The organism is Pseudomonas sp. NBRC 111140 (assembly GCF_001320885.1).
Classification (GTDB): domain Bacteria; phylum Pseudomonadota; class Gammaproteobacteria; order Pseudomonadales; family Pseudomonadaceae; genus Aquipseudomonas; species Aquipseudomonas putida_P.
On the sequence record NZ_BCBQ01000034.1, the window covers coordinates 1 to 57,671 of the forward strand.

General features: G+C 62.7%; 40 protein-coding genes and 1 pseudogene (1 of these 41 running past the window's edge). 24 read left to right on the forward strand and 17 right to left on the reverse strand.

Annotation, left to right across the window (positions count from 1 at the left end; translation table 11 throughout):
- A pseudogene (locus tag APH42_RS13300) lies at positions 1-334 on the reverse strand (sulfonate ABC transporter substrate-binding protein); the annotation flags it as partial.
- Between the two features lie 194 nt (positions 335-528).
- On the opposite strand from APH42_RS13300, the gene APH42_RS13305 reads away from it, so the two are divergent.
- The 5 genes from APH42_RS13305 (at position 529) to APH42_RS13325 (ending at position 8,723) form a co-directional block, all read left to right on the forward strand.
- The gene (locus APH42_RS13305; RefSeq protein ID WP_060493471.1) at positions 529-1,137 is read left to right on the forward strand and encodes a cysteine dioxygenase; all 609 of its coding nucleotides are present in this window, start codon (positions 529-531) and stop codon (positions 1,135-1,137) included.
- Positions 1,134-2,720, forward strand: a complete 1,587-nt coding sequence (locus APH42_RS13310) for a rhodanese-related sulfurtransferase (protein ID WP_060493472.1) — start codon at positions 1,134-1,136, stop codon at positions 2,718-2,720. The genes APH42_RS13305 and APH42_RS13310 overlap by 4 nt, the downstream gene beginning before the upstream one ends.
- A 157-nt stretch (positions 2,721-2,877) precedes the next feature.
- Positions 2,878-4,119, forward strand: coding sequence for a multidrug efflux RND transporter periplasmic adaptor subunit MexE (mexE, locus tag APH42_RS13315; protein WP_012272152.1), 1,242 nt, complete (start codon positions 2,878-2,880; stop codon positions 4,117-4,119).
- A gap of 12 nt (positions 4,120-4,131) precedes the next feature.
- The gene (locus APH42_RS13320) at positions 4,132-7,311 is read left to right on the forward strand and encodes an efflux RND transporter permease subunit (protein WP_060493473.1); all 3,180 of its coding nucleotides are present in this window, start codon (positions 4,132-4,134) and stop codon (positions 7,309-7,311) included.
- Positions 7,308-8,723: an efflux transporter outer membrane subunit gene (locus APH42_RS13325; RefSeq protein WP_012272150.1), complete on the forward strand. Its 1,416-nt coding sequence runs from the start codon at positions 7,308-7,310 to the stop codon at positions 8,721-8,723. Before APH42_RS13320 ends, APH42_RS13325 begins: the two co-directional genes overlap by 4 nt.
- A gap of 119 nt (positions 8,724-8,842) precedes the next feature.
- On the opposite strand, the gene APH42_RS13330 is transcribed toward APH42_RS13325, so the two are convergent.
- A complete protein-coding gene (locus tag APH42_RS13330) occupies positions 8,843-9,430 on the reverse strand; it encodes a TetR/AcrR family transcriptional regulator (RefSeq protein ID WP_012272149.1) in 588 nt (195 codons plus the stop codon).
- Between the two features lie 136 nt (positions 9,431-9,566).
- On the opposite strand from APH42_RS13330, the gene APH42_RS13335 reads away from it, so the two are divergent.
- Both APH42_RS13335 and APH42_RS13340 read left to right on the forward strand, forming a co-directional pair.
- A complete protein-coding gene (locus APH42_RS13335; RefSeq protein ID WP_060493474.1) occupies positions 9,567-10,622 on the forward strand; it encodes a HEAT repeat domain-containing protein in 1,056 nt (351 codons plus the stop codon).
- An 80-nt stretch (positions 10,623-10,702) separates the two neighbouring features.
- On the forward strand, positions 10,703-12,319 hold the full coding sequence (locus APH42_RS13340; RefSeq protein ID WP_060493475.1) for a response regulator: 1,617 nt from the start codon (positions 10,703-10,705) through the stop codon (positions 12,317-12,319).
- Positions 12,320-12,325: 6 nt separating this feature from the next.
- Here the strand turns inward: APH42_RS13340 and APH42_RS13345 are convergent, their stop codons facing one another.
- Positions 12,326-14,449: a PAS domain-containing sensor histidine kinase gene (locus APH42_RS13345; RefSeq protein ID WP_060493494.1), complete on the reverse strand. Its 2,124-nt coding sequence runs from the start codon at positions 14,447-14,449 to the stop codon at positions 12,326-12,328.
- Between the two features lie 90 nt (positions 14,450-14,539).
- On the opposite strand from APH42_RS13345, the gene APH42_RS13350 reads away from it, so the two are divergent.
- Both APH42_RS13350 and APH42_RS13355 read left to right on the forward strand, forming a co-directional pair.
- Positions 14,540-15,226, forward strand: coding sequence for a type 1 glutamine amidotransferase domain-containing protein (locus tag APH42_RS13350; protein ID WP_060493476.1), 687 nt, complete (start codon positions 14,540-14,542; stop codon positions 15,224-15,226).
- Positions 15,227-15,359: 133 nt separating this feature from the next.
- Positions 15,360-16,166, forward strand: coding sequence for a CSS-motif domain-containing protein (locus tag APH42_RS13355; protein WP_060493477.1), 807 nt, complete (start codon positions 15,360-15,362; stop codon positions 16,164-16,166).
- Positions 16,167-16,190: 24 nt separating this feature from the next.
- Here APH42_RS13355 and hppD read toward each other — a convergent pair whose 3' ends face one another.
- Positions 16,191-17,267 (reverse strand): 4-hydroxyphenylpyruvate dioxygenase, encoded by a 1,077-nt coding sequence (gene hppD, locus APH42_RS13360; RefSeq protein WP_012272143.1) that lies wholly within the window; start codon positions 17,265-17,267, stop codon positions 16,191-16,193.
- 300 nt (positions 17,268-17,567) lie between these two features.
- Between hppD and APH42_RS13365 the strand changes: the two genes are divergently transcribed.
- Together APH42_RS13365 and rarD are read left to right on the forward strand one after the other, a co-directional pair.
- A complete protein-coding gene (locus APH42_RS13365; protein ID WP_060493478.1) occupies positions 17,568-19,154 on the forward strand; it encodes a cyclic diguanylate phosphodiesterase in 1,587 nt (528 codons plus the stop codon).
- A 33-nt stretch (positions 19,155-19,187) separates the two neighbouring features.
- Entirely contained in the window at positions 19,188-20,075 is an 888-nt protein-coding gene (gene rarD, locus APH42_RS13370; RefSeq protein ID WP_041166484.1) for an EamA family transporter RarD, read from the forward strand.
- Here rarD and APH42_RS13375 read toward each other — a convergent pair.
- Entirely contained in the window at positions 20,038-21,609 is a 1,572-nt protein-coding gene (locus tag APH42_RS13375) for a TerC family protein (protein WP_012272140.1), read from the reverse strand. The genes rarD and APH42_RS13375 overlap by 38 nt on opposite strands.
- Positions 21,610-21,891: 282 nt before the next feature.
- On the opposite strand from APH42_RS13375, the gene APH42_RS13380 reads away from it, so the two are divergent.
- On the forward strand, positions 21,892-22,491 hold the full coding sequence (locus APH42_RS13380) for a LysE family translocator (RefSeq protein WP_012272139.1): 600 nt from the start codon (positions 21,892-21,894) through the stop codon (positions 22,489-22,491).
- Here APH42_RS13380 and APH42_RS13385 read toward each other — a convergent pair.
- The 3 genes from APH42_RS13385 to APH42_RS13395 all read right to left on the reverse strand — a co-directional run bounded on the left by APH42_RS13385 (position 22,470) and on the right by APH42_RS13395 (position 25,643).
- On the reverse strand, positions 22,470-23,252 hold the full coding sequence (locus tag APH42_RS13385; protein WP_060493479.1) for an AraC family transcriptional regulator: 783 nt from the start codon (positions 23,250-23,252) through the stop codon (positions 22,470-22,472). The genes APH42_RS13380 and APH42_RS13385 overlap by 22 nt on opposite strands.
- 44 nt (positions 23,253-23,296) lie before the next feature.
- A complete protein-coding gene (locus APH42_RS13390; RefSeq protein WP_060493480.1) occupies positions 23,297-24,415 on the reverse strand; it encodes a glycosyltransferase 61 family protein in 1,119 nt (372 codons plus the stop codon).
- Between the two features lie 73 nt (positions 24,416-24,488).
- Positions 24,489-25,643, reverse strand: a complete 1,155-nt coding sequence (locus tag APH42_RS13395; RefSeq protein ID WP_060493481.1) for a hypothetical protein — start codon at positions 25,641-25,643, stop codon at positions 24,489-24,491.
- A gap of 323 nt (positions 25,644-25,966) precedes the next feature.
- Here APH42_RS13395 and APH42_RS13400 point away from each other — a divergent pair, with 323 nt between their 5' ends.
- The 4 genes from APH42_RS13400 to APH42_RS13415 all read left to right on the forward strand — a co-directional run bounded on the left by APH42_RS13400 (position 25,967) and on the right by APH42_RS13415 (position 33,384).
- Positions 25,967-29,794: a dermonecrotic toxin domain-containing protein gene (locus tag APH42_RS13400; protein ID WP_060493482.1), complete on the forward strand. Its 3,828-nt coding sequence runs from the start codon at positions 25,967-25,969 to the stop codon at positions 29,792-29,794.
- A 147-nt stretch (positions 29,795-29,941) separates the two neighbouring features.
- Positions 29,942-31,561, forward strand: coding sequence for an NADP-dependent glyceraldehyde-3-phosphate dehydrogenase (locus APH42_RS13405; protein WP_060493483.1), 1,620 nt, complete (start codon positions 29,942-29,944; stop codon positions 31,559-31,561).
- A 110-nt stretch (positions 31,562-31,671) separates the two neighbouring features.
- Entirely contained in the window at positions 31,672-32,139 is a 468-nt protein-coding gene (locus APH42_RS13410) for a VOC family protein (RefSeq protein ID WP_012272133.1), read from the forward strand.
- A 63-nt stretch (positions 32,140-32,202) separates the two neighbouring features.
- Positions 32,203-33,384 carry a hypothetical protein gene (locus APH42_RS13415; RefSeq protein ID WP_012272132.1) on the forward strand — a complete coding sequence of 394 codons (1,182 nt, stop codon included), beginning with the start codon at positions 32,203-32,205 and terminating at the stop codon, positions 33,382-33,384.
- 165 nt (positions 33,385-33,549) lie between these two features.
- Here APH42_RS13415 and ilvA read toward each other — a convergent pair whose 3' ends face one another.
- Both ilvA and APH42_RS13425 read right to left on the reverse strand, forming a co-directional pair.
- On the reverse strand, positions 33,550-35,109 hold the full coding sequence (gene ilvA / locus APH42_RS13420) for a threonine ammonia-lyase, biosynthetic (RefSeq protein WP_081337009.1): 1,560 nt from the start codon (positions 35,107-35,109) through the stop codon (positions 33,550-33,552).
- Between the two features lie 181 nt (positions 35,110-35,290).
- The gene (locus tag APH42_RS13425) at positions 35,291-35,722 is read right to left on the reverse strand and encodes a PACE efflux transporter (protein WP_003253887.1); all 432 of its coding nucleotides are present in this window, start codon (positions 35,720-35,722) and stop codon (positions 35,291-35,293) included.
- 193 nt (positions 35,723-35,915) lie between these two features.
- Here APH42_RS13425 and nrfB point away from each other — a divergent pair, with 193 nt between their 5' ends.
- From nrfB to APH42_RS13445, 4 genes are read left to right on the forward strand one after another with little or no spacing between them, the layout of a single operon-like run.
- Entirely contained in the window at positions 35,916-38,090 is a 2,175-nt protein-coding gene (nrfB, locus tag APH42_RS13430; RefSeq protein ID WP_060493484.1) for a cyclic di-3',5'-guanylate-activated glycosyltransferase NrfB, read from the forward strand.
- A complete protein-coding gene (locus APH42_RS13435) occupies positions 38,087-41,092 on the forward strand; it encodes a phage receptor (protein WP_060493485.1) in 3,006 nt (1,001 codons plus the stop codon). Before nrfB ends, APH42_RS13435 begins: the two co-directional genes overlap by 4 nt.
- A complete protein-coding gene (locus APH42_RS13440) occupies positions 41,092-41,931 on the forward strand; it encodes a DUF4434 family protein (protein WP_060493486.1) in 840 nt (279 codons plus the stop codon). The genes APH42_RS13435 and APH42_RS13440 overlap by 1 nt, the downstream gene beginning before the upstream one ends.
- Before the next feature lie 41 nt (positions 41,932-41,972).
- Positions 41,973-43,064, forward strand: coding sequence for a diguanylate cyclase (locus tag APH42_RS13445; RefSeq protein WP_060493487.1), 1,092 nt, complete (start codon positions 41,973-41,975; stop codon positions 43,062-43,064).
- Here APH42_RS13445 and APH42_RS13450 read toward each other — a convergent pair.
- Both APH42_RS13450 and APH42_RS13455 read right to left on the reverse strand, forming a co-directional pair.
- Positions 43,039-44,337 carry an ATP-binding protein gene (locus tag APH42_RS13450; protein ID WP_060493488.1) on the reverse strand — a complete coding sequence of 433 codons (1,299 nt, stop codon included), beginning with the start codon at positions 44,335-44,337 and terminating at the stop codon, positions 43,039-43,041. The two genes, APH42_RS13445 and APH42_RS13450, sit on opposite strands and share 26 nt — an antisense overlap.
- Positions 44,338-44,343: 6 nt before the next feature.
- A complete protein-coding gene (locus APH42_RS13455; RefSeq protein WP_012272125.1) occupies positions 44,344-45,045 on the reverse strand; it encodes a response regulator transcription factor in 702 nt (233 codons plus the stop codon).
- Positions 45,046-45,236: 191 nt separating this feature from the next.
- Here APH42_RS13455 and APH42_RS13460 point away from each other — a divergent pair, with 191 nt between their 5' ends.
- The 3 genes from APH42_RS13460 to mobA all read left to right on the forward strand — a co-directional run bounded on the left by APH42_RS13460 (position 45,237) and on the right by mobA (position 50,189).
- On the forward strand, positions 45,237-46,412 hold the full coding sequence (locus APH42_RS13460) for an efflux RND transporter periplasmic adaptor subunit (protein ID WP_012272124.1): 1,176 nt from the start codon (positions 45,237-45,239) through the stop codon (positions 46,410-46,412).
- A gap of 11 nt (positions 46,413-46,423) precedes the next feature.
- A complete protein-coding gene (locus APH42_RS13465) occupies positions 46,424-49,552 on the forward strand; it encodes an efflux RND transporter permease subunit (protein WP_060493489.1) in 3,129 nt (1,042 codons plus the stop codon).
- Between the two features lie 61 nt (positions 49,553-49,613).
- Positions 49,614-50,189: a molybdenum cofactor guanylyltransferase MobA gene (mobA, locus tag APH42_RS13470; protein WP_012272122.1), complete on the forward strand. Its 576-nt coding sequence runs from the start codon at positions 49,614-49,616 to the stop codon at positions 50,187-50,189.
- A gap of 30 nt (positions 50,190-50,219) precedes the next feature.
- Here mobA and APH42_RS13475 read toward each other — a convergent pair whose 3' ends face one another.
- The 5 genes from APH42_RS13475 to peaA form a co-directional block, all read right to left on the reverse strand.
- The gene (locus APH42_RS13475; protein WP_060493490.1) at positions 50,220-51,893 is read right to left on the reverse strand and encodes a fatty acid CoA ligase family protein; all 1,674 of its coding nucleotides are present in this window, start codon (positions 51,891-51,893) and stop codon (positions 50,220-50,222) included.
- A 76-nt stretch (positions 51,894-51,969) separates the two neighbouring features.
- Positions 51,970-53,091 carry a quinohemoprotein amine dehydrogenase subunit beta gene (gene peaD, locus APH42_RS13480; RefSeq protein WP_060493491.1) on the reverse strand — a complete coding sequence of 374 codons (1,122 nt, stop codon included), beginning with the start codon at positions 53,089-53,091 and terminating at the stop codon, positions 51,970-51,972.
- A gap of 31 nt (positions 53,092-53,122) precedes the next feature.
- Entirely contained in the window at positions 53,123-53,446 is a 324-nt protein-coding gene (qhpC, locus tag APH42_RS13485; RefSeq protein WP_012272119.1) for a quinohemoprotein amine dehydrogenase subunit gamma, read from the reverse strand.
- Position 53,447: 1 nt separating this feature from the next.
- Complete coding sequence (gene peaB, locus APH42_RS13490) at positions 53,448-54,878, reverse strand: quinohemoprotein amine dehydrogenase maturation protein (protein ID WP_060493492.1); 1,431 nt, start codon at positions 54,876-54,878, stop codon at positions 53,448-53,450.
- A gap of 48 nt (positions 54,879-54,926) precedes the next feature.
- On the reverse strand, positions 54,927-56,492 hold the full coding sequence (peaA, locus tag APH42_RS13495; RefSeq protein WP_060493496.1) for a quinohemoprotein amine dehydrogenase subunit alpha: 1,566 nt from the start codon (positions 56,490-56,492) through the stop codon (positions 54,927-54,929).
- Positions 56,493-56,904: 412 nt separating this feature from the next.
- Here peaA and APH42_RS13500 point away from each other — a divergent pair, with 412 nt between their 5' ends.
- Positions 56,905-57,671, forward strand: the 5' portion of a protein-coding gene (locus APH42_RS13500) for an aldehyde dehydrogenase (RefSeq protein WP_012272116.1). 727 nt of this gene lie beyond the right edge of the window; only the first 767 of its 1,494 coding nucleotides appear in the window; the start codon lies at positions 56,905-56,907; the stop codon falls past the right edge of the window.

A 57,671-nucleotide genomic window follows, 5' to 3' on the forward strand; every position in this document is an offset into this window, starting at 1 on the left:
AGTCCTTGCGTGCCAGGATGGCCACGCCATCGAGGTTCTGCCGGCTGACCGCGATCACCTTGATCGGCGCGCCCAATGCCCCGAGGAACAACGGCGGCGCATCGCCCAGCAAGCCGATGTCCAGGCTGCCCACATTCAGCGCCTCGGCCACCGGCGAACCGGCGGTAAATTGCTTCCATTCGAGGGTATACGGCAGGTCTTCGAGCACACCGGCTGCTTCCATCACGGCACGGGCATTGAAGCTCTGGTCGCCGACCACCAGGGTTTGTGCAGCGGCGGCCAGGCTTAGGGAGCTGGCCAGCACACCGGCGGCCAATTGCTTGAGGTATCGCACGTTCGTCTCCAGGTACCGTCGGGTACATAAGGCCGATCCGCGCGTGCGGTCTCGTAGGTTGTACGTTCATTTGAAAACAGATCGGGGCAATCTGTAAATGCATTTTATGCATATTAGCTTATGCATATTTTTACTTTTGAGAATATTTAGCGCATTTGCTAGGGTTAAGCAAAACCGCCAGCCGAGCCTGAACCATGAGCCAACCCCTACGCTTCGAGCGCTTGCGACACTTCATCGACGCCCTTTCGCAACTGCTGGACCGGGAAACCGACGAAGCCACACTCCTCGACCAAGGTCAGGGCCTGCTGCGCAGCCTGGTCGCGCATGATGACTGGCTACCAGAGGCATTGGCGCAGCCAGATCCAGCCCGCTATCAGCAATATCTGCTGCACTGCGATTCGCGCCAGCGCTTTTCCATCGTCAGTTTCGTCTGGGGGCCCGGCCAGCAGACGCCGATTCACGACCACCGGGTATGGGGCCTGATCGGCATGCTGCGTGGCGCCGAATACTCGCAAGGCTTCACCCGTAATGAACAGGGCGCCTTGCTGCCGGCGGGCGAGCCTGTGCGTATCGATCCCGGCCACGTCGAGGCTGTTTCGCCCCGCATCGGCGATATCCACCAGGTCAGCAATGCCTTCGGTGACCGGGTGTCGATCAGTATTCACGTGTACGGCGCCAACATTGGCGCCGTCAGCCGGGCGGTTTACCTGCCCGATGGCACCGAAAAAGCGTTCATTTCCGGCTACTCCAACCACCTTCTGCCCAACATCTGGGACTTGTCCAAAGAGAACCCTGCCCCATGAGCACCGTTGCCACCCGTTCCTATCACGCCATTCGCCAAGCCCTGCTGGCCCATGAAGAACTGGCACTGATCGATGTGCGCGAGGAAGACCCGTTCGCCCAAGCACACCCACTGTTCGCCGCCAACCTCCCATTGTCGAAACTGGAGCTGGAAATTTTCGCCCGCGTGCCCCGCCGTGACACCCCCCTCACGGTGTATGACGACGGCGAAGGGCTGGTTGCTCTGGCGGCCGAACGCCTGGTGGCACTGGGCTACAGCGATGTTGCAGTGCTCGAAGGTGGCCTGGCCGGCTGGCGCGCAGCCGGTGGCGAGCTGTTCCGTGACGTCAATGTGCCGAGCAAGGCCTTTGGCGAGCTGGTCGAAAGCGTGCGCCACACCCCATCGCTGGCGGCCGAACACGTGAAAGCGCTGCTGGACGCCAAAGCCGATGTGGTGGTGCTCGACGCCCGCCGCTTCGACGAATACCAGACCATGAGCATTCCTGGAGGTATCAGCGTGCCGGGCGCCGAGCTGGTGCTACGGGTTGCCGAACTGGCGCCCAGCCCCGCCACCCAAGTCATCGTCAACTGCGCCGGGCGCACCCGCAGCATCATCGGCACCCAGTCGCTGGTCAACGCCGGCATCCCCAACCCCGTGGCCGCCCTGCGCAACGGCACCATCGGCTGGACCCTGGCCGGGCAAACCCTGGCTCACGGCCAGGAGCGCCGTTTTGCAGCGGTCAGCGATACCACCCGCATCGACGCCGCTCAGCGTGCACGCCATGTAGCCGACCGTGCCGGTGTGCTGCGCCTGACGCGCGAAACGCTGGCCACCTGGCAGGCCGATAGCCGCCGTACTACCTACCTGTTCGATGTGCGCACGCCTGAGGAATACGCCCATGGCCACCTACCGGCCAGCCGCAGTGTGCCAGGCGGGCAACTGGTGCAGGAAACCGACCATGTCGCCAGCGTGCGCGGGGCGCGCATCGTGCTGGTGGATGACGATGGCGTACGGGCCAACATGAGCGCCTCGTGGCTGGCGCAAATGGGCTGGCAGGTAGGGGTGCTCGATGGTCTGTCGGTGGCGGACTTCAGCGAGACCGGCGATTGGCAGGCACCGCAGCCTGCACTACCCGCAGTCACCGAAATCGGCGTCGAGCAACTGCATGACTGGCTGCAAGCGCCAGGCACCGTGCTGCTGGACTTCACCAGCAGTGCCAACTACGTCAAACGCCACATTCCAGGCGCCCATTGGGCGATCCGTGCGCAATTACCGCAGGTGCTGGAGCAGTTGCCGGTTGCCGAGCGCTATGTGCTGACCTGCGGCAGCAGCCTGCTGGCACGCTTTGCGGCGGTAGACTTGCAAGCACTTACGCAAACCCCGGTGTATGTACTGGACGGCGGTACTGCGCGCTGGATTGCGGCAGGCAAACCCTTGGACAGTGGCGAAACCCACCTGGCGGTTGCGCGAACCGACCGCTATCGCCGGCCTTATGAAGGCACTGATAACCCACGCGAAGCCATGCAGGGATATCTGGATTGGGAGTTCGGGTTGATTGCCCAACTGGAGCGCGATGGCACCCATGGGTTCCGCGTATTGAGCTGAGATTGCCGGGGCGCTCTGCGCCCCAACCATGCCCGCCATCGATGATTGATCCGCACATATCATTCAGCGTGATAATAACCTTCGTCTCGTTCGATTCGTGCCTCACGCGCAACACACTCACACTCCGCCCACTACTAATACATTGGCGGAGTTCTCCATGGAACAATCACTCAAACCCTTGCGCTTTCCCCTCGCTGCCCTGGCAGTGGTGGTGATCAGCGCTTGCGGTCGAACCCCCGACGCCGTGCAGGCTCCCGCCGCGCCGAAAGTCACTGTTGCCAAGGTGATCGAACAACCGATCAACGAATGGGACGAGTTCACCGGCCGCCTCGAAGCACCGGAAACCGTAGAGGTGCGCCCACGGGTCTCCGGCCAGATCGACCAGGTAGCCTTCACTGAAGGCGCCCAGGTCAAGAAAGGCGACCTGCTGTTCCAGATCGACCCACGCCCGTTCCAGGCAGAAGTCCGCCGCCTCGAAGCGCAGTTGCAACAAGCCAAGGCCACCGCCATCCGCAGCGCCAACGAGGCCCGCCGTGGCGAGCGTCTGCGTGACAGCAATGCCATTTCCGCCGAACTGGCCGAATCGCGCAGCAGCGCCGCCGCCGAAGCCCGCGCCGGGGTCGATGCGATCCAGGCTCAACTCGACCTGGCACGCCTGAACCTCAGCTTCACCCGCGTCACCGCACCCATCAGCGGCCGCGTCAGCCGCGCCCAGTTCACCGCAGGCAACATCGTCAGCGCCGATGTCACCCCGCTGACCAGCGTGGTGTCCACCGACAAGGTCTATGCCTACTTCGACGCCGACGAGCGCGTTTACCTCAAGTACACCCAGCTGGCCCGCGAAGGCCAGCGTGGCCAGAGCACCCCGGTGTACCTGGGCCTGACCAGCGAAACCGGCAACCCGCACTTGGGCCAGATGAACTTCGTCGACAACCAGGTCAACCCGCGCACCGGCACCATCCGTGGCCGTGCGGTGTTCGACAACAGCGACGGCCAGTTCACCCCTGGGCTGTATGCGCGTCTGAAGCTAGTCGGCAGCGCCCAGTACGACGCCGTATTGATCAACGACGAAGCCGTAGGCACCGACCTTGGCAAGAAGTTCGTACTGGTCATGGACAAGGACAACAAGGCCGCCTACCGCGCCGTGGAGCTGGGGCCGAAGCTGGAAGGCCTGCGCATCGTGCGCAGCGGCCTTGGCAAGGACGACCGCATCGTGGTCAAGGGCCTGCAGCGCGTGCGCCCTGGCTCGCCGGTCACCCCAGAAGAAACGCCAATGGCCAGCGAACAGACCCTCGCCGCCCTCGCTCAGCAGCGCCAGGCCCTGGAGGCCAGCAACCCGGCGCCGAAGGTGGCGGGCAACAACGTGAAAGTCGCCAGCGCCCAGGCGCCACGCGGTTAAGGGAACCTACCGATGAACTTCTCGAAATTCTTCATTACCCGGCCGATCTTCGCCGCGGTGCTGTCGCTGGTGCTGCTGATTGCGGGTTCCATCTCGCTGTTCCAGCTGCCGATCAGCGAATACCCCGAAGTGGTGCCACCCACCGTGGTGGTGCGCGCCAACTTCCCCGGTGCCAACCCCAAGGTCATTGGCGAAACCGTTGCCGCGCCGCTGGAGCAGGCCATTACCGGTGTGGAGAACATGCTGTACATGTCCTCCCAGTCCACTGCTGACGGCAAGCTGACGCTGACCATCACCTTCGCCCTGGGGACCGACCTGGACAACGCTCAGGTGCAGGTGCAGAACCGCGTCACGCGTACCCAGCCCAAACTGCCCGAGGAAGTGACCCGTATCGGTATCACCGTCGACAAGGCCTCGCCCGACCTGACCATGGTCGTGCACCTGACCTCGCCGGATAACCGCTACGACATGCTTTACCTGTCCAACTACGCCATCCTCAACATCAAGGACGAGTTGGCGCGTCTGGGTGGTGTAGGCGACGTGCAGCTGTTTGGCATGGGCGACTACTCGCTACGCGTGTGGCTGGACCCGAACAAGACCGCTTCGCGCAACCTGACTGCCAGTGATGTAGTGGCCGCGATCCGCGAGCAGAACCGCCAGGTAGCCGCTGGCCAGCTGGGCGCCCCGCCCGCCCCCGGCTCCACCAGCTTCCAGCTGTCGATCAACACCCAGGGCCGTCTGGTCAATGAGGAAGAGTTCGAAAACATCATCATCCGCGCCGGTGCCGATGGCGAAATTACCCGCCTCAAAGACATCGCCCGGGTCGAACTTGGCTCCAGCCAGTACGCCTTGCGCTCGCTGCTGAACAACCAGCCGGCGGTGGCCATCCCGATCTTCCAGCGCCCAGGCTCCAACGCCATCGAGATCTCCGACGAAGTACGGGCGAAAATGGCCGAGCTGAAGAAGGACTTCCCGGAAGGGATGGACTACAGCATCGTCTATGACCCGACCATCTTCGTGCGCGGCTCCATCGAAGCGGTGGTGCACACCCTGTTCGAAGCCCTGGTGCTGGTCGTGCTGGTGGTGATCCTGTTCCTGCAGACCTGGCGCGCTTCGATCATCCCGCTGCTGGCAGTACCGGTGTCGCTGATCGGTACGTTTGCGGTGATGCACCTGTTCGGCTTCTCGCTCAACGCGCTGTCGTTATTCGGGCTGGTGCTCGCCATCGGTATTGTGGTGGACGACGCCATCGTCGTGGTGGAGAACGTCGAGCGTAATATCGGGCTCGGCCTGAAACCGCTGGAAGCCACGCAAAAGGCCATGAGCGAAGTGACTGGGCCGATCATCGCCACCGCGCTGGTGTTGTGCGCGGTGTTCGTGCCGGCCGCGTTCATCTCTGGCCTTACCGGGCAGTTCTACAAGCAGTTCGCCTTGACTATCGCCATTTCCACTGTGATCTCGGCGTTCAACTCGCTGACCTTGTCGCCGGCCCTGGCTGCCGTGCTGCTGAAGGACCACCATGCACCCAAGGACCGTTTCTCGCGGTTCCTCGACAAACTGCTGGGCAGTTGGCTGTTCGCCCCGTTCAACCGTTTCTTCGACCGTGCCAGCCACCGCTACGTCGGCGGCGTGCGCCGAGTCATTCGCTCCAGCGGCATCGCCCTGTTCGTGTATGCCGGCCTGATGGGCCTGACCTACCTCGGCTTCTCGTCCACCCCGACCGGTTTCGTGCCAGCCCAGGACAAGCAGTACCTGGTAGCCTTCGCCCAACTGCCGGACGCCGCCAGCCTCGACCGTACCGAGGCGGTGATCAAGCGCATGAGCGAAATCGCCCTGAAACAACCTGGCGTTGCCGACTCGGTGGCGTTCCCAGGCTTGTCGATCAACGGTTTCACCAACAGCCCGAACAGCGGCATCGTGTTCACCCCGCTCAAGCCGTTTGATGAGCGCAAGGACCCGAGCCAGTCGGCGGCAGCCATTGCAGCCGCGCTGAATACCCAATTCGCCGACATCCAGGACGCTTACATCGCCATCTTCCCACCGCCGCCGGTACAGGGCCTGGGCACGATTGGCGGCTTCCGCCTGCAAATCGAAGACCGTGGCAACCTGGGTTACGAAGCGCTGTACAAGGAAACCCAGAACATCATCGCCAAGAGCCACAACGTACCCGAGCTGGCAGGCCTGTTCACCAGCTACCAGGTCAACGTGCCGCAGGTCGATGCCGCCATCGACCGGGAAAAGGCCAAGACCCACGGTGTGGCGATCACAGACATCTTCGACACCCTGCAGGTTTACCTGGGCTCGCTGTACACCAACGACTTCAACCGTTTTGGCCGCACCTATCAGGTCAACGTCCAGGCCGAGCAACAGTTCCGCCTCGATGCCGAGCAGATCGGCCAGTTGAAGGTGCGCAACAACCTGGGCGAGATGATCCCGCTGGCGACCTTCCTCAAGGTCAGCGATACCTCCGGGCCAGACCGCGTCATGCACTACAACGGTTTCATCACAGCCGAAATCAACGGGGCCGCAGCGCCGGGCTACAGCTCTGGCCAGGCCGAAGCCGCCATCGAGAAGCTGCTGAAAGAGGAACTGCCCAACGGCATGACCTTCGAGTGGACCGACCTGACTTACCAGCAGATTCTCTCGGGCAATACTGCACTGCTTGTGTTCCCGCTGTGCGTACTGCTGGCGTTCCTGGTACTGGCTGCCCAGTACGAAAGCTGGAGCTTGCCGCTGGCGGTGATCCTGATCGTACCGATGACCCTGCTGTCGGCCATCACCGGTGTGATCGTGTCGGGTGGCGACAACAACATCTTCACCCAGATCGGCCTGATCGTACTGGTGGGCCTGGCGTGCAAGAACGCGATTCTGATCGTCGAGTTCGCCAAGGATGAACAGGCCAAGGGCCTCGACCCGCTGGCTGCGGTGCTGGAAGCCTGCCGCCTGCGCCTGCGGCCGATCCTCATGACGTCGATCGCCTTCATCATGGGTGTGGTGCCGCTGGTGTTCAGCTCCGGTGCAGGTTCCGAAATGCGCCATGCCATGGGTGTGGCGGTGTTCTCGGGGATGATCGGGGTGACCGTGTTCGGCCTGTTCCTGACCCCGGTGTTCTTCTTCCTGATCCGCCGTTTCGTCGAGCGTCGCCAGGCCCGCAAGGCCGAACGCGTTCAAGTGCTGGAGAACCATGCATGAACCTGCTCAAACCCCTGACCCCAAGCCTGCTGGCACTGGCCCTGGCGGCCTGTGCGGTAGGCCCGGACTACCAGGCCCCCGCTACCGAGCCTGCGCAGCTGGCCAGCGATGTGCAGGCCAAGGCCTACGACCGAAGCCGCTTCGAGAGCCTGTGGTGGAAGCAGTTCGACGACCCGGTGCTGAACCAGCTGGTGCAGGCTTCGCTGGACGGCAACCGTGATTTGCGCGTGGCCTTCGCCCGCCTGAAGTCGGCCCGCTCGATCCGTGAAGACGCTGAGAACGATCAGTTCCCGGTGGTCACCAGCCGCGCCAGCAGCGACATCGGCAAGGGCCAGATCCCAGGCCAGACCACCCAGCGGGTGAACAGCGAGCGCTACGACCTGGGCCTGGACATGGCCTGGGAGCTTGACCTGTTCGGCCGCATCCAGCGCCAGATCGAAGCCAGCGAAGCCCAGGAAGCGGTAGCCGCCGCCGACCTGCAGCAGTTGCAAGTCAGCCTGATCGCCGAACTGGTCGATGCCTACGGGCAATTGCGCGGTGCCCAGTTACGCGAAAAAATCGCCCTGGCCAACCTCAAGACCCAGCAGGAATCGCGCACTATCACCGAAACCCTGCGCGATGCCGGCGTGGGCAACGACCTTGACGTGGTGCGTGCCGATGCGCGCCTGGCCGGGGTCGAAGCCACCGTGCCGCAACTGCAGGCCGAACAGGCACGGGCGCGGCACCGCATCGCCACCCTGCTCGGCCAACGCCCTGACGCGCTCAGCGTAGACCTGTCGCCCAAAGCCCTGCCGGCCATCGCCAAGGCGCTGCCGGTGGGTGACCCGGGTGAGTTGCTGCGCCGCCGCCCGGACATCCGCAGCGCCGAACGCCAGCTGGCGGCCGCCACCGCCAACGTGGGCGTGGCCACCGCCGACCTGTTCCCGCGGGTCAGCCTCAGCGGCTTCCTCGGCTTTACCGCCGCGCGCGGCTCGCAGATCGGCTCCTCGGCGGCCAACGCCTGGGCGCTGGGCCCGAGCATTACCTGGGCGGCCTTCGACCTGGGCAGCGTGCGGGCCCGCCTGCGCGGCGCCAAGGCCGATGCCGAAGGGGCATTGGCCAACTACGAGCAGCAAGTACTGCTGGCCCTGGAAGAGTCGGCCAACGCCTTCAGCGATTACGACAAAACCCAGCAACGGCTGTTGTCGCTGATGCGTCAGAGCGACGCCAGCCGCAAGGCGGCGGAGCTGGCCTCGATTCGCTATCGCGAGGGTACGGTGGATTACCTGGTACTGCTCGATGCCGAGCGCGAACGGCTGAGCGCTGAAGATGCACAGGCCCAGGGTGAGGTTGAGCTCTACCGCGGCATCGTCTCGATCTACAAGGCCCTGGGCGGTGGCTGGCAACCGGAGACCGTTGCCAGCGCCCGCTGACCCCCGTTTCAACGACTCCTTTGGTTGGTTCCTCCCCCAACCGTTTGCCCCGCAGGCCTTGGCCCGCGGGGCTTTTTTATGCCCGACAGCATCGGGGGCCGAGGCTCGGTACGCAGCGCTCAGGCCTTGTTCAACACGCCCCGCAACAGCAACTCCAGTGCGTTCAAACCCTTCAACAGCCGGCCTTGGCCGTCTTCCCCCTGTGCAATCCAGCAGGCGGCTTCCGCCAGGCTCCCGTAAATCAACGATGCCAACGCCTGTGGGTCGGCTTCGGCAATGACGCCCTGCTGCATGAGGTCTGCGATCAACCGTTGCATCGACGCAATGCACTGCCGTTGCGAACCCGGCGAAGCCCCGCCGAGCACCGCTTTGGCGTCACGCAACACAATGCGCTGAATCTCCGGCTCCAAGGCCATTTCCAGGTAAACCCGACAACGTTGGCGAAAGCCCTCCCAGGCATCTTCGGCCGCCTCCGAAATTGCTTGCAGGCGCTGGTCCATCTCGGCGTCGATCTGCTCCACCACCGCAGTCAACAAGCCTTGCTTGTCACCAAAATGATGATAAAGCGCCCCTCGAGTCAGCCCCGCCTGTGCGGTGAGGTCATCCATGGAGGTGTCCGCATAACCCAGCGCAGTGAAGCACTGGCGGGCGGTTGCCAACAGCGTGGCGCGGGTTTCTTCCATCTCGGCACGGGTGCGGCGAACCATGTGTCTCTCCTTACATACGCAATGCATGTAATGTCACCACGCAGGCCTGGCCCGTGGCAAGCAGCCTGTTCGGTTCGGTTGCAATTACCCCCCAGCTGGCCCAAGCTCTGCCCTTCCCGCCGCCACGGATCGTCAGATGCCCAGACGCAACCGCTACCTGATCGCCCTACTGTCGTCGATTGTGGTATTGGCCCTGTTCGGCTACCTGTGGCGTGATGCCCCACCCGCGCAGCCTACCTTGCCGGCACACAGCTACACCAAGGCGCTACGCCAGGCACACGACGGTCAGCCTGGAGCAGCACGGGTGCTGTACCAGCAATTGCAACGTAACGACCTGCCCGCCATCCGCCGTGCGGCGCTGTACACAGAGTTGCCCAACTACCCCTCGCCGCAGGCATTGAAACTCGCCAGCCAGGACCTGGAGCATGGCGACCCGCTGGTGCGTCGTGCGGCCATTGCGGGTATCCGTCGCCTGCTGCCGGCGGCGCAGCGCAGCCTGGTACTCGGCCCGCTGCTGGACGACGACGACCAAAGCGTGCGCTTTGCCGCCGTGGATGCCCTGCTAGGCCTCGATCCCGACGCCATCGGCCTGTACTTCGGCCCGCTTCAGGCAGCCCTTGAGCAATACCAGCAAGCCCTGGAACAGCAACCCGAGGATGCCGACGCGCAGGTGCACCTGGCGCGCCTGTACCTGCATGAAAACGACTACACCCAGGCCTCCACAGCACTGCAACGCGCGCTGGCGGTTGACCCCGGCAACCTCGACGCGCTGGCCACTCAAGTGCGCCTGCTGGAACGCCAGGGCCATCACGACGCCTCACGCCAAGTACTGGGCAAAGCCTTGGCGTTGAGCCCTGACTCGGCCTTTCTGCAGTACGAACTCGGGCTTTGGCTGAACCGCCACGAGCAGCGCGAATATGCCTTGCTGGCCCTTTCCCGCGCCGTCGAACTTGACCCGGACAACACAGACTATCGCTATACGCTGGCGGTTACCCTGCACGAACTGGAGCAACTCGATGCCGCGCAGAAGCAACTGGAAACCGTGCTCAATCGGCAACCCGCCAATCGTCGGGCGCGGGTATTGCTGATTCAGTACTGGAAAGAATCCGGCCAACTGCAGAATGTGCAGGTACTGCTGGCCGAACTGGAACGCCAGAACCCGGACGATCCCGTATTGCAACAGGGCCTGTAGGCCATTCCTGATTTATTGTTGAACCCCGTGCCAGTGCCCGGGGTCCAGTGGATAACAGGCCACCCTACAGGAGAGCCGTTTTGGCCAGTTCGTTGACGCTGGATCAACGTGCGTTGATTCTGGCACCCCCGCCGTTGGCGGCGGACACCTCGAACCTGCTCGCTCGCGCCGGCATCGCAAGCCTGTGTGCGGTCGATATGGCCAACCTGCAGGCGCGCCTGGCCGAAGGCGCAGGTTTGGCGATCATTGCCGAACAAGTGTTCAGCCATGGCCCATGCGAGTCGCTGCAAGCCTATATTGACCAGCAACCAAGCTGGTCGGACCTGCCCATCGTACTGGTGACCCAGGGCGCCTGGTCAGCCACTGGCGCGACTAATCACCCCGTGGGCAACCTGGCATTGCTGATTGCGCCCTTCGAACACGCCCAGCTGTTGCACATGACCCAGTCCGCACTGCGCAACCGCCGCAGGCAATACCTGATACGTGACCAGCTCCATGGCCTGCAGCAGCGCCTGGACACCCAGCTTGAGCCGCCAAACGAAGAACAGCAGCACAGCGAATTCTCCCGTTACCAAGTACGCAAGATGGAAGCCATCGGCCAATTGGCCGGCGGCGTCGCCCATGACTTCAACAATTTGCTCACCAGCATTGGTGGCAGCTTCGAACTGATCGAGCGGCGCCTGCACCAAGGCCGCAGCGACGGCCTGGACGGCGTGCTGAGCATGGGCCGCGAGGCTGTAGCACGCGCCGCCCGCCTGACACACCGCCTGCTGGCATTCTCTTCCCGACAATCGCTGCATAACGAACGAATCGACCTGCATACACTTCTGCAGGCAAAGCGCCTCAAGGCTCGGGTGAGCCCGGCGGTAGCCCTGCAGGTGCAGGTTGCCAAAGGGCTCTGGCCTGTGGAGGCAGACGACGAGCAGCTGCACGAAGCCCTGGACAACCTGCTGCTCAATGCCTGCGAGGCCATGCCCAGTGGTGGTCTACTGCGCATCGAGGCGAGCAATCAATACATCGCCACCGAGCAATTCGCCGACGGCGCTCTGCGCGAGGGCGATTATGTGCGCCTGCGGATCATCGACGACGGCCAGGGCATGGCACAAAGCACACTGGAGCACGCCTTCGAGCCGTTCTTCAGCACCAAGGCGACCGGCCAGGGGATCGGGCTCGGCTTGTCGATGGTGTACGGCTTCAGCAAGCAATCCCACGGGCATGTCACGCTGCACAGCGAGCTTGGCCAAGGCACCCAGGTAGAACTGTACCTGCCCCGCCATCGCGGTGAAGCTCGGCGAGTGTCCAGCCCAACGCCTCCCAAACAAGGCGATTGTAGCCGGCATGTCTTGGTGGTCGAAGATGACCCTGATGTGCGCCATCTGCTGTGCCAGGCTCTGCGCGACGACGGCTTCCCCTGCCACAGCGCCGCCAATGCCAACGAGGGTTTGAAAGTTTTACGCTCGGCACAAGCGGTAGACTTGCTGGTCAGCGATGTTGGCTTGCCCGGCATGAATGGCCGGCAACTGGCCGAAATTGCTCGCAGCCTGCGACCGCACTTGCCAGTGCTATTCATCACCGGCTATGCGGAGACAGCCATGGCCCGTGAGGGCTTCCTGGGCACGGGCATGCACCTGATCTGCAAACCGTTCGAACTGAAGCAGTTGCAGGCCCAAGTGACGCAGATTCTTGGCAAGCCCTGAAGCGCCCTACTCATCAAGCATGCGTATCGCTTCGTCGGCAAGGTCCGCCAGCGAGAACGGTTTATTCATTAACGCCGTGCCCGGCTGGCCGAGCAGTTGCGCTTCAATCGGCTGATCCGCATAGCCTGTGATAAACAGAATCTTCTGCTGTTCAAGTTGCATGCGCATGGCCTTGGCCACTTGCCGGCCACTGAAACCACCCGGCAGGCCGATGTCGGTGATTACCAAATCGAAGGGGCCGCCATGGCGGAAGCGGTCCAGCGCAGTATTGGCATCGCCCACGTCGGTCACGTTGAAACCACGCTCAGTCAGGTATTCGCGCATCACCGCGCGCAAGTTAAGCTCATCATCGACCAACAGCAGGCGCTCGCCTCTTGCCATACGCTGCGGACGCGGTGCCGGCGTGACCTCGTCCGGTACCGGCTCATGGCACCGAGGGAAAAGCATGGAAACCTTGGTGCCCTTTCCCTGGGTCGACTCGATCCAGGCATACCCGCCCGACTGGCCGACAAAGCCATAAACCATCGACAAACCAAGGCCGGACCCACGCCCGACGGGTTTGGTGGTGAAGAACGGTTCAAATGCCCTGGGGATATCTACCGCCGCCATGCCATGGCCATCGTCCTCGACATGCAAAGCCACGTAGTCGCCTGGGGGCAAGCCACCCTCATCCGGGAAAAAGGCAGTCAGCCGTTCGTTGACGCTGCTGATGGTGACATTGCCTTGCGCCAGGCATGCCTCACGGGCATTGGCGCACAAATTGATCAGCGCATTTTCAAGCTGGCGCACGTCCAAGTTCACCGCCCAGTGCGCAACATCCAGTTGCCAGTGCAAACGCATCTCTGCCCCCAGCGCCTGCAATAACAGCGGCTCGCTCTGACGTAACTGCCGATTGAAATTCAGCGGTCCAGGTGCCAACGGCTGATGGCGAGAAAACGCAAGCAAGCGATGAGTCAGTTCCATCGCACGCTGCACTGAGTCACGCGCGACCTCCACATAGGCCTCCACTCGCTCCAGGCGCCCGTCCTGCAGGCGCCGCTGCAGCAATTCGAGGCTGCCACCAATACCGGACAGCAAGTTGTTCATTTCATGGCCCATGCCGCCCGCCAACTGGCCTACCACCTCCATACGCTCGCTGCTGCGCATCAGCGCCTCGGACTGACGTGCAGCCTCTTCGCGCTCTGCGGTGATGTCCCGGCCAACCACGTTCAGAAGGCTGCCATCAAACCGCGCACTCCAGCAAAACCAGTGGTAGTGACCATCGCGGTGGCGCAGACGGGTCTCGATCTGTTCCGCATGACTGTCTTGCAGTAGCCCCGACACTGCCACTTGCACTTCGACACGATCGGCGGGGTGAACCAGCTCCAGTATCGGTATGTCCTGCACCTGTTCTTGAGGCCAACCCAAAATGCGGTGCCAGGCCGGGTTGGCGGCATGCAGTTTCAGTTCCGGGGTAATCGTCATTATGGCGTCGCGCGACAGCTGCCAGAACTGCTCGCGCTCGGCCACATGGCGCTCGACCTGCCGTTCAAATCCCTGCGCCTGCTCACGCCAGTGACGGTGCGCCTCGACGCTGGCTGTGGTTTCGATCACCGTATGCAGAAACCCGGCCACGTTACCGAGTTCATCATGCAGGGGGGCATAACCGAACGCGCACCATAGCGGCTCGGCGCCTTCGCCCCGGACGATTCGCAGGGGTGGGTCCTCGACGAAACTCGAGCGCCCCTCAAGTACGTTGAACACCCAAGGCCCCACTGCTGGCCAGACATCATGCCAAAGGGCATCGAACGTCTTACCCAGCGCATCATGGGTAACAACCCGCAGCGCCCGATAGCCATCGTTGTGCACCACACAGAGGTCAGGCCCCCAGACCACCGCACACGGGAACGGCGACAAGTGCATCATGTCTACAGCAATGCGCAATGAAGCCGGCCAGCGCGGCAATGGCCCGAGCGAGGTATGCCCCCACTCGAACTGGGCGATGCGTTCCCCCATCGGCTTGATCGATGACGAAACAAGCGACTGCCGTATAGCCTGCGGTACAGGCTCGCGTGGCGTACCGTTTGCGACCAATGTCGTGGCTCCAGCTGTGAATTCATTCAACTTAGCACAGCATGCATCGCACACCATGACGCCCTGGCTGGTGGCAGCTATGCTCATTAGGTTTTTCCTCGGGCCAGGGAGCAACGGCCCATTCAGGTTGCCGACGGGAGCGTGGTCATGAGCAAGAAAATACTGGTAGTACTGACCAATACAGCCAAGTATCCGACGCTGAGTCGGGCGACCGGGCTGTGGCTGGGCGAAGCAGTGCACTTTGTCGAGAAAATCGAAAAGGCCGGCTACATGGTCGATTATGTCAGCCCACAGGGCGGCTACATCCCCATCGACCCACACAGCCTGCAGATGGCCCCCGACCTGGACTGGCAATGGTATGACGACAAGGGCTTCATGAATCGCCTGGGCAGCACCTTTAGCCCTGGCCAGGTAAAGGCCGAAGAATACAGCGTCATCTACTACACAGGCGGGCACGGAGTGATGTATGACTTTGCCGAAAACCAACCGCTGCAGGAGCTGGCACGCAAGGTCTACGAAAATGGCGGCATTGTTGCCGCAGTGTGCCACGGTGTGGTCGGCCTGCTGAACATCAAGCTCAGCGACAATAGCCTGCTGCTGAAAGATCGGAAGGTAACCGGCTTTTCCAATATCGAGGAAAAACTGGTCGAGTTGGACAACGTGGTGCCCTTCCTGACAGAAAACGAGTTGGGTGGCCGTGGCGGCGTGTACAGCAAGCATGACGATCCATGGAAGCCATACGTGGTCGATGATGGTCGGCTGATCACCGGGCAGAACCCTGCCTCTACCGCGCTGCTCGCCGAAAAAGTCCTCGCGAAACTCCAGGGCAAGTAAAACCTTACATTAACCTTGTTGGTTTCCTATCGAGCAGACTGCACGCGGACTACAGCAGGCAGCTCATTGAAAACATAGGCTCAAGGCTCAGCTGTTCAACGCGAACAGCTTCGGGCCGGAGAACCCTTGTCCTATGTTGAAAATCTTGCACGCCGGGCGCCGCATGCGGGAGCTGCTGCTACTCACCACTGTGGGCCTTGTACCTGTGATTTCCGGTTTGCTGGTAATGATTGTTCAACTGGAAATGAAACTTGCGGAAAACGCGAACATCTCGGTTCGGGAAGCGGTGTTCAGCATCGATCAGGCGCTGAACAGGCTGAGCGAGGCTGCCCATCGCGCATTGCCACTTGCCGGCAAGCCCTGCGAAAACGTCAGAAGCGCTTTACAGGACCAGGTTGTCAGCCGCTCCATGCTCAGGTCATTGACCTTGGTGGAGGACAATGAAGCTTACTGCAGCAGCGCTTCAGGCTCAATGGACTACTTGTCGTCCTTGACGCTGTCGGGCCAACAGGTGGAACTGTCTTATGGGCAACCCGACAACCGCCGCAAACTGCGGGTCAACTTCTACCTGCAAAGCAATGGCGTCGGCGTAATCGTGACCGCGTATGCCTCACAGCTGCGCAATGAACTGGATGCTTTTCAGGATGGGCTGACACTGGTAGTGGAGTTCGACGATCGCTATATCTGGAGCAAGGGTGATAGCCGTGACGCACAGCCCCCCTCGCAGTCCGAGTTCTTGGCCAACGCCTTGTCGGCCAAGTATGGATACAGAATCAAAGGCGGCTATGCACAGGGTTTCACCGCCCAGGAAATACGCCAGTCCATGCTGCAGATCCTGCCATCGTTGATGTTGGTGGGGATCGCGACCAGCTTGATCGTGTATCTGGGCCTGTTCAGGACCCGCTCCTGCAAGCCTGAGAGCGCCGCCAACAACCCATGAAGGCAGGCGCTACCCAGAGCGGCATCAGTCGGTGCTCAGTACACCACGGCGAACTTGGTCCCGTTCGATGGATTCGAACAATGCCTTGAAGTTGCCTTCACCAAAACCGTCGTCACCTTTGCGCTGGATGAACTCGAAGAACACCGGCCCAAGCAAGGTTTCCGAGAAAATCTGCAGCAGCAGGCGCTTGTCGCCGGGCTGCGAGGCGCCATCGAGAAGGATGCCACGCGCTTGCAGTTGATCGACCGGCTCGCCATGGCCAGGCAGGCGCTCTTCGAGCATTTCGTAGTAGGTTTGCGGTGGCGCGGTCATGAAGCGCATACCGAAGCCCTTCAGGGCATCCCAGGTCTTGAGCAGGTCATCAGTCAGGAAGGCCACGTGCTGGATGCCTTCGCCGTTGAACTGCATCAGGAACTCTTCGATCTGCCCGGCACCCTTGGAGGACTCTTCGTTGAGCGGGATGCGGATCATGCCATCAGGAGCGGTCATGGCCTTGGACGTCAGGCCGGTGTACTCACCCTTGATATCGAAGTAACGGATTTCACGGAAGTTGAACAGCTTCTCGTAGAAGCCGGCCCAGTAGGCCATGCGTCCGCGGTAGACGTTGTGGGTGAGGTGGTCGATGATTTTCAGGCCGGCGCCCACCGGGTTGCGATCCACGCCTTCGATGAAGTTGAAATCGATGTCGTAGATCGAGCTGCCTTCCTCGAAACGGTCGATCAGGTAAAGCGGTGCGCCACCAATACCCTTGATCGCTGGCAGACGCAGTTCCATCGGACCCGTTTCGATTTCCACCGGCTGGGCGCCCAGCTCGAGGGCACGGGCATACGCTTCATGGGCATTGCGTACACGGAATGCCATACCACAGACAGACGGGCCGTGCTCAGCCGCGAAATACGAGGCGATGCTCTTGGGCTCGTTGTTCAGGATCAGATTGATGCCACCCTGACGGTAGAGGTGTACATCCTTGGAGCGGTGGGTAGCCACCTTGGTGAAACCCAGTATCTGGAAGACCGGCTCGAGTACGCCAGGGGTCGGCGAAGCCAGTTCGATGAATTCGAAGCCCATCAGGCCCATTGGATTGTCGAAGATATCAGCCATGTTCGTGTCCTCATCTGCAGCGAAATATTATTGATTGCGTGGGATGCGGAACAAAAACGGCGGTGAGCACGGGATGCCCCGCACGCTGCGAGCGAGGAAGCCACCTATGATCAGCTTGAACCCATGGTATGTCATATGGACCCATTCTCGGCGGGCTTGATCCTTCGGAAATGAAGGACCTTATTGTTGTATTCGTAAACCGATTCTACATTGCGTAAAAATTTTTGTCGCGTTTTAGTTGCTCGCACGGTCAGGCAAACGGCTATCCTCTCGTTTATCCCTCATAGTAGTCAGGTCAGCATGCCCCTCACCACCAAACGCCGCGCCGCGCTCAGCTGGCGTACCCTGTTGCCCTGGGTCGTCGGCGTACTGCCGGTAATGTGCGGCCTGGGCGTGATGAACTGGCAGATCGAGCGCGAAATGCAAGCCAGTAGCCAGGCCACCACCCGGCAGGCGGTGGAGCACGTCGAGCGCATCCTCGACAACCTGTCCGCTGCTGCCAATGCGCTGCTGCCCCTGGCTGGCAGCGCTTGCGATCAAGCCCAGCTCACGTTGCGGGCCCAGGTTACCCGCAATGCCTTCGTGCGCTCGACCAACCTGTTCAGGCACAACAACCTTTATTGCACCTCGTTGTTCGGCGAGTTCCAGGAACCGGTCAATGCAGCCGACTACGTAGACGGCAAGCTATGGCTGATGGACGGCAATTCGGTTACGCCTGGCCACCCGCTACTGGTATACCGTGCCAGCGATGGTGACCACGGTGCAATCACCACGGTGGATGGCGACCACCTGCTGACGGCATTGCGCCTGATCGGCCCCGATGAAGAACTGCAAATCCGCGTCGGCGACGCCTGGATGGGCAAAGACGGAGTGGTGCACAAAGGCGTACCACCTGCCGCCTCCAGCGCCAACGTGTTGCTAGGCTCCACGCGATACCCGTTTAGCGTGCAGGGCGGCTACAGCGCCAACAAGCAAGGCCAACTGTTACGCAGCCACTACCCGGCCCTGCTCAGCCTGCTGCTGGTGCTGGGGGTTGTGGCGGCGCTGGCATGCCGCTGGCAGATTCGTCGCGTCACCTCCCCCCGTGCCGAACTGGATCGCGCCCTGCAGGCCGATGAGTTTCTGCCGTACTTCCAGCCGGTGGTACGCAAAGGCGATTACCGCTGGGCCGGCGCCGAAGTGCTGATGCGCTGGAATCATCCACGAGAAGGCCTGGTTCGCCCTGACCTGTTCATCCCATATGCAGAACACAGCGGGCAGATTGTCGCCATGACCCGGGCGCTGATGACGCATACCGCGCAAAGCCTGGCACCTTATGCCGGGCTGATGGAGGACGGCTTTCATGTTGGTATCAACATCACCGCGGACCATTGCCGCGATCTCAGGTTGCTGGATGACTGCCGTACGTTCCTGCAACACTTTCCGCCCGGCCGGGTGGTACTCACCCTGGAGCTGACCGAGCGCAAACTGATCGAACCCACGCCCGTGGCCCTCGAACTGTTCGAAAAACTGCATGCCATGGGCGTAATGATTGCCCTCGACGACTTCGGCACCGGCCAGTCGAGCCTCAACTACCTCCGGCAATTCAAGGTCGACTACCTGAAGATCGACCAGAGTTTCGTCGCCATGATAGGTGCCGATGCGCTGTCGGTGCACATTCTCGAAAGCATCATCGAGCTGTCGGCCAAGCTGGGCCTGGGCATCGTAGCCGAGGGTGTCGAAACCGACATTCAGCGCGACTACCTGGCCGAGCATGGGGTGGACTTCCAGCAAGGTTACCTGTTCGCCAGGCCCATGCCAGCTGCCCAGTTCCTTGAAGCCCTGGCCACACGCCCGGGCGCTGCGCAGTTGCCGCAAGGCGCTGCCCCTGAGATCATGCGCGGCTGATTCACTCGCTCAACTCCCGTATTCGAGGCATTCGTGTCAAAAGGCATTGTTTCATCGGTCATGGCGTCTTGTCTGTTCGCCGTGATGTACTTCTATACCTCGCTGCTCAAGCCACTCGATGGCGAAGAAATCTTTGGCTGGCGCACCCTGTTGACGCTGCCCTGCCTCACCTTGTTCATGCTTGTCTCGAAGGACTGGAAACGGGTCGGCGAGCTGTTGGGCCGGGTAAAGCGCACGCCGGTGCTGTTGCTCGGCATGGTCGGTACTTCGTGGCTGATGGGCGTGCAGCTGTGGCTGTTTCTCTGGGCGCCCCTGCACGGGCGTAGCCTGGAAGTGTCGATGGGCTACTTCTTGCTCCCGCTGGCCATGGTCCTGACCGGGCGACTGGTGTATGGCGAGCGCCTGTCGCGCCTGCAGAAGGTGGCGGTGGCTTGCGCCGCGCTGGGCGTGGGCCACGAGCTGTACCAAAATGGCAGCTTTGCCTGGGAAACCCTGTTGGTGACGATCGGTTACCCGATCTACTTCGTGCTGCGCCGGCGTTGCCGCACCGACCACCTGGGTGGCCTGTGGTGCGACATGTGCCTGCTGCTGCCGTGGGCCCTGTACTTCGTTATCCAGGGCCCGCTATCCAATGCCGACCTGCAAGCACACCCTGGGCTGTATGCGCTGATCCCGATCCTTGGGGCGATCAGCGCCTCGGCCCTGATCGCTTACGTACTGGCCAGCCGCATGTTGCCATTCAGCCTGTTCGGCCTGCTCAGCTACGTCGAACCCGTGCTGCTGGTGGGGGTGGCATTACTGCTAGGCGAAACCATCGGCCCGGATCAGTGGTTGACCTACCTGCCAATCTGGGCCGCAGTGCTGGTGCTGGTGCTCGAAGGCTTCAAGCACCTGTTGCGTCAGCGCCGCCGTTCGGTGTAAGCCGAACCTGGCGCACCCGCCGCTCTTCAACCGCCTCCACGGTCAGCATCCAGCCGTTCCAGGCCAACTGATCACCCACCATCGGCAGGCGGTCGAGCAAGCTCATCACCAGGCCCGCGAGGGTCTGGTAATCTTCGGTAGCACGGGCACTGAAGCCTGTACGGGCCTGCACCTGGCTCAAGTTCAGTGCACCACTGACCACAAAGGCTTCACCCTCCTGAACGATGCCGGGGCCTTCTACCTCGCTCGCATCCGGCAATTCACCGGCAATCGACTCAAGGATGTCGGTCATGGTCAGCAGGCCGGTAAAGTCGCCGAACTCGTTGACCACGAATGCGATGTGGGTCGACTGGCCACGCATCTGCTCCAGGGCATTGAGGATGCTGAAACTCTCCAGCAGGTTCAACGGCGCCCGGGCCATGCTTTCCAGATCGGGTTGGTCGCCCGACAGTAGCTCTTTGAGCAATTCCTTCTTGTGCACAAAACCCAAGGGTTCGTCCACACGGCCATCGCGGATCAACGGCAGGCGCGAGTACGGCGAGTTGACCAAGGCCTGGGTAATGGCCTCGGCCGGCTGTGCCAGGTCGATCACATCGACCTCGGCACGCGCGGTCATCACCGTACGGATCGGCCGCTCTGCCAGGTTCAGCACACCACTGATCATTACCCGCTCTCGGCGGTCGAACAGCACCTGTTCCTCGCCACCTTCGACCAGATCGGCGATTTCCTCACCCACCTCGTCAGCTTCGATCCGGCGGCCGCCCAGCAGGCGCAGCACCGCATGGGCAGTACGTTCGCGTAGCGGTCGATGCTGCTGCAAGCTGCGCTTGCGGCGGGCACGGGCCAGCTGGTTGAACAGCTCGATCAGGATCGAGAAGCCAATCGCCGCATACAGGTAGCCTTTCGGGATATGGAAGCCCAGGCCTTCTGCAGTGAGGCTGAAACCGATCATCATCAGGAAGCCCAGGCACAGCATGATTACCGTGGGGTGGGCGTTGACGAAACGGGTCAGCGGCTTGCTGGCAACGATCATGATACCGATCGAGAAGATCACCGCGATCATCATCACCGACAGCTCATCGACCATGCCCACCGCCGTGATCACGGCGTCCAGCGAGAACACTGCGTCCAGTACCACGATCTGGGCGACGATCGGCCAGAACGCGGCATGGCGCAATGTGCCACTGGCCTGTGTCACGTGGCCCTCCAGGCGTTCATGCAGCTCCATGGTGGCCTTGAACAGCAGGAATACACCACCGAACAGCATGATCAGGTCACGGCCAGAGAAGCTCTTGCCGAATACGTCGATCAGCGGCGCGGTAAGTGTGACCATCCACGAAATACTGGCCAACAGGCCCAGACGCATGATCAACGCCAGGCCAAGGCCAATGACCCGTGCGCGATCACGCTGGTGAGGCGGCAACTTGTCGGCGAGGATGGCGATGAACACCAGGTTGTCGATACCCAGCACCAGCTCAAGGACGATAAGCGTCAACAGGCCTAGCCAGGCCGTTGGGTCGGCTAGCCATTCCATTAGCGGGTACTCACGAGGAAGGCGTCACAAGGACAGGGAAAGGATGGCCGAAACGGCCGAAAACTGGGGGGCTCCGCGAAGGTGCTCATATAGACCTTGATAACAAATTGGGAGGATGATGCTACAAGCACAGCAGGTTTCTCTAGTAGCGCAAAACTATTACAAAACCTGTAACACCTCTGCACTGCACGCTTCCAGTTGTGGAGAGGGTACTTTTGTTCAATACCTCTGCAAGCGGATGCCCGAGGATGAAGCCCTCCTTCAGCCATTCGGATTTCCCTCATGAGCCTGTCCTTGTCAATGGCCGCCTTCGCCTTGGCGGCCTCGATTTCCCCCGGCCCGGTCAACATCGTCGCACTGGGCAGCGGTGCCCGCCACGGCCTGCGCGCCAGCCTGGCACATGTGGCCGGCGCCACGCTGGGCTTTTGCCTGCTGCTGGTGCTGGTCGGGCTGGGCGTGCATCAGCTGATGTTGCGCTGGCCTTTGCTGGGCCTGCTGTTGCACTGGAGCGGTGTGGCATTTCTGCTGTACATGGCGTGGAAACTGGCCAGTGACGATGGCAACCTGGGCAGCGAACACCCGACCATGGCCCCTTCAGCCTGGCAGGGCGCGGTAATGCAGTGGCTCAACCCCAAAGCCTGGTTGGCAGCAGTCGCCGGCGTGGGCGCCTACACCGGCGGTGAACAGCACCTGCTGTGGCTGTTCGCCTGGATCTATGGGCCAATCTGTTTCATCTCGGTGGCCTGCTGGGCGTGGGCCGGGAGCGTGATCCGGCGGTATCTGGGCAATCCACGGCATATGCGCCTGCTGAACCGAGGGTTGGCCGTGTTGCTGATTGCCAGTGCGGTTTACCTGATCATTCAGCCAAGCGCATTGCGATAATGCCCTGGTGTCGCCGCCAGTTGCTGCTTGAATGCCCGCTGCAAATGCGCCTGGTCGGCAAACCCGGCCTCCTGTGCCACTTCGGCAATCGCCCGGCCTTGCCGCAGCCGCGCCCTGGCCAGCTGCACGCGCTGGTCGAGCAGATAGCCATGCGGGGTCAGGCCGAAATGTTGGCGGAACGCACGAATCAGGTAGGAGCGTGACAGGCCGCAGGCCGCGCAGATGTCCTCGAGGCTCAACGCGTCACTGCGGTGGGCGCGTATGAATGCTGCCGCCGCTTGCAGTCGAGGGTTGCCCTCGTCACTCACAGGGGCACTGCCACCCAGTAATTCCGGCAATCCGCTGAAAAAAGCCGCCAGGCGCGCTTCGCGATCTGGCAGACGGGTATCGAACAGGTCGGCGAAGGTTTGCAAAAGCCGCTGGTACAACAGCGGCGAACGGCTCCAGGTCTGCGCCGGCAAGGCAAACCCCAAGGCCTGCAACCAAGGCTGGTCGACGAACAGCATCAGGTAGGACCACGGCTCCCCGGCAACAGGGTTGCAGGTATGCACCACACCCGGGTTCATCAGCACCGTGGTCCCCGCCGTCACCTCGACACCCTGACCGGCGTTAAGGTAGGTGCTGCGCCCACCCGTGATCACCCCGATGGAGAAGCTTTCGTGGGCGTGCGCGGCGTAACACACCTTGCGCCCGTCCCCTACCCTTCGGGCTTCGACGAACGGCAGCGCCGGGTCGCGCCAGAACCGTGATACCTCGATCATCCTTCGCCTCGCCCGCCGCAGCCATGTGCCCGAATACTACACACTTAGCGTGGGAACAGGTCCAGTGTGCGCTCTACCTCGCCGATATCGATCCGAAAACCGTCACCTTCGGGTATGCCGACCACGAAACCGAAATGCTGGTGGTCACGATCCGTCAGGTACTTGTAGTAACTGACAAAGCGGTTAGGCGGCTGCAAGGTCAGCAGGCAACCGCCTGTCTGCAGCACATTCACCCCATGCACCAACTGGCTGCCCTCTACCCCGATCACCACTTGAGCACCGGCGCAGGCCGCGACAATACTCGGCAGATCGGACTTCAGCGGGTTGACGATGCGAAAACCACGGGTAACGCGCAAGTGCTCGGCAAGCTCAAGCTCGTTGCGCAAGAGGCGCAGGTCACCATCGCCACCGCGCAGCAGGAACACCCCAGGATGCTGTGCATGCGGCACATGCGAAAGCAGCTTGTCGCCCATCGCACGATAGCGGGCATGCCGGCTGCGGTTGTTGCTCTGGTCATCGAACAGCACCAGCTCACGGAAGAACGCACTGCGCAAACGCAGCGGTTTCATACCCAGCAACTCCTCATAGGCCGGTGCCTGAGTAAACAGTGGAAACCGGGCAGAAGGTGCGGTGGTCACCGGGATACCTTCGTTACAAGCCAGCGCATAGGTCGGGCAATCTTCCATCAGCCAGGTGCCGAACCACGAGTTGCCGTTTTGCGTGCAGTAGATAGCCGCGCGGTCGATCTCATTGTCGACGATGATGGTCGGGAAGGTGCTTGGCTTCAGTGACAACCAATGGCTGGCCTTGCCCTTGTACAACGCCCCGTCGATTAGCCACACATCCTTGATCAGGTAGCCGCGGGTTGGCCCTTGCAGCGTATTGACGCCGCCTTCCATGGTGCGTGCCGGGTGCACGTAGGGGTAGAAGCGCTTGCCTTCCCAGCCTGTCACCCGTTCCAGCTGGCCGGGCAGAAAAATGGCTGGCGGCGAAACCGTGGCTTCGCCAGGGGCTATGTCCCAGCTCTTGGTGGCGATGCTTTTAAGGTCGATGGCCGTGTTCTTGCCCAAGCGTTTGCGCGCCATGTAGCGATAGGCGGCCAAGGTCCAGGTGTGATGCTTGGCTGCGGGCGATGCACTGAACTGCGAGATATCGCCTCCCATGAAGCGTCCTCCTTTGATGACGAAGTCTGAAGCCTGGCGCAAGGCGCCCTATCAATGCCTCCCTGGCAGCCACTCAGTTGCATGTGACCCTTTCCATGGTGGGCGGTGACTGCTGGCTTGCGTAACGGCTGCGCAACGTTTCCACGAACGGCTCACCTGCACCGTTGCCACCGTACAGATAAATCTTGTGCAGGCCGCCAAACACCATTTCGTGGTAACGGCTGGCAACTTCCTCATCGCTAGGCCCATCCGGCAACCCCAGATGCAACGTGAGCTTGTCGCCTTCGACGGCGAACATCGGCGTGTCCCACAAGAACTTCGCCGTGCCGGTCTTTGGCAGGCGGACAAACAGGTACGCATGGTTACCCAGTGAGTCGATATCACCACCCCGGCGGCGCTTCCATTTCAACAGGCCGTCGTCCGGGCGTGCCAGGCACAGGCCGATGTCGTAGTAATCGAAGCCCTGCTCCAGTGCCCATTCAAGCGCCATGAAGGTGGTGATCGAATTCACCTCGCGCAGTTTCTTCGCATCGGAAAACACCGCCTCGCAATAGCCAAAGCGCAAGGTGCTCCAGTAACGCTTGCCGCCGCGTACCACTTCACACCCCAGGTGGCAGCCGATCACTTCATCGCCCAGCATGATCAAGTCGAGCCGGCCGACGCTCTTGGCAATTCGGAACACCTCTTCGGTAGGGAACTGCGCGGCGTGGATGCCTTGCCTGGCCGTGGCATAAGGGCGCAGCAGGTCCCGGTCGGCCATGCTGATTTCGTCGTCCGAGAGGGCTTGGCGCATGTGATACAGCGGCCGGTTCTTGCGAATGCTGCGGCGCAGTTCGCTGTCGTAGCGGGCCGTGATGTCATCCAGTGGTCGCCCCAGCGGCACCACGGCGCTCAGGTAATGCGGCACGGACAGCGCCCCCGAGGTCGGCATTTCGCTGATGACCACCACATGGTTGGCAGCCGCCGTGGCATTTGCACCCTCCACGATCGATGCGCTGCCCTGGCCTTTGCCGCCGATCAGCAGCTTGGCCATTTCCCGTTGCTGCTTGCGGCCGATGTAGAGGATTTCGTACGGGCTCTCCTGCTGCGGCCGAAACCTGGCAACCTCCCACCGCCAGAAACAGGCACGCGCCATCATTTCTCGCGTTTTGCTGGCCAGCAGCCTCATTTCGTAGCGCGTGGAGGGCGACAGGAGCTTTCGCGCCACAGCTGTCAAGGTCTCTTTCATTTCTTCTTCGACGTCCTTTGAAGTGCTCTATGGCCATGCGTAAAGAGAGAAAAATGCAGCAAAAACACTTAACGCTTTGATTTTTATAGTTTGCCCTACAACTTTATTATCACATTCAGTAACAATTTAAGATGCCCCGAAAGGCTTTGGCAAGCGGCTCTTCGCTGACTTTAGATCAAGTTTCATGGCGTCAAATTTTCTGCTCTAAAAGCCTCCATCAGCGAAACTTTGCTATAAGCGTGCCGATAAGCACGATACTCCGTTACCACTTGGCTATTGATAATTAGCGTTTGATGCCTTCTTTGCATAAAAGGAGCATCACCATGCCTGATTACATCCCGCATCAAGCTCTGCTGAAGGCGCAGCTACCCCATTGGGCCCACCGGGCAACACCCAAACAGTGGGCCGCGTTGCAGCAAACCCAGGCTAATGCGTGGCAAGAGCAGGATTGGTTCGCCAATGCCGCCCCAGACCTGCGCCAGGCAGCGCACGCCAGCCAGGCACGCCTGGTTCGCTCACAAGCCGCCTTGGCCCGCTCACTCAAGGGCCTCGCACAGATCACCGAATTCGCCGAACCCTTGCTGCAAGGCCACCTTGCGGCACATGGTTTTCACGCGCCACTGCGCAACAGCCAGTTGCTGCGGGTTGAAAGCAACTGGCACTGGGTCGGCTTACGCTATCTCTACAGCCATCGTCGCGACAATTTGTTACAAGCGGCCCTGCAGAACTTTGCCGATGACGAAGTATTTACCTCCCAGAGCGCGATTGCGCTGAAGGACAACATCCATGTCACGGCAATTCAGGTTCAAGGGTACGCTCCCCTTGGCATGCAGGTGCCGACTGCGCAGTTTCCACTGAAGTCGGAACACTACCAGGTAGATCGTTTGCCGCTTAGTCCCGAAGCCTTCGCCACACTGTGTCGAGAACTGGACTTGGGTGGCACCTACCAGGCCCATCTGACACACCATTTAGGGCAACCCGGCGTTCGCGCGCAAGCCATGCACGTGCAACAAGACAGCCTGCGGCTGGCGGCCGACCTGGCCTACCTGCGACACCTGCTTGGCGGCAACGCTCGTGACGAAATAGAGCGACTGTTGCAAGGTGACAACGTGACGTGCTGGCAGCTGGCGCTGTTCGGCAGCATCCTGCACGAAGTGATGCTGATCGATGTCGGCAGCGCGGGGCTTGCGCTGTTCTTGCCTGGCCATGACCCAGCGCTGCGCCAGTGCCATGACCTTGAAGCGGTGCATGAAGCGTTGGCGACGTTGTTGCTGGAGCCCGCAGCGCGCCAGGCATTTACCGCCTACATCAGGCTGGATGAGCGCGCGCACTTTCTCGACCTGCTGCAACAGAACCTCGACGCCTCCGGCAACGCTGCCTTCGACCGCCCCTGGTTGCGTGCAGCGCACGTGGACTTGCGCCCGACGCGCCAGGTAATCGCGGCAGAGCCGTTCGGCTACTACCAGGACCAGCACCTGGCCCGCCTCAAGCATGAAGCCAGCCAGCTTGCGGTACCGACCGCAACGGCCGATGCCAACGCTCGAACCAAACGCCTGGAAGAATGGGAAAGCCTTGGCTGGGATGCACTGAACGTTGCCGGCTTCTTCATACCAGGGGCAGGCCCCTTGATGCTGGCCGTCACCGCTTGCCAGTTGCTGGGCGAGGTATTCGAAGGCTACGAGGCTTGGGAGGAAGGCGACCGCCACCTTGCCCTGCGCCATCTGGAAGCCGTCGGCCTGAACCTGGGCCTCATAGGCGGCCTTGCCGTGGCAGGCCGCGTGGTCCCCAAACTGTTCGGCAGCCCGCTGCTGGAAAACCTCCAGGAAGTGCCCGACAACAACGGGGGCTACAAGCTCTGGAATCAGGACCTGACCCCTTACCGCAGTAGCATCGAGCTGCCAGAGCATCTGCAACCCAATGCGCAAGGCCAGTACCTGCACGAGGGCCAGCAATTCATCCGCCTGGACGGCCATCTTTTCCAGCAGCACTTCGACAACACGCTGCAGCAATGGCGCATCATTCACCCGGACACACCGGATGCCTGGCAGCCCCCGCTGGAACACAACGGGCAAGGTGCCTGGCGCGGCCAGCATGAACAGCCCGCCCAGTGGCCTTTCGCAACACTCGTGCGGCGCCTGGGTGAGCCATTCGCAGCGTTCACACCCCAACAACTGGAGCAGGCCGGACGCATCTGCGGCATCGACGCAGAACGCTTGCGCCAGGTGCACCTGCAAGGCCAGCCAACCCCGCCGCTATTGCTCGACACCCTGCAACGCATGGCGGTACGGACCGAAGTGCGAGGCATGGGTGCAAACGCAGCGCCGGGTCTGTTCGACCAGCTCTACAACGGCGACGCGGCAGTCGCCCCCGCAACGCAGCAGCTGCTTACGGCCTACCCACGCCTGTCTCCCGCCTTGGCCAGGCGGTTGCTGGCACGGCTGGACGATACTGAATCACTCACCTGGCAAGAGCACGGCGAGCTCCCCAAAGCGATTGGCCAACAGATCCAACGGGCACACAGCGAGCTGCCGCTGGTACGTGCGTTGGAAGACTTGTTGCATCCTGCGCAGTGCAGCGCTGACAGTGAGCGCCTGCTGTTCAGCGCACTGGACGCCCTGCCCGAATGGCCTGCTGACCTACGCCTTGAGTTGCGCGCTGCAAGCCCGCAAGGCCCAACGTTGAACTACGTCGGCAGTGAGCAGGCCACCACCCTGTGCCGGGTGATCAAAACGGCCGAAGGCTATGAGGCCGATCTGGGAGAGCGCCCGGCGCCCGCGCTGCGTGATGAGGATCTGTGCCGTGCCGTGGAGCAGGCGCTGCCACGCGTGCAGCGCGAAGCCCTCGGCATTGCACGAAGCGACGGCAGCGTAGTGCGCCAGCGCGTACTGGCGTGGGTCGATAGAAACAGGCCCGTGCTGGCGCAGCGACTCTGGGGAGCGCCTCTGCAGCGGCGCTCGACACAAGGCTGGCTACGCGGCGGCCGCCCCCTGGAGCCGTTGCCAGCGCCCCCGCTTCAGGCCGGTTCTCTGGCAGCGGCTTACCGCCGCATTTTCCCCGATGCCACCGATGCGGAATTCGCCGACTGGCTGGGCGATGAACAGGAAGACCACGACCTGTATGACATGCGTACACCCACCGAGCGACTGCGAGACCTCCAGCAGCACCTGAGCGCTCTGCGGCAAAACCTGCAGCAATGGGCAAGGCCCGACCCATCAAGCCCGCACCAGCGGCACCTGGCAGTGCGCCCGATCATCAACGCCTGGCGCCGCCTTTCCTGGCTGCCATTCGGAAGCACTGGCCGACTCTTCAGCCTTGACCTTTCCGGCCTCGACCTGCGCAACGAGGACCTGGCGACACTCTACCTGCCCGATCAATTCACCCACATCGAACACATCACACTTAACGACAACCCGATGCTCAGCCACCTCCCAGCTGATTTTCACGAACGTTTCCCCAACCTCAAGCGCCTGTTTCTCACCAATTGCCGCTTCCAGCGCCTACCTGAACTGACCAGCCCCGAGCATCTACTCTGGCTGGACCTGGACAGCAATCGCATTACCTGGGATAGCCAGGCTCAACGAACGCTAAACCAGTTCAGCCAACTAGGCATACTCGATCTGACTGACAACCCCCTGCTTCAGGCACCCGACCTGCGTCGGCTTTCCGGGCTCAGGACCGTGTTCCTGTCCGGTTGTGCGCTCACCGAATTGCCGCGGGGCCTGCAGCTCATCAGTGAACCTGTGGTGCTGGACCTTACATCCAACCAGTTCCAGCAACTGCCTGCCGCGTTCAATGTTCCACACCCGGTAGCTGAATCCCTGAGCCTTGAAAGCGAGTGGCTGGGCCAGACTGCATTGGCACAAATCGATGCCTACAACACTGCCCACGGTGTCGATCTGATGGTAAACGAAGATGATTACCTGGACTTCTTCGAGAACACAGGCCCTGCAGAAGTCGAATTGTGGCAACGCTTGCCACTGCAATTTCGCCGTGACCTTCGGCCATTGCTCGACCAAGAGCCCTTCCTGTCGCAGCCGAATCAGGCCCGCAGGGAATTCTGGAGACGTTTGACAGTGATCGATACGAATCAAGCCCTGCGCGAGGAGTGGCTCACCCACCCGCCACGCGACCTTTTCAATCTGCCGCTTTAGTCATGTTCGCGGTGCCTGTCGGCGCATCGGCAGGCATTTGCTCTGCGGGTGAGCCAGACTGGTGTTTTTTCCGCAGCCGGTGCATGCTCGAAGCTGAAGCGATTCACCTGGCTTGAAACCCGCCCTGTAATGTGAGGTGCAGTACCCATGGACCGTCTGCTCGATTCACTCTTCCCCAGCGCCGATAACATTCCGGAAGCCTGGCGCATGGGAGCCCCCCTGGAACAACGCGACTACCTGGTCAACGGTGAACTCAGGCGCTGGGACGGCCCCCTGGCCACGGTGCGCAGCCCGGTGTGGCTCAAGCAAGGCGACACCGAGCATCAGGTCATTCTGGGCAGCGCCCCGCTGCTCGATGCCGACACCGCGCTCACCGCCCTCGACGCCGCCGTACAGGCCTACGACAAAGGCCGTGGTGCCTGGCCGAACATGCGCGTGGCCGAGCGTATCCAGCATGTCGAAACCTTCCTCGCACGCATGCGTGAACAGCGCCAGGCCGTGGTCAAGTTGCTGATGTGGGAAATCGGCAAGAACCTCAAGGACTCGGAAAAGGAATTCGACCGCACCTGCGACTACATCGTCGACACCATCAACGCCCTCAAGGACCTTGACCGCCGCTCCAGCCGCTTCGAACTGGAACAGGGCACCCTCGGCCAGATCCGCCGTGCGCCACTGGGCGTCGCACTGTGCATGGGGCCGTACAACTACCCACTGAACGAAACCTTCACCACGCTGATCCCGGCGCTGATCATGGGCAACACCGTGGTGTTCAAGCCGGCCAAGTTCGGTGTGCTGCTGATTCGCCCACTGCTCGAGGCGTTCCGCGACAGCTTCCCGCCGGGGGTGATCAATGTCATCTATGGCCGCGGCCGGGAAACGGTGAGCGCGCTGATGGCCAGCGGCAAGGTGGATGTGTTCGCCTTCATTGGCACCCACAAGGCCGCCAGCGACCTGAAGAAGCTGCACCCACGCCCCCACCGCCTGCGCGCCGCACTGGGCCTGGATGCCAAGAACCCAGGCATCGTGCTGCCCCAGGTAGACCTCGACAATGCCGTCGAAGAGGCCGTCACCGGGGCGCTGTCGTTCAATGGGCAGCGCTGCACGGCACTGAAGATCCTGTTCGTTCACGAGGACGTGGTCGACGCCTTCCTCGACAAGTTCCAACGCAAACTGGCAGCGCTCAAACCCGGCATGCCGTGGGAGCCTGGCGTGGCGCTGACACCGCTGCCCGAGCCTGGCAAGGTCGACTACCTCGATGGCCTGGTCGCCGATGCCACGGCCAAAGGCGCACGCGTGCTCAACGAAGGTGGCGGGCACAGCCGCGGCTCGTTCTTCTACCCCGCCTTGCTGTACCCGGTCAGCCAGCAAATGCGCGTGTACCACGAGGAGCAGTTCGGCCCGCTGGTGCCGGTGGTACCCTACCGCGACCTGCAAACGGTGATCGACTATGTGCTGGACTCCGACTACGGCCAGCAACTGAGCCTGTTCGGCAACGACCCGGCCACCATTGGCAGCCTGGTCGACATTTTCGCCAACCAGGTCGGGCGCATCAACATCAACGCACAATGCCAGCGTGGCCCGGACACCTACCCGTTCAACGGCCGCAAGAACAGCGCCGAAGGCACACTGTCGGTGCATGACGCCTTGCGCGTGTTCTCGATCCGTACCCTGGTCGCCACGCGCTTCCAGGAGGCCAACAAGGAACTGATCAGCGACATCATCCGCAACCGCCAGTCGAGCTTCCTGACCACCGACTACATCTTCTGACGGCCGCGCTTATAGACAATCGATCTAGCGTCACTGTCGATTTTCCATCTGTGCAAACGACTCTAAGCAACAGGGCGTCCTCCGGCGCCCCTTGCACAGGAGCGTCCAACATGGCAGTCAAACCCATCCCCGAAGGCCAGCACAGCATCACCCCCTACCTGGCCATCAACGACGCCGCCAAGGCCATCGAGTTCTACAAGCAGGCCTTTGGCGCGGTTGAAATGTTCCGCCTCGATGCCCCAGGTGGCCGCGTTGGCCATGCCGAGCTGAAGATTGGTGATTCGTCGCTGATGCTGGGCGACCCCTGCGACATGGAAGGCGGCCTCACCGCCAGCCAGAAGCTCAGCGGCGCAGGCGTGGGCCTGCACCTGTATGTCGAAGACTGCGACAAAGTCTATGCCCAGGCCCTGGCCGCTGGCGGCACCCAACTGCACCCCTTGACCGACCAGTTCTACGGTGACCGCAGCGGCACCCTGAAAGACCCGTTCGGCAACATCTGGTTCGTCTCCACTCACAAAGAGGACCTGACACCCGACGAGATTCGCGCCCGCGCCGCGAAGATGTTCGGCGGTAACTGAGCGGCAAGTTGAAAGCGGCGCGACTTTGCTTGAAGCTTGAGGCTCGTAGCTTGGAGCCGCTTCATGCGAATCATCGACAAAACCGCCGTTCAGGTGCGCAGCCTGACCCCTGCCGAAGAAGAGCTGCTGGTCGGCTTTGCCACCGGCAGCCTCGCCGGCCCGCGCCTGCTGCAAGCCAACCAGCTGCTGATGAAGGTGCGCAATGCCAACCAGTGGCTGGCCTGCGATTGCCGCAACGACGCCTTGCCGGTGCTCAATGTCACCCTTAACGGCAACACTGGCACGCTGTTCCTCAAGAACAACCCAGGCACCGCCGAGCACGCGCCCGGCTGCCCGTTCACCAAAGACGAGCAGGAAGCCGCCGAGCGCGAAAACGACCCCGCGCCACCCGCCGCCTGGCTGCCGCCAGACACCCCCTTGCGCCTGATCGGCGACTTGCGCGCAGGCACAGCCGGTGCAGGCAGCGATGGCAGCGATCGGCGCGAACAACAGCGCCTGCTGTCACTGCTGCTGACCTGGCTCGAAACCAGTGGCCTCAACCTTTACGCCACCCACCTGAAAAAGGACCTGACCGGCCAGTTCGCCGAACTGCGCAGCGTGGCCAGCCGCTACCCGCTGCTGGAACGGGTGCCTGCCAGCAACTACCTGGAAACACGCCTGGACATGAAGCACATGATGATGCTCAAGTCCCGCCTGCGCGAAGCCTCGGTGTTCGGCAACCACCGCCGCCACGGCCTGCTGTTGGACTGCGTCGACCAGATCAAAGGGCGCAAACTGTTCAACAACCGCAGTGAAGACGGCTTCGACTTCCAGGGGCACCACCTGTACTGGGGCGGCAGCCGTACCACCGGGCCGTTGCTGGCCCTGATGATCTACTCGCCGACCAGCGCCGGTAGCCATTACTACGAGCTGATTCATGTGGCCAGCGTGCCCGTGCTGTCACGCGCGCACCTGTTCCCGGTATACCGCGATGAAGAACGCGAGCCGCTCAAGGCGCTGGTGTCGCTGATCGACTGGATGGCCAGCAAGGGCGTGAAAGTGCAGATGCGCAGGCCGGTGATTGGCGGGCAGGTCATGGATGAGCTGCTGATGACCTCGGACCAGGACCGGGTGCTGTCGGTGTCACTGCTGGAACAGCCGATCGGGCCCGAGCCGGATGCTGAAAATTTCAAGCGCTACGCCGACTTCAAAAGTTTGGAAACTTTCCGCAAGTTCGTCGCCGGCTTTTTCATGCGCGAGCGTTGATACCCGCCCTTGCACGAACCCTTGTAGGAGCGGCCTTGTGTCGCGATCGGGCTGCAAAGCAGCCCCTCGATTTTTGCGGCGGCAATGATATTCAGGGGCCGCTTTGCGGCCCATCGCGACACAAGGCCGCTCCTACACGAGATTGCATTGTTCAACGATTGCGTGTTAGCCCAAAAACAGCGTGTACGCCGGGTTATCCGTCTCATCCCAATACCGATACCCCATCTCATCCAGGGCCAATGGCAACCCCGCCAGCTCATCCACCGGCACTTCCAAAGCCGCAAACACCCGCGCCTCCGCTGCCCCATGGTTACGGTAATGGAACAGGCTGATATTCCAGCGCTTGCCCAACCGCTCCAAAAAGCCCAGCAACGCCCCAGGCCGCTCGGGGAACTCGAAACGCAGTACCCGCTCATCCGCGCCCGGTGCTGCATGCCCGCCCACGGTATGGCGAACATGCAGCTTGGCCAGCTCGTTGTCGGTCAAATCCAGCACGTTGTAACCCTGCTCGCGCAAGTTGGCCAGCAACTGCTCGCGCGGGTCGTGCACAGGGTGGGTCTGCACACCCACGAACAGGCGCGCTTCCTTGCCGGGGTAGTAGCGGTAGTTGAATTCGGTGATCTGCCGCTTGCCCAGCGCCTGGCAGAAGGCGCGGAAGCTGCCCGGCTGTTCCGGGATGGTGACGGCGATGATCGCCTCGCGCTGCTCACCCAGTTCAGCCCGCTCGGCCACATGGCGCAAACGATCGAAGTTGACATTGGCCCCGGAGTCGATTGCTACCAGGGTCTGCCCCTGCACGCCTTCGCGCGCCACGTACTTCTTGATCCCGGCCACGGCCAGGGCCCCGGAAGGCTCGGTGATCGAGCGGGTGTCATCGTAGATGTCCTTGATTGCCGCGCACAGTTCGTCGCTGCTTACCGTTACCACCTCATCGACGAAGTGCCGGCACAGTTCGAAGCAATGGGCACCGATCTGCGCCACCGCCACGCCATCGGCGAAGGTGCCAACCTGCGGCAAGATCACCCGCTCGCCAGCTGCCATGGCGGCCTGCAGACAGTTGGAGTCTTCCGGCTCCACGCCGATCACCTTCACCTCTGGGCGCAGGTACTTCACATACGCGGCGATACCGGCGATCAAGCCGCCTCCGCCCACCGGTACAAAGATGGCGTCCAGGGCACCTGGGCGCTGACGGAGGATTTCCATGGCCACGGTGCCCTGCCCGGCAATCACGTCCGGGTCATCGAACGGTGGTACGAAGGTGGCGCCTTCGCTGTCGGCCAGTTTCAATGCGTGGGCCAGGGCATGGGGGAAGCTCTCGCCGTGCAGCACCACATGCCCGCCGCGCGACCGCACCCCTTCCACTTTCAACGACGGGGTGGTGGTCGGCATGACGATGGTGGCCTTCATGCCCAGGTGCGATGCCGCCAGGGCCACACCCTGGGCGTGGTTGCCCGCCGAAGCGGTGATCACCCCGCACTCGCGCTGCGTGGGGGTAAGACGCGACAGGCGAGTGTAGGCCCCACGAATCTTGAACGAGAACGTAGGCTGCAGGTCTTCGCGCTTGAGCAGTACTTGGTTACCCAGGCTGGCGGACAAGGCAGGCGCGGCCTGCAGGGGCGTTTCGATGGCCAGGTCGTACACCGGCGCGGCAAGAATGCGCCGCACCTGCTCCGACAGCAGTTGCTGGGGGGTGACGGTGGTACGAAGGACACTGAAGCTGGTCATCGATGACTCCTTGGCTGTTTTCACGTTGCCCAGGAGTCAGAGAGAAAAAACCCGCCTCCAGGGCGGGTTCGGTGCACGTACGCGCTAGCCCGCCAAGCTGATAATGGCGGTAATAATAATGGCGTTCACGTACGGGAATGTGTTCATGGGATAGGAACTTAGCCTGCCGCCCGGCCGCAAGTCAACACTTGGCTTGCTGCGCCGAAAGCGGCACATCGAACACCTTGTCGAAGCCCCACTGGAAGACGAAGGCGTAAACGAAGAAGAACACGAACAACGCCAGGTTGGTCAGCAGTGCCGCCCACAGGCTCACGTCCAGCCAGTACGCCACCAACGGCAGCAGAATCACCACCAACCCGCCCTCGAAGCCCAGCGCATGCAACAGGCGCCGCAAGAAAGTGCGCTCCCGCTTGTGCTGGCGCGCTTCCCAACGCTCGAACACCCAGTTGTAGCCCATGTTCCAGCTCATCGCGATACCCGACATCAGCACCGACAACACGGTCGACTGCGCCATCCCGGCACCGAACGCCAGTTCCAGCGCGGGCGCCACGCAGGCGACGGCGATGGCCTCGTAGAGAATGGCCTGGACGATCTTGCGGGCCTTGCCTTGCATGTCCAACTCCCTGAATGAACGACCTGTAAAACTACAAGATATAGCCCGTAAGAAAAAGCCCGAAATTTGGACAACATCGCGTTCGGCTGCTTGTATCTATCCCGTACAAACAGTGACATCTCGTACAACTTCGTCGAAGGAACCGAGCGAGGAGAATGACGATGGCCCCCTCTACCCTGCCGGTGGCTGCCACATGAGTTTGGCATTCATCGATTTTCTCACCTATGTGCTGTTCGGCCTGAAAATTCTGGCAATCACCCTTGCCTCGCTGATGTTCCTGTTGGGCCTGGACGACCTTTTCATCGACCTGTGCTATTGGGGGCGAAAGCTGATCCGGCGTTTTCGCATTTACGACAAGTTCGAAAAAGCCGATGAAAAGCGCTTGTTCGAGGTGCCGGAAAAACCCCTGGCCATCATGGTCCCGGCCTGGAACGAAGTAGGCGTGGTCGGTGAGATGGCGCGCCTGGCAGCCTCGACGATCGACTACGAGAATTACCAGATTTTCGTCGGCACCTACCCCAACGACCCGCAAACCCAGGCCGACGTCGACGCGGTGTGCCTGCACTACCCCAACGTGCACAAGGTGGTCTGCGCGCGCCCTGGTCCCACCAGCAAGGCCGACTGCCTGAACAACATCATCGACGCGTTGCTGCGCTTCCAGCAGGACGCGGGCATCGAGTTTGCCGGCTTCATCCTGCATGACGCCGAAGACGTGATCTCGCCCATGGAGTTGCGCCTGTTCAACTACCTGCTGCCAAGCAAGGACATGATCCAGATCCCGGTGTACCCCTACGCACCGGAATGGAAGGGCTTTACTGCCGGCCACTATGTCGACGAGTTCGCCGAAAACCACGGCAAGGACGTGATCGTGCGTGAAGCGCTGACGGGCCAGGTGCCCAGCGCCGGCGTCGGCACCTGCTTCAGCCGCCGCGCCATCAGCGCGCTGCTCGAGGACGGTGACGGCATCGCCTTCGACGTACAGAGCCTGACCGAAGACTACGACATCGGTTTTCGCCTGAAGCAAAAAGGCATGAAGTGCATTTTCGCCCGCTATTCCATCACCGACCCGGCACTGACCCTGAAGCAGGACTGGCGCCCGGGCATGAGCCGCGAGTTCTCCCAGGTAATCTGCGTACGCGAGCACTTCCCACGTGACTGGCAGCATGCCATCCGGCAGAAGTCGCGCTGGATTGTCGGCATCGTGTTCCAGGGCACCAGCAACCTCGGGTGGAGCCGCAAAGGCGCACTCAACTATTTCCTCTGGCGTGACCGCCGTGGGCTGTTCGCCTACCTGCTGAGCTTTCTGGTCAACCTGTTGCTGCTGGTATTGCTGGCCATGTGGCTGGTCACGGTGGTCGCGCCGAATTCGTGGCGTTTCATGTCGATCCTAAGCGACAGCTGGCTGCTGTCGACCCTGCTGTGGCTGAACGGCCTGATGCTGTTCAACCGGCTGTTCCAGCGGGCCTGGTTCGTCACCCGCTTCTATGGCATCGGCGAGGGCCTGCTGTCGGCACCGCGGATGATGTGGAGCAACTTCGTCAATTTTTTCGCCAACCTGCGGGCCCTGCGCCAGGTCATGGAAATGGGCGATTCGCGGCGCGTGGCCTGGGACAAGACCACCCACGAGTTCCCCGCTATCGCCGCACCTGCCCGCATACCACTGGGCCAGCGCCTGGTGGCCAAGGGCCTGATCAGCGACGAACAGCTGCAGCATGCCATCACCAGCCCGGTTCGCCGGCGCCTGGGCCGCGAACTGCTACTGCGCGGCTGGTTGAACAGCGAGCAGTTGGTGGCCACCCTGGCCGAACAGTTGGACTTGCCCTGGGCACCGCTGAACCCGTTCAAGCTCGACCCGCAGTTGATCGCCAAACTGCCGCGCAAGCTGGCCACGCATTATGGCGTGCTGCCGGTGGATGAAGACGGCGACACGCTGATCCTGGCCAGCGAAAGCCCGGTCAGCCAGGTGTCGCTGGGGGTTATCAGCCGCCAGCTGAAACGCCCGGTCAAGGCCCGCCTGGCACCTCAGGGCCGGGTCACGCTGGGCCTGCGCTACCACTACCCAAGCCCCTGGCAGAAGCCAGAAACCCGCGACATGCTGGCCGTCCTTGAACGCCATCAGGACAACGAAGCGCTGCTGGAGCGGGTCAGCCATCACCAGGTCATGCTCGGCACACTGCTGCAGGTGCGGGGCATGGTCCCGGTCACCCTGTTCAACCAGGCGCTGATCGACTTCGACCCTGAACACCAGAGCCTGGGCGAGCACCTGATCGCCCGAGGCATCATCACCGAACAGGTGCTGGAGCAGGCCCTGATCGAACAGGCCAGCGAACAGCAGGCCGCCTTTGACCTGACCCGGGAGGTGGCATGAAGCCGCGCTTTTCCCTGACTTTCACTGGACTGTTGCTGTTCTGCGCTGCCCTGCCCGCCGCTGCTTCGGCGCCGATGACCGACTTTCAGCGGTTCACCAGCTTTCCGTTCATGGACCGCAGCTACCGCGAGGCCAAGAAAGACAATTGGGCGGAAGTCGAGCGCCTGACTCGCCACGTGCTGGGGCGGGTGCCGAACAACGACGAGGCGCGTGCCCTGCTGGTCGAGGCCCTGGCCCACCAACGCCGTTACAAAGAGGCCCAGGCGCAGGCCGAGCAGCTGGGCGACAGCCCCGAGTATGCCGACGCCCTGCTGGCGCTACGCTTGACCTGGATCGAACAGGACCCACCAGCGGCCAGCCAGGTGGAACAATGGCTGGCCGCCAGCGACGGCAACCAGCGGGTGCGCCTGTGGCAGGCCTACAGCCTGAGCCTGGCCAAGTTTGGTGGCGCGGCCAAGGCGCTGGACTGGCTCAACCAGCTACCGCCCGGCAACGACGGCCAGGTACTGCGCCTGGCTCGGGCCAACTTCGCCGAGCAACTGCGCAACTGGAAAGAAACCATCGAACAGCTGCAGCCGCTGGCCGACAAAGGCCAGTTGCCCGCCGGAGACTGGCAACGCCTGGCCAATGCCTATATCCAGAAAGTCGACGAAAAAGGCCTGAATGCGCTGTTACCCAGCGCGCCATCCGCCACAGCGGCCAACCAGGCGCGCCTGGCCATGGCCAACCGCGCCATTGCCGTTGGCCACCACCAGCAAGCCCAACGCTGGCTGCAGTCGCTACCGCCCGAGCAACTGCAGCACCCCGAACAGCGCCAGCAACTTTGGCAGTTGGCCCGCGAAGGCGACGACGCTGCACTGGTGCAGCGCCTGAGCAACGACCTGCAACGCCCTTGCCTGGAAACGGTCGACTGGTTGTCACACCAAGACCCGGATCTGGCCCGTGAACAGTTCAAAGGCTGCACCGCCAGTACCGACCCGCGGGCCTACGCGGTGCTCAAGCAACGCCTGTACGGCGACCCACCACAACCTGCGCAGCCGCGCACCGCTGCCGAATGGGAGAAACGCTACCGGCAGAGCGGCGACCTCGCCGCGCTGGAGCAAGCCACCTTCCTGCTGACCGAACAGGGCCACGGTGATCGCGCCCGGCAACTGCTGGAGCAGGCCTACGACCGTCGCCAGGGCCGCCTCACCCCCTCGCTGCTGCAGCGCCTGGGCAACCTGTATGCCCGCAACGACGGCCCACTGGACAGCCGACGCATGCTCAGCCTGATCCCCCGGGTCGACGCCAATACCCGCGCCCAGTTGCTTGGCCGGCTGGCCGAGGCCGGCCAGTGCGATGCCGTGCGCCAGGCAGTGCCGGCTACCCCGGGCGAGCCCGGCCAGTACCGCGCCCTTGGGCGTTGCGCCATGCCCGACCAGCCGGGCGAGGCGGTGGTCTACTACCAGGCCGCCGAACGCCTGGGCGACAATGGCAACCGCTTGCCACTGGCCTACGCACTTGAAGCGGCCGGCGACTCCGAAGCCGCCCTGCCCATCTGGCGCAGCCTGCCGGACAGCGCCTGGACCGACAACGCCCGCCTCACCGCCGCCCGTGGCGCGCTGAATGCAGGCGACGCTGGTGCAGCCCGCCGCTACTGGGACGCCGCCGCACACCACAGCGCCGATGACTGGGCGCTGGGCGCCGCCATCGCCCAGCGCCAAGGCGACCCGCAGATCGCGCTGGGCTTCCAGCGCCAGGCGCTGGCGCACAACCCACGCGCCGATCACTACTACGCCGCATCCAGCACCGCGCAACTGGCTGGCGACAGCGCGCAAAGCACCGCCTGGCTGGCCGAAGCCGTGCGCCTGGCCCCCGATCAGCCGCGCTATCGAGCCGATTACGGCATGCGCCTGGCCGGTTCGACAGACAAGGCCCAGCGCATTCAGTCGATCCCCTACCTTGAGCGCGCCACCCACGACTTCCCCGAAGACTACCGCCTGGGCGAAACACTGGCCCTGCGCTACGACGAGCATGAAGACAGCGCTGCGGCACGCCGCGAACTGCGGCGCATCCTCGACGTAGAGCAGAACCTGGTCGACGCTGATGACGAGTACGGTAGCCTCGAAGCCCGCAAGTACCGTCAGCGCCGCGCCCACGAGAGCCTGTCACGTCGCGACACCATTACCCTGGCCAGCACCTGGTCACCAGCCGGCACCTCCACCAACGACAAGTTCCTCGACAATGGCCAGCGCAGCGGCAGCTCGCGCCGGGCGCAATCGCAGAACGTACAACTGGCCATGTGGGACCACGCTCTGGGCGAGGAGCCCAGCCGCAACGGCAGCACCCTGTCGGTGTATGGCCGGGTATTGTTCGGCGGCCAGAGCCGCACCGACTATGCACAAAGCATGGGTACCGGGGTCGGCCTGCGCTACAAGCCGCTCGGCCAGGCCAACCTCAACCTGTATGCCGAGTTGTACCACCAGCGCCAGATCGACGAAGAACACTACCGTGGCCTCAGCCTTGGCCAATTGCTGAGCCCGGCCAAGGTCGGCGGCAACTGGGGCGATTTACGTCACCACGCCGAATCGAGCAACGACTTGCTGCTGCGCGCCACCGCCTCGTTCCTTGACCAGGGTGACTGGCGCAACGACTGGCGTGTCGATGAGGACGATTGGAACGAGCGTTTCCTCTACCTCGACGCCGCCTGGTGGACCCGTGCCGGCGACCACGCCTGGCTGTCACGCTTCCAGCAGGGCCACGCCTGGAAACTGCCGGGCAGCTCCCCGCAAACCCTCATGCCTTACGGTTTTGTCGAATTTTCCAGCCAGGACCCAAGCAACGACTGGCGCCAGGATGCCCGCGCCGGGGTGGGCGTGCGCTGGCAATGGTGGTTCGACGACGACCGCTACAACGCCTACCGCGGCTCGCTGAAAGTGCGTGCCGAATACCAGCAATCGCTGGGCGGCAACCTCTACGAGCGCGCCAACGGTGTGCTGGTCGGTGCGGAGATGACTTTCTGATGCGTACGATCATCGCCTATTGCCTGCTGGTCCTGTGCCTACAGGCCTCCGCCGACCAGCGCCTGTTCTACCAACCGCTGAACCGTGATGCCAGCGTCACCCCCGCCCAATGGCAGCAACTGTGGCATGCCACCGCTGCCCAAGGTGGCAACACCCTGATCGTGCAATGGAGCGCCTATGGCGACAGCGATTTCGGTGGCGCCCAGGGCTGGCTGGCCAACAGCCTGCGCACGGCGCGTGCCGAGGGCCTGCAGCTGGTTATGGGGCTGTACATGGACCCGGCCTATTACCAGCGCCTCGAGCAACTGGATGGCGAGGGCCTGAACAGCTACTGGAAGGCGCAATTGGGCCGTTCGCTCAGCCAGTACCAACACCTTCGTCAGGTGTGGCAGTTGCCGGTGGATGGCTGGTACCTGCCCATGGAACTGGACGACCAGCATTTTCGTGATGGCGAACGACGCGATGCGCTCTACAGCCAACTGCAGGCGTTCAACCGCCAGCTGGACAAACCGTTGCACATCAGTGCATTCAGTGCTGGCAAGCTGTCGCCGCGCGTCAATGCCAGCTGGCTGGATCAACTGGTCGGGTTGGGCTTGACCGTGTGGTGGCAGGATGGCGCCGGTACAGAGCGTTTGCCGCCGTTGGTGCGCCAGAGCTACGAGCAGGCCTTGCCATGCCGGGTAGGCGTGGTGCGCGAGGCGTTCCGCCAGGTGAGCGCGCCTGGGCAGCCATTCAGGGCCGAACCTGCCGAGCCCAAGCTGGGCAGCGGGTGCCATGCCGAGGCGGTGTTTGCCTTGCGCTACCGGCCTTGGGCCACAGGTGTCTTGCCCCAAAATTGAGTCGTTTGGCCTGGCAAAGCAGTACTCCGAGGAGCCCACCGATGTTCAAGACCATCGAAGAACACGTGCGCAAGCAGGTCGCCCCCGCCGCCTTGCGCGCCGAGTTCCGACAACACGAATTCGAGTCCATGCGCCCGTTCTGCCTGCTGGTGTTCTGCATCAGCATCCTGATCTGGCTGGTCTTCGACCTGATCGTCAGTTTTCTCGGCGGTCAGGGTTTCACCTGGCTGTCCTACCTGTTCATCGCCTCGCTCGGCAGCCTTTGCGTAGTACTGCATTTCACCCGCCGCAGCCATCACTTCGATGTACTCAACCTGCTGTTCATCACCATCATCACCTTGGGCATGCGCCTGCTGATCGAAGGCATCCCGGTGGCCCTGCGCCCGGTGTGGCTGGTGCTTGGCGTATCCACCGTGCTGTACGCCGTGTCGGTGCTGCCGGTGCGACGCTGGTCGTTCTTCAGCGCCATGGTCATCACCTGGGTGATGCTCAACCCGTTCTACCACACCCGTATCGAGCCCGACGCGCTCGAAGGCGCCATGCTGGTCAGTTACGCCGTGTTTCTCAGCGGCCTGATCACCTACAGCTACCTGCAGACGCGCAAGGCCAAACTGCACAATTTCTACCTGTCCAGGGTGCTGCTTGAACAAGCTTACGTCGACGCCCTGACCGAAATCCCCAACCGCCGCTCGTTCATGGCCAAAACGGAGCAACAACTGAAACTGGCAACGCCCGGGCAATACCTGGCGATGGTCGACATAGACAACTTCAAGAAAGTGAATGACCGTTTCGGCCACGACATTGGTGATGAAGTGCTAAGACGCGTGGCACTGCATATCAAGGCCGCCATGGTCGATTCCGAGTTCGCCCGACTGGGCGGCGAGGAGTTTGCCATTTTTCTTGAAGGGCTGGACCAGCAAGGTGCCGAGCAGCAGATGGAGGCATTGGTACGCAGGGTACGCGAGGATGCGGGCACACACCCGGTGACCATCAGTATCGGGCTGGCCCAGGTGAGCGCGGGCGATACATTGACCATGGCGTTGATCAAGGCCGACCAGGCGCTGTATGAAGCCAAGCACACCGGCAAGGACCGGTTCGTGCTGTGGACTACCCGGCTGGCAAGCGAATCCTGAACTGCGCCCCACCCAGCGCCGACTGTGCCACGGTCAAGGTACCACCCTGCCCCTCGATGGCCCGCCGGCTGATCGCCAGCCCCAGGCCAAACCCACCGGTATTTCGGTCGCGGCTTCGGTCTAGCCGGTAGAACGGCTGGAAAATGCGCTCGCGCTCCTCCACCGGAATGCCAATCCCGTCATCCTCCACCGTCAGCAGGCAGGCGCCATCCTCTTCCAGGCGCAAGCGCAACAACAGGCTTTCGTCGCAATAGCGCATGGCATTGCGCACCAGGTTCTGCACCGCGCGCGCCGTCAGCCGAGGGTCCAGCACAAAGCGCGGCAGGTCACCTTCGGCCCGCACTTCCCACTGGATACCACGGCCATCAAGCTCCTCGGCAAAGCTGCCAAGCACACTGTTGACCAGCTCCAGCAGCGACACTTCAACCCGTTCGCGAGCCTGGTCAGCGTTGTACAAGCGGCTATAGGACAGCAACTCCAGTACCAGCTCGTCCAGTTCGCGCACATGCCCGACCAGTTCCAGCAGGCGCTTGCGGCTGGCCGGCGGCACTTCGTCGAACAACAGCACCAAGCCGAAATCCAGCCGGGTCAGTGGCGTGCGCAACTCGTGCGATACCGCGTTGAGCAGCTCGCGCTGCTGGTTGACGTGGCGCTCCAGGTCACTGGCCATGGTGTCGAACACCCCGGCCAGCTCACCGATGTTGGAGTGCGGTGAAATGTGCGTGCGCTCGGCCATCTGCCCTTGGCCCAGGCGCCGAGCGGTCTCTTTGAGGCGCTCCAGGTCGCGCCAGTGCGGCCAGACCCACAGCAGCAGGCACCCGAGCATGGCCGCACCGATCAGCACCGTCACGCCCCACGACAGCACGTTGATGTCCAGCGGGTCTGGCGGCGAATGCAGCCGCACCAGCCATTGCTTGTCCAGCGGCGCCAGCACCGTTTCGTAGTAGCCCCACTCGGCAATACGTACCGCGTACAGGCCATGCTCCAGGCGTGCCTGTTCTTCCTCGCTCAAACCCGCCTGGTCCATGCGCAGCAGTTTCAGCTCCAGCGGCGCAAAATCACCGGCCAGTTCCTGCTCCACCGCCGGCCACTGCTCACGCGGGGCCTGGCGGAACTGGCGTACGATCAACGCCTGCACACCCTTGGCCTGGTCCAGGTTGTAGGCCATGAAGCGCTCGCGGAACAGGCCAACGATGGTGTCGGGGATGAACAGCAACGCGCCGGCGTAGGCGACGATGATCACCAGGTACAGCCGCACCAGGATCTTGAGCATGGCCGATCAGCACTCCCACTCGACGCGGCTGAACAGGTACCCCTTGCCCCACACGGTCTTGATCTTGCGTGCTTCGCCAGCGTTGTCGTCGAACTTGCGCCGCAGTTTGGAGATGGCCACGTCCACCGAGCGGTCGGTGCCATTGAACTCGATGCCACGCAGTTGTTGCAGGATACGGTCGCGGTTCATCACCTCGCCGGCATTGCGCGCCAGCACCACCAGCAGGTTGTACTCGCCGCTGGACAGCTCCACCTCTTCGCCGCGCCAACTGACCGTGCGCTCGGCCAGGTCGATGCGCAGGCCGCCGATCAGGATCAGGTCGTTGTCCAGCCGCGGCTCGTTGACACTGCTGCGGCGCAGCAGCGTACGCACGCGCGCCAGCAGCACGCGTGGCTCGCAGGGTTTGGTCACGTAGTCGTCGGCACCCATTTCCAGGCCCAGTACCTGATCATGGCTGTCGTCGCGGGCGGTCAGCATGAGAATTGGCAGGCTCTGCGACTCCTGGCGCAGCAGGCGGCACAGCTGCAGGCCATCGATGCCTGGCAGCATCAAGTCGAGTATGACCAGGTCGGGCTTTTGCCGGCGGTACTCGTCCAGCACATGATCGCCCCGGGCGATCACCTGGACATGGAAGTCGTTGCGTTGCAGGTAGCTGGCGATCAACTCGGACAGGGCGCTGTCGTCTTCGACCAGTAAAATATTCGGCATAGGTGCTTGGGAGTCTGGGTTGAGGTATACCTGTGCCCGCGAAGAAGCCGGCACAGGAACACTCAGGATATAGAACACTACCGCGCCACAGGCTTGTTCTTCACACTTTTTCACACTCGCCCTACAGGTATTAACAGCCGCCCAGGCAGCACCTGCCTTAGCATAGACACGGTCATCATCGGAAGATCCGCATGCCTACTACCCTCTCCCCGCGCCTGCGCCCATTGGCGCTCCTGGCGTTCCTGAGCCTGTCCCTGGCCGGCTGCGGCGACAGCGCCGAGCAAGACGAAAAAGCCCCCACCCCGCAAGTGCGGGTGGAAACCTTGCAACTGCAACCCCTGGCCATCAGCAGTGAGCTAAGCGGCCGTATCCTGGCCCCGCGCACCGCCGAAGTGCGCGCGCGGGTCGCTGGCGTAGTGCTCAAGCGGGTGTACCGCGAAGGCAGCGACGTCAAACAGGGCGATGTACTGTTCTTGATCGACCCGGCGCCGTTCAAGGCCGACCATGACAGCGCCCGCGCCACCCTGGCCAAGGCCGAGGCGACCCTGTACCAGGCGCGCCTGCAAGAGCAGCGCTACCGCGAGCTGGTCGATGACAAGGCCGTCAGCCGCCAGGAATACGACAACGCCAAAGCCAGCTTCCTGCAGGCCGACGCTGCAGTGGCCGAAGCCAAAGCAGCCCTGGAGCGGGCTCGCCTGAACCTCGGTTACGCCACTGTGACGGCACCGATCTCCGGCCGTATCGGCCGCGCCCAGGTCACCGAAGGCGCGCTGGTCGGGCAAAACGAGACCACCCCGCTGGCGACCATCCAGCAACTGGACCCGATCCATGCCGATGTCACTCAGTCGACCCGTGAGCTGAACGCCTTGCGCCGCGCCCTTCGTGCTGGCGAGCTGCAACAGGTAGGCGACAGCCAGGCCCGCGCCACCCTGATCCAGGACGACGGCAGCGCCTACCCGCTGCCGGGCAAGCTGCTGTTTTCCGACATCAGCGTCGACCCCAGCACCAACCAGATCACCCTGCGCAGCGAGTTCCCCAACCCGGACCTCGACCTGCTGCCCGGCAGCTACGTGCGCGTACGCCTGGAGCAGGCGGTGCAAGCCAAGGGCCTGAGCGTGCCGCAACGCGCCATCCTGCGCGACAGCGCCGGCGTGCCGAAGGTGCTGGTGGTCGACCAGCAGGCCCGCGTCAGCGACCGTCAGGTAGTCCTGGGCAGCGCCCAGGGCGACCGCTGGATCGTCAGCGAGGGCCTGGCCGCCGGCGAGCGGGTGGTGATCGAGGGCCTGCAGCACGTCAAGGCCGGCGACCAGGTGCAGGTCGACACCACACCCGGTGCCCCCCCCATCGCTCAGCACATCGGCCAGTGAGGGCCTGATCAATGCCGCAATTCTTCATCGATCGCCCGGTATTCGCCTGGGTGGTCGCACTGTTCATCCTGCTGGCCGGTGTGCTGGCCATCCCGCAACTGCCGGTGGCCCAGTACCCCAACGTGGCACCGCCACAGGTGGAGATCTACGCCGTGTACCCAGGCGCCTCGGCGGCGACCATGGACGAAAGCGTGGTCAGCCTGATCGAGCAGGAACTCAACGGCGCCGACAACCTGCTGTACTTCGAGTCGCAGAGCAGCCTGGGCAGCGCCACCATAACCGCCACCTTCGCCCCAGGCACCAACCCGGACCTGGCCCAGGTCGACGTGCAAAACCGCCTGAAGGTGGTCGAATCGCGCCTGCCACGCCCAGTCACCCAGCAGGGCCTGCAAGTGGAGAAGGTGTCTACGGGCTTCCTGCTGTTGGCCACCCTCACCTCCGAAGACGGCAAGCTCGACGAAACCGCGCTGTCGGACATCCTCGCCCGTAACGTGATGGACGAAATCCGCCGCCTCAAAGGCGTCGGCAAGGCTCAGTTGTACGGCTCCGAGCGCGCCATGCGCATCTGGATCGACCCACGCAAGCTGATCGGCTTCAACCTCACGCCCAACGACGTGGCCGAGGCCATCGCGGCGCAGAACGCCCAGGTCGCCCCTGGCAGCATTGGCGACCTGCCCAGCCGCGACACCCAGGAAATCACCGCCAACGTAGTGGTCAAGGGCCAGCTGAGCACGCCTGAAGAATTCGCCGCCATTGTCCTGCGCGCCAACCTGGATGGCTCCACGGTGACCATCGGGGATGTCGCCCGGGTCGAGATCGGCGCCCAGGAATACCAGTACGGCACGCGCCTGAACGGCAAGCCGGCCACCGCCTTCAGCGTGCAGCTGTCGCCGGGGGCCAACGCCATGGAAACCGCCACCCTGGTACGGGCGAAGATGCAGGACCTGGCCCGCTACTTCCCGGAAGGCGTCAAGTACGACATCCCCTACGACACCTCGCCGTTCGTCAAAGTGTCGATCGAGCAGGTCATCAACACCCTGTTCGAAGCCATGCTGCTGGTGTTCGCAGTGATGTTCCTGTTCCTGCAGAACCTGCGCTACACGCTGATCCCGACCCTGGTGGTGCCCGTGGCATTGATGGGCACCTTCGCCGTGATGCTGGCCATGGGCTTCTCGGTCAATGTGCTGACCCTGTTCGGCATGGTGCTGGCCATCGGCATCCTGGTCGACGATGCCATCGTGGTGGTGGAAAACGTCGAGCGCATCATGGCCGAAGAAGGCCTGCCGCCCAAAGAGGCCACGCGCAAAGCCATGGGCCAGATCAGCGGGGCGATCATCGGTATCACCCTGGTACTGGTGGCGGTGTTCCTGCCCATGGCCTTCATGCAAGGCTCGGTGGGGGTGATCTACCAGCAGTTCTCGCTGTCGATGGCGGTATCGATCCTGTTCTCGGCGTTTCTCGCCCTCAGCCTGACCCCGGCATTGTGCGCCACCCTGCTCAAGCCCGTGGCCAAAGGTGAGCACCACGCACGCAAAGGCTTCTTCGGCTGGTTCAACCGCCGCTTCGAAAGCATGAGCAACGGCTACCAACGCTGGGTGGTACAGGCGCTCAAGCGCAGTGGCCGCTACCTGGCGGTGTACGCAGTGCTGCTGGCGGTGCTGGGCTACGGGTTCAGCCAGTTGCCCACGGCGTTTCTGCCCACCGAAGACCAGGGTTACACCATTACCGACATCCAACTGCCGCCCGGTGCCAGCCGCATGCGCACCGAACAGGTAGCCGCGCAGATCGAGGCGCACAACGCCGAGGAACCGGGGGTGGGCAACACCACCTTGATTCTCGGTTTCAGCTTCTCCGGCAGCGGGCAGAACGCGGCGCTGGCCTTCACCACGCTCAAGGACTGGTCCGAGCGCGGCACCGATGACAGCGCCCAGTCGATCGCCGACCGCGCGACCATGGCCTTCAGCCAGCTCAAGGACGCCATCGCCTTCTCGGTACTGCCACCCCCAATCGACGGCCTGGGCGAATCGACCGGCTTCGAGTTCCGCCTGCAGGACCGTGGCGGCATGGGCCACGCCGAACTGATGGCGGCCCGTGACCAGTTGCTGGCAAGCGCCGGCAAAAGCAAGGTATTGACCAACGTGCGTGAAGCCTCGCTGGCGGAAAGCCCACAAGTGCAGCTGGAAATCGACCGCCGCCAGGCCAATGCCCTGGGCGTATCGTTTGCCGATATCGGCACGGTGCTGGACGTGGCTGTGGGCTCCAGCTACGTCAACGACTTCCCCAACCAGGGCCGCATGCAGCGGGTGGTGGTGCAGGCCGAAGGCAACCAGCGCAGCCAGGTCGAGGATTTGCTGAAAATCCACGTACGCAACACTAGCGGCAAGATGGTGCCACTGGGCGCGTTCGTCCAGGCCAAATGGGTCAGCGGCCCGGTGCAGCTGACCCGCTACAACGGCTACCCGGCGGTGTCGATTTCCGGCGAACCGGCGGCCGGCTACAGCTCCGGTGAGGCCATGGCCGAAGTCGAGCGCCTGGTGGCGCAGCTTCCAGCCGGTGCCGGCCTGGAATGGACCGGCCTGTCCCTGCAGGAACGCCTTTCCGGCAGCCAGGCACCGATGCTGATGGCGCTGTCGTTGCTGGTGGTGTTCCTGTGCCTGGCGGCGCTGTACGAAAGCTGGTCGATCCCGACTGCGGTACTGCTGGTGGTACCACTCGGCGTGCTGGGTGCAGTGCTGGCCGTGACCCTGCGCGGCATGCCCAACGATGTATTCTTCAAAGTTGGCCTGATTACTCTGATCGGCCTGTCGGCGAAGAATGCCATCCTGATCATCGAGTTCGCCAAGCACCTGGTCGATCAGGGCGTGGACGCCGTCGATGCTGCCGTACAAGCCGCCCGCCTGCGCCTGCGGCCGATCGTGATGACCTCGCTGGCGTTCATCCTCGGCGTGGTGCCACTGGCCATCGCCAGCGGCGCAAGCTCCGCCAGCCAGCAAGCGATCGGCACCGGGGTGATTGGCGGCATGCTCAGCGCCACCCTGGCGGTGGTGTTCGTGCCGGTGTTCTTCGTGGTGGTGATGCGCCTGTCCGGGCGGCGCCAGACGCAAAACGCTGCCACGCATCCGGTGGCCGGTGAAAGCTGACTGGACAAGCCCCGCTTGAAATGGGAGGGTTCCCGGCAATGACTGCCCGGAACCCTTTTTCATGCCTGATGCATTTCCCCCCTGCTCCATCCTCATCCTTGCCGGCGGTCGCGGGCAGCGTATGGGCGGCCGCGACAAGGGTTTGATCGACTGGCAGGGCGAACCCTTGGTGGCGCATGTACAGCGAGTGGTGCGCCCGCTGAGCGACGACCTGGTGATTTCCTGCAACCGTAACCAGGAGGCCTACCGGGCGTATGCCGACCAGGTGGTGGGCGATGCCGAGGCGGACTTCCCCGGGCCTTTGGCGGGAGTGATTGCCGGGCTCAAGGTGGCACGGCATGAATGGGTTGTGCTGCTGGCCTGCGATGCACCACGTGTCGATCAGGTGTTGATCGAAGACCTGCTGCGGCTGGCGAAGGCCAATGACAGTGCGGCGATGGTGCGTCAGGGTGAGTATTGGCAGCCGATGTTCAGCGTGCTGCCAAAACGGGTGTTGCCGGTGCTGGAACAAGCCTGGGCGGCGGGTGAGCGGAGTTTGCAGAAGGCCTTGCTGCGCGAGGCGGTGCAAGGGCTGGCGTGTGCCGACGATGATTGTCGGCTAAGCAACTTCAACAGCCCGGAACTGCTGCAAGGCTGAGATCCTCTGCTGCCTGTGCCGGCCCCTACATCAATTGGCAGTCAGTTCCTCGACGCTGATCTCGCGCATCCTGAACTTCTGCACCTTGCCGGTCACCGTCATCGGGAACTCGTCGACAAAGCGGAAGTACCGGGGCACCTTGAAGTGCGCAATTCGCGCCTTGGCCCACTCTCGCAGTTCTTCTTCACTGGCAGCATGCCCTGGGTGCAGCCGCACCCAGGCGACGATCTCTTCGCCATACTTGCTGCACGGCACGCCAATCACCTGCACATCGGCCACCGCTGGGTGGGTGAAGAAGAACTCTTCCAGCTCACGCGGGTAGATGTTCTCACCGCCGCGAATGATCATGTCCTTGCTGCGCCCGACAATCCGCACATAGCCTTGTTCGTCCATCACTGCCAGGTCGCCGGTGTGCATCCAGCCGTCTTCATCGATGCTCTCGGCCGTGGCCTTGGGGTTGTTCCAGTAACCCAGCATCACGCTGTAGCCACGCGTGCACAGCTCGCCAATCTCACCGCGCGGCACTGTGCCGCCGTCGTTGTCGATCACTTTGTTCTCCAGCCGTGGCTGGGTGCGCCCCACGCTGGTCACGCGGCGCTCCAGGTCGTCAGTGGCGCAGGTCTGTAGCGACACCGGGCTGGTCTCGGTCATGCCGTAGGCAATCTGCACCTCGGCCATGTGCATCTCGCCAATCACCCGGCGCATCACCTCGATCGGGCACGTAGCGCCGGCCATGATCCCCGTGCGCAGGCTCGACAGGTCGAACTCGCCGCGCTGCGGGTGGTCCAGCTCGGCAATGAACATGGTCGGCACGCCATACAACGCCGTGGCTTTCTCCTCCGCCACCGCGCGCAGGGTAGCCAAAGGGTCGAAGGCATCGTTGGGATAAATCAAGGTGCTGCCGTGGGTCATGCAGCCAAGGTTGGCCATGACCATACCGAAGCAGTGGTACAGCGGCACCGGCACTACCAACCGATCATGTTCGGTCAGGCCCAGGCTTTCACCCACCATGTAGCCGTTGTTGAGAATGTTGCTGTGGCTGAGGGTGGCGCCCTTTGGGAAGCCGGTAGTCCCCGAGGTGTACTGGATGTTGATCGGATCGTCGCAGCGCAGTTGTGCCTGCCGCTGGGCCAGGGCCTCGCGGCTGACGGCCTCGGCGCGGGACTGCAGGTCGTGCCAGGCGAGGAACCCAGGTGGGGGCGCAACGGCCAGACTGACCACGCCACGCAGCTCGGGAAAACGCTCGCAGATCAGCGCGCCCGCTTGACCGCTGGCCAGGCCAGGTACAAGGCCCTGCAGCATGGCGTGGTAATCGGAGGTCTTGAACGCATCGGCACAGATCACCCAACGGCAGCCGGACTGGCCGAGCGCATAGTCCAGCTCGCTGGAGCGGTAGGCCGGATTGATGTTGACCAGGATTGCGCCAACCTTGGCGCTGGCGAACTGGGTAATGCACCACTCGGCGCAATTGGGCGCCCAGATACCCAGGCGGTCACCGGGCTGCACGCCCAGGGCCATCAGCGCGCGAGCATGCTGGTCGACGGCCTCGGCCAGTTGCCGCCAGGTGTAGCGAAGGGCCTGGTGGCGCACCACCAGCGCCTCGCGCTCGGGAAAGCGAGCGACAGTGGCGTCGAAGGCGTCGCCGATGCACTGGGTAAGCAGGGCCTTGTCCTGGTTGCCCTGGGAGTAGCTTGGCTGGGGCATGGGCGTTCTCTTGTTGTTCTTGTGTTTTTTGTACCGGCCTCTTCGCGGGTAAACCCGCGAACAGGCCCACACCGATCTAGCGGATGAACACCTGGGGCGTCGTGGTAGACATGTCACCACCCGGCAACTTGATGTTCTTCACTTTCTCCAACGTTTCCGGGTTGAACACCGCCAGGTCGTTGAAGGTACCGCCCAGGTACAGTTTGTCGCCCTTCTTGTCGAAGGTGACGCAGTAGTAAGTGTGCTCCAGGTTAGCCGCCTTGATCAGCTTGCGCTGTTTGATGTCGTACTTGGCCAGGCGGTTGAGCACGCCGTAGATCTGGTTCGGGTCCTTGGGCGAGCGCAGGCCGGTGAAGTACAACTCAGTCAGGTCGGCGAACTCCTGGGTGTGGGTCTTGCCGGTCTTCAGGTCGACGCTCAGGTAGCCATACAGCGGCTCGGCGGTGGCCGGGTCCTGCTTGTCGTCCTTGAACTTGGCAATGGTGTACAGCATGGTGAACTCGTGGCGCGGGCTCTGGTGCGGCCAGAAGTACAGCACGTCCGGGGCGCTGTAGCCCTTGCGGTTCCAGTTGCGCAACGGCAGGGCCACTGTGTATTTGCCGGTCTTCACGTCCATCTTGTAGATGTCAGGCCCTGCGACGAACAGGCTGCCATCGTCAGCGGCGCGCATCAGGTACACCTGGCGCGGCATCGGGAAGGTACGCACCGGCTTGGCCTGCAGGCCATCGGCGGTGCTGAACACCTCCAGCCGCGGCGGTTTGACCACGTAATGGTCGTTCAGCATCTGGGTCGGGTTGACCGTGGCGTACACTTCCTTGCCATCGGGGCTGATGGCGAACGAGTACATCGACCGGCCGACTTCGCCTGCCACGCTGGACAGGTTGGCGCGGAAGGTGTTCTTGCAGGTGTCCAGGTCGATACCGTAGATGTCGCCGTAGTGGTTGTTGAGCACGTAGGCGGTGCGGTTGTCCGGCGCCATCATTGCGGTGCCAGGGCCGAACTTGTCGGGCATCTGGCAGCTTTTGTAGACCGTGTCACTGGCCACATCGACCACATGCAGGTTGTTCGGGTAGTTGGTCACGATCATGTATTCGTGGCCAGCCTTCAGTGCCGGCCCGGTGTCGTCGGCCTGTACCAGCCCGGCGCAGGCCGTGGCGGCGATGGTGAGCGCAAGTTGCGCGCAGCGTCCAGCTTTCATGCGGTTTCCCCTTGTCATTCTTGTTGGGCCGTCACTTGTCTTTCGGGAACACGGTGCCGAGGTTGCGCCAGTCGTCCGCCGAGTTGGTCGCCTGGGCGTTCCAGTCCTGGTAGGTGCTCATCATGTCCGGCACCTGGGCTGGCCACCAGCAAGGGTCGGAGCAGCCATACAGGTCGGCCTCCATCGGTTGGCACAACGAGCTGACGCCGCCAAAGGCATCCACTTCCCAGCCCGGGTCGGTGGTGGCCGTGCAGCCTGCCACCGCGCTCATGGCCATCACTTCTTCGACACGGTCTTCGGCGGCGGCCTGCTCCAGGATGCGCGCCTTGTTGTTCAGGGGCTTCAAGTGCTTCATGTCAGTGCGCCTTCCGCGGGGTGATGTAGCGATCGATGAAGGCCGGGTTGGCGGCCATGATGCGGCTGTAGACTTCGATGCCGAAGTCCACCCAGTCGCGCATCAGTTCGCAATAGTGGTAGGTCGGGTGCTGCGGGTCGCCGTAGCGTGCATAGCTTTCGTGGTAGCAGCCGCCCGAGCACAGGTTGCGGATGCGGCAGCTTTCACAGCCGGTGTTGCTACGGTCCAGGCGTTGCGACAGGAAGTCGTTGAGCTGCGCCTGCTTCACCCCTTGGTGCACATTGCCGAAGGTCGGCAGGCTGGAGCCGGTGAAGCGGTGGCACAAGTTCAGCTCGCCCTCGTGGTCAACCGCCAGCATCTTCAGCCCGGCGCCACACGGCAGGGCCTTCTTGTGGCCTTCGTGGATGTCGGTGATCAACTGGTGCAGGTTGGAGAAACCGATGTTGCGGTGCTCCAGCGCCGCCTCCAGGTAACGCCGGCCGAGGGCCTTCATGTTGGCGAACACCTGCACCAGCTCTTCGCTCGTGAGGTTGAAATCGGCCATGTCGCCCGAGGTCACCGGGGCAAAGCCGACTTCGGCGAAGCCCATTTCATTGAACAAGTGGTTCCAGATGGTTTCGACATCGGTAATGCCACGGGTCAGCGTGACCCGCGCGCCCACCGGGCGGCTGGTGTAGCGCGACAGCAGCAGGTCGGCCTTGCGCCGCACCACGTCATAGGTGCCCTGCCCACCCACGGTGATGCGGTTGCGGTCGTGCACGGTCTTGGGGCCGTCGATGCTGATCGACAGGCCGAAACGGTGGGCGTTGAGCCAGTCGATGATTTCTTCGGTCAGCAAGGTGGCGTTGGTGGTCATGATGAACTCCACCTGCTTGCCCGCCTCGGCGAAACGCCGTTCGCAGTAAGCCACCATGTGCTCGATCAACGGCCGGTTGGACAGTGGCTCGCCACCGAAGAACACCACACTGTAGCGCTCCTCGTTGGGCGATTCCTTGAGCAGCATCTCCACCGAGGCCTCGGCGGTGGCGGTGCTCATCTTCTTGCCGGCGGAAGGCTTGTCCAGGTCTTCCTTGTAGCAATAAGTGCAGCTGAGGTTGCAGCCAGTGTTGACGTTCAGAACCACGGTGTTAAGCGCGGTGCGTTCGACCTGCTTCAGGGCGATTTCCGGGGTCAGCGGCGAGCCGTCGCTGACCAGCTCCAGCGCGATCAGCTCGCGCAGGGTGTCCTGGATATCGTCGCCGGCAAACTGCTGGCCAAGGCGCTGCATCAGCTCCTCGGCCGAGCAGCCTTGCTGGCGCAAAGCGTCGATGATGCTGCCGGTCACCGCATCGGTGGCAAACAGCGAGCTGCTGGGAATATGGAACAGCATGCGGTCGGCATCGACCTGCACTTCGTGCAGGTTACGCTCGACCAGGTTCAGTAGTACGCCCATGGCGACCTCCCGATAATCGATCCGTTGGAAAACCGTTGCGCCCTGCCGTTATGGCAGCGGCGGGTTGTTCCAGCGCTGTACGGTGACGATCATGTGCCCTTCGCCGGTCTGGCCACCGTCGGCCAGCGTGGCGATGACTTTCAAGTTACCGGCGTTGTTGGTCATCATCTTGCGCTCGGGGTTGGGCCCGGCACCGCCTGGTACGAACACGCCATCAGCCTGCATCTGCCCGGCGAACTTGACGTCTTCGTCCTCGACCGCACGCTCGTTGAACGGCTCGACCTTCCAGGTGGCCGGCAGGTAGCCGATGCGCAGCGGTTGTCCGCTGGCGTCTTTACCCCAGGCTTCGGCCTCGAAGCGGCCCTGCACTTTCGGCACCGAAGCGCCGTTCTCGCCAATGCGGGCGATGGAGAACGCCGGCACCACCTTCACTTCCTCGACCTTGTCGTAGACCGCCAGGTTGACACCTTTGAGCGCGCCCACCGCAACCTCGCGCTGGCCAGGCTTGGCGTCTGCCGCGGCGCGGGCCTTGACCCGTACCAGGGTCGGGGTTTGCTCCAGCACCTCGGTCACTTCCACCCCTGCACCCAAGTCGGGCTTGCCGTCCAGGCCGCTACCCACCAGGGTGATCTCGCTTTCGCCGCCGGCCTTGATGAATGCCGGCTGAACCGCCAGCAGGCGCGCCTTGCCTTCCTTCGCCGCAGTGAAGTCCAGGCCGCGTTCATCGTGTTCGGCTTCGAACATACGGCCTTTCATCTCGCCATCCAGCGCGGCGAACACCTGGCGCAGGTTGGCATCGCCGACCTTGACGTTGCCACGCCACTCATAGCCGTTGTAGAGGATCGCCGTGCCGCTGCCGTTGAACGGCGTGCCGTCGGCGTAAGCGCCCTTGACCTCGACCTTGAAGGTATCGCCCTCCCCAGCCGTGACGCTCATCACCCCACGTACGTCGCCCTTGGCAAGCATATGGCCGCTGAATGCCCACTGCCCCGGCAGTGCGTCTGCCTTGGGTTTGGCCTTCTGCCATTCGGCCCAGGCTGCGCTTTCCATCGGGAAGCGCTTGGCAAGCTCCGGCACCACTTGTTGCAGGGCAATCGGCAGCCAATCGCGGTCACGCGCCTGGGCCTGGTACTCAAGGGACGGCCATTGGCCAAGGTGGAAGTTGACCAGGTGTTCCCACTCCTTGGCCGGGCGCCGTTGCAAGGCGACGCGGGCACCGGAGTGGCAACGGCCACAGGTCTCGCTGAGCTGGGTGTCGAAGTGCTCGACGGTATTGAGCCGGCGCTCCATGGCGTAACGCACGCCATCGGTTTCGCTGGGCGCCAGGCCCTGCTTGTCGGCCAGGTACTTGACCAGCGTGCGACGGTCGTCGTCACTGATCTGCAGGCCGTGCATCACCTGCATGCGGGCAATGCTCATCAGCCAGCCTTCCGGCGTCTTGCGCTGGTGGCTGATGCGGCTATAGGTGTCGTTGCCTTCGGGGATATGGCACCCCATGCACTTGTTCTGCAACAGGCTCGGGCCCTGCTCGGCCGCCATGGCCTGGGTGCTCAGCAGCGCGGCGGCGACCAGCGCCAGTTTGCCCGCATGCCGCCGGAGTCGAGTCGTCTTCAAGGTCAGACCTCCACGGTTGTTGTTCTTATCGTTTTCGCACGCTTTGGTACAGCAGGTGTGCATGTGACAGTTGTGATACAGGAACTGTGCCAGGTGCTGTAAAAGCGTTGCCTTTCAACCCTTTAGGCAGTTAACGGGGCTTGGCCAGCAGCACGGATGGCCAATTGCAGCGTGCCATTTCGCGACAAGGTGTTTCAGCTTGAGACAACACCTGACATGCCGGCTGCCGGCCCTTAGAGCCGCTGTTTCACCACCGTCTCACACCGTCTCATTGTGCAACAGCGCACCCTTGCAAACCGAACCTTGCGTCACGGCAAAACCCAGTCAGCTCAAGGCCTTGCCGCCATCTGCCCAGGTTGGCACGGCCATTGCGCCGGTGCCCGCCACATCCAATGACAAGAGGCACCGTCCCATGCTTTCCGAACTGCCCATCCTGCCCGCCACCCGCGCCTTTCTCGAACGCAAGCTAAAGATGCGCATCGGCGCCGAGTGGCAGGACGCCGCCAGCGGTCGCACCCTGTCGTTCCGCAACCCGGCCACCGGCGAAGTGCTGGGTGAAGTGCCCGCCGCCGAGGCCGAGGATGTCGACCGCGCCGTGCGCGCCGCCCGTCAAGCCTTCGATGATTCGCCCTGGAGCCGCCTGCGTCCGCGCGAGCGGCAAAACCTGTTGTGGCGCCTGGCCGACCTGATGGAGCGCGACGCCCGCCAGCTGGCCGAACTGGAATGCCTGAACAACGGCAAGAGCGCCGCCGTCGCCCAGGTGATGGACGTGCAACTGGCCATCGACTTCCTGCGCTACATGGCCGGTTGGGCCACCAAGATCGAGGGTAGCACCGTCGAAGCCTCCATGCCGCTGATGCCCAACGACCAGTTCCATGGTTTCGTGCGCCGCGAGGCGGTGGGTGTGGTCGGCGCCATCGTCGCCTGGAACTTCCCGCTGCTGCTGGCCTGCTGGAAACTCGGCCCAGCCCTGGCCACCGGTTGCACCGTGGTGCTCAAGCCCGCCGATGAAACCCCACTGAGCGTGCTCAAGCTGGCAGAACTGGTAGACGAAGCCGGCTACCCGGCAGGCGTTTTCAACGTAATCACCGGTACAGGCCTGAACGCGGGCGCTGCGCTCAGTCGCCACCCTGGGGTGGACAAGCTGACCTTCACCGGCTCGACCGAAGTCGGCAAGCT

Bases quoted from the DNA above. Each gene is read 5' to 3' on its own strand.
- APH42_RS13415 (WP_012272132.1), top strand. From the start codon at position 32,203: ATGCGAATCATCGACAAAACCGCCGTTCAGGTGCGCAGCCTGACCCCT.
- APH42_RS13465 (WP_060493489.1), top strand. From the start codon at position 46,424: ATGCCGCAATTCTTCATCGATCGCCCGGTATTCGCCTGGGTGGTCGCA.
- hppD (WP_012272143.1), bottom strand. From the start codon at position 17,267: ATGGCTGATATCTTCGACAATCCAATGGGCCTGATGGGCTTCGAATTC.
- APH42_RS13405 (WP_060493483.1), top strand. From the start codon at position 29,942: ATGGACCGTCTGCTCGATTCACTCTTCCCCAGCGCCGATAACATTCCG.
- APH42_RS13310 (WP_060493472.1), top strand. From the start codon at position 1,134: ATGAGCACCGTTGCCACCCGTTCCTATCACGCCATTCGCCAAGCCCTG.
- APH42_RS13440 (WP_060493486.1), top strand. From the start codon at position 41,092: ATGCGTACGATCATCGCCTATTGCCTGCTGGTCCTGTGCCTACAGGCC.
- qhpC (WP_012272119.1), bottom strand. From the start codon at position 53,446: ATGAAGCACTTGAAGCCCCTGAACAACAAGGCGCGCATCCTGGAGCAG.
- mobA (WP_012272122.1), top strand. From the start codon at position 49,614: ATGCCTGATGCATTTCCCCCCTGCTCCATCCTCATCCTTGCCGGCGGT.
- APH42_RS13450 (WP_060493488.1), bottom strand. From the start codon at position 44,337: ATGCTCAAGATCCTGGTGCGGCTGTACCTGGTGATCATCGTCGCCTAC.
- APH42_RS13460 (WP_012272124.1), top strand. From the start codon at position 45,237: ATGCCTACTACCCTCTCCCCGCGCCTGCGCCCATTGGCGCTCCTGGCG.
- nrfB (WP_060493484.1), top strand. From the start codon at position 35,916: ATGAGTTTGGCATTCATCGATTTTCTCACCTATGTGCTGTTCGGCCTG.
- APH42_RS13395 (WP_060493481.1), bottom strand. From the start codon at position 25,643: ATGAAAGAGACCTTGACAGCTGTGGCGCGAAAGCTCCTGTCGCCCTCC.
- APH42_RS13380 (WP_012272139.1), top strand. From the start codon at position 21,892: ATGAGCCTGTCCTTGTCAATGGCCGCCTTCGCCTTGGCGGCCTCGATT.
- APH42_RS13475 (WP_060493490.1), bottom strand. From the start codon at position 51,893: ATGCCCCAGCCAAGCTACTCCCAGGGCAACCAGGACAAGGCCCTGCTT.
- APH42_RS13335 (WP_060493474.1), top strand. From the start codon at position 9,567: ATGCCCAGACGCAACCGCTACCTGATCGCCCTACTGTCGTCGATTGTG.
- APH42_RS13325 (WP_012272150.1), top strand. From the start codon at position 7,308: ATGAACCTGCTCAAACCCCTGACCCCAAGCCTGCTGGCACTGGCCCTG.
- APH42_RS13445 (WP_060493487.1), top strand. From the start codon at position 41,973: ATGTTCAAGACCATCGAAGAACACGTGCGCAAGCAGGTCGCCCCCGCC.
- APH42_RS13425 (WP_003253887.1), bottom strand. From the start codon at position 35,722: ATGCAAGGCAAGGCCCGCAAGATCGTCCAGGCCATTCTCTACGAGGCC.
- APH42_RS13390 (WP_060493480.1), bottom strand. From the start codon at position 24,415: ATGGGAGGCGATATCTCGCAGTTCAGTGCATCGCCCGCAGCCAAGCAT.
- APH42_RS13435 (WP_060493485.1), top strand. From the start codon at position 38,087: ATGAAGCCGCGCTTTTCCCTGACTTTCACTGGACTGTTGCTGTTCTGC.
- APH42_RS13330 (WP_012272149.1), bottom strand. From the start codon at position 9,430: ATGGTTCGCCGCACCCGTGCCGAGATGGAAGAAACCCGCGCCACGCTG.
- peaD (WP_060493491.1), bottom strand. From the start codon at position 53,091: ATGAAAGCTGGACGCTGCGCGCAACTTGCGCTCACCATCGCCGCCACG.
- APH42_RS13365 (WP_060493478.1), top strand. From the start codon at position 17,568: ATGCCCCTCACCACCAAACGCCGCGCCGCGCTCAGCTGGCGTACCCTG.
- APH42_RS13455 (WP_012272125.1), bottom strand. From the start codon at position 45,045: ATGCCGAATATTTTACTGGTCGAAGACGACAGCGCCCTGTCCGAGTTG.
- APH42_RS13350 (WP_060493476.1), top strand. From the start codon at position 14,540: ATGAGCAAGAAAATACTGGTAGTACTGACCAATACAGCCAAGTATCCG.
- mexE (WP_012272152.1), top strand. From the start codon at position 2,878: ATGGAACAATCACTCAAACCCTTGCGCTTTCCCCTCGCTGCCCTGGCA.
- APH42_RS13410 (WP_012272133.1), top strand. From the start codon at position 31,672: ATGGCAGTCAAACCCATCCCCGAAGGCCAGCACAGCATCACCCCCTAC.
- APH42_RS13385 (WP_060493479.1), bottom strand. From the start codon at position 23,252: ATGATCGAGGTATCACGGTTCTGGCGCGACCCGGCGCTGCCGTTCGTC.
- APH42_RS13355 (WP_060493477.1), top strand. From the start codon at position 15,360: ATGTTGAAAATCTTGCACGCCGGGCGCCGCATGCGGGAGCTGCTGCTA.
- APH42_RS13320 (WP_060493473.1), top strand. From the start codon at position 4,132: ATGAACTTCTCGAAATTCTTCATTACCCGGCCGATCTTCGCCGCGGTG.
- APH42_RS13305 (WP_060493471.1), top strand. From the start codon at position 529: ATGAGCCAACCCCTACGCTTCGAGCGCTTGCGACACTTCATCGACGCC.
- peaB (WP_060493492.1), bottom strand. From the start codon at position 54,878: ATGGGCGTACTACTGAACCTGGTCGAGCGTAACCTGCACGAAGTGCAG.
- ilvA (WP_081337009.1), bottom strand. From the start codon at position 35,109: ATGACCAGCTTCAGTGTCCTTCGTACCACCGTCACCCCCCAGCAACTG.
- APH42_RS13400 (WP_060493482.1), top strand. From the start codon at position 25,967: ATGCCTGATTACATCCCGCATCAAGCTCTGCTGAAGGCGCAGCTACCC.
- APH42_RS13375 (WP_012272140.1), bottom strand. From the start codon at position 21,609: ATGGAATGGCTAGCCGACCCAACGGCCTGGCTAGGCCTGTTGACGCTT.
- APH42_RS13345 (WP_060493494.1), bottom strand. From the start codon at position 14,449: ATGGTGTGCGATGCATGCTGTGCTAAGTTGAATGAATTCACAGCTGGA.